Source organism: Streptomyces megasporus, assembly GCF_000718985.1.
In the GTDB taxonomy this organism is placed as follows: Bacteria; Actinomycetota; Actinomycetes; order Streptomycetales; family Streptomycetaceae; genus Streptomyces; species Streptomyces megasporus.
The window spans coordinates 1-54,807 of the sequence record NZ_JODL01000013.1; the positions used below are offsets into that span (position 1 = coordinate 1).

Annotated in this window: 57 protein-coding genes and 1 pseudogene (1 of these 58 only partly in view); 27 read left to right on the plus strand and 31 right to left on the minus strand. The window is 74.0% G+C overall.

Translation table 11 applies throughout. The features are described from left to right. From IF47_RS31520 to IF47_RS0113070, 4 genes and pseudogenes are all read left to right on the plus strand, one after another. A pseudogene (locus IF47_RS31520) lies at positions 1-151 on the plus strand (roadblock/LC7 domain-containing protein); the annotation flags it as partial. A 4-nt stretch (positions 152-155) separates the two neighbouring features. Then, positions 156-530, plus strand: coding sequence for a DUF742 domain-containing protein (locus IF47_RS0113060; protein ID WP_031509023.1), 375 nt, complete (start codon positions 156-158; stop codon positions 528-530). After that, a complete protein-coding gene (locus IF47_RS0113065) occupies positions 508-1,098 on the plus strand; it encodes a GTP-binding protein (RefSeq protein WP_031508897.1) in 591 nt (196 codons plus the stop codon). The genes IF47_RS0113060 and IF47_RS0113065 overlap by 23 nt, the downstream gene beginning before the upstream one ends. Further along, positions 1,079-1,657, plus strand: coding sequence for a GAF domain-containing protein (locus IF47_RS0113070; RefSeq protein WP_031508898.1), 579 nt, complete (start codon positions 1,079-1,081; stop codon positions 1,655-1,657). The genes IF47_RS0113065 and IF47_RS0113070 overlap by 20 nt, the downstream gene beginning before the upstream one ends. Before the next feature lie 80 nt (positions 1,658-1,737). Here the strand turns inward: IF47_RS0113070 and IF47_RS0113075 are convergent, their stop codons facing one another. After that, positions 1,738-2,949: an acyl-CoA dehydrogenase family protein gene (locus IF47_RS0113075; protein ID WP_031508899.1), complete on the minus strand. Its 1,212-nt coding sequence runs from the start codon at positions 2,947-2,949 to the stop codon at positions 1,738-1,740. Positions 2,950-3,382: 433 nt separating this feature from the next. Between IF47_RS0113075 and IF47_RS0113080 the strand changes: the two genes are divergently transcribed. Continuing rightward, positions 3,383-4,303, plus strand: a complete 921-nt coding sequence (locus tag IF47_RS0113080) for an alpha/beta fold hydrolase (protein WP_031508900.1) — start codon at positions 3,383-3,385, stop codon at positions 4,301-4,303. A 54-nt stretch (positions 4,304-4,357) separates the two neighbouring features. Here the strand turns inward: IF47_RS0113080 and IF47_RS0113085 are convergent, their stop codons facing one another. Then, positions 4,358-5,275 (minus strand): transketolase family protein, encoded by a 918-nt coding sequence (locus tag IF47_RS0113085; protein WP_031508901.1) that lies wholly within the window; start codon positions 5,273-5,275, stop codon positions 4,358-4,360. A 50-nt stretch (positions 5,276-5,325) separates the two neighbouring features. After that, entirely contained in the window at positions 5,326-6,057 is a 732-nt protein-coding gene (locus tag IF47_RS0113090) for a thiamine pyrophosphate-dependent enzyme (protein ID WP_031508902.1), read from the minus strand. Positions 6,058-6,113: 56 nt separating this feature from the next. Here IF47_RS0113090 and soxR point away from each other — a divergent pair, with 56 nt between their 5' ends. Further along, entirely contained in the window at positions 6,114-6,581 is a 468-nt protein-coding gene (soxR, locus tag IF47_RS0113095; protein WP_031508903.1) for a redox-sensitive transcriptional activator SoxR, read from the plus strand. A gap of 80 nt (positions 6,582-6,661) precedes the next feature. Next, positions 6,662-7,006, plus strand: a complete 345-nt coding sequence (locus IF47_RS0113100; protein WP_031508904.1) for a DUF3140 domain-containing protein — start codon at positions 6,662-6,664, stop codon at positions 7,004-7,006. 147 nt (positions 7,007-7,153) lie between these two features. Here the strand turns inward: IF47_RS0113100 and IF47_RS0113105 are convergent, their stop codons facing one another. Together IF47_RS0113105 and IF47_RS0113110 are read right to left on the minus strand one after the other, a co-directional pair. Further along, positions 7,154-9,346 carry a putative bifunctional diguanylate cyclase/phosphodiesterase gene (locus tag IF47_RS0113105; RefSeq protein ID WP_031508905.1) on the minus strand — a complete coding sequence of 731 codons (2,193 nt, stop codon included), beginning with the start codon at positions 9,344-9,346 and terminating at the stop codon, positions 7,154-7,156. Then, entirely contained in the window at positions 9,343-10,158 is an 816-nt protein-coding gene (locus tag IF47_RS0113110; RefSeq protein ID WP_031508906.1) for an SAM-dependent methyltransferase, read from the minus strand. The genes IF47_RS0113105 and IF47_RS0113110 overlap by 4 nt, the downstream gene beginning before the upstream one ends. A 194-nt stretch (positions 10,159-10,352) precedes the next feature. Here IF47_RS0113110 and IF47_RS0113115 point away from each other — a divergent pair, with 194 nt between their 5' ends. Next, positions 10,353-10,700, plus strand: coding sequence for a DUF8129 domain-containing protein (locus tag IF47_RS0113115; RefSeq protein ID WP_031508907.1), 348 nt, complete (start codon positions 10,353-10,355; stop codon positions 10,698-10,700). Between the two features lie 159 nt (positions 10,701-10,859). On the opposite strand, the gene IF47_RS0113120 is transcribed toward IF47_RS0113115, so the two are convergent. Next, positions 10,860-11,294, minus strand: a complete 435-nt coding sequence (locus tag IF47_RS0113120) for a DUF2267 domain-containing protein (protein ID WP_031508908.1) — start codon at positions 11,292-11,294, stop codon at positions 10,860-10,862. Between the two features lie 149 nt (positions 11,295-11,443). Between IF47_RS0113120 and IF47_RS0113125 the strand changes: the two genes are divergently transcribed. Continuing rightward, positions 11,444-11,845 (plus strand): ChaB family protein, encoded by a 402-nt coding sequence (locus tag IF47_RS0113125; protein ID WP_031508909.1) that lies wholly within the window; start codon positions 11,444-11,446, stop codon positions 11,843-11,845. Between the two features lie 100 nt (positions 11,846-11,945). Here IF47_RS0113125 and IF47_RS0113130 read toward each other — a convergent pair whose 3' ends face one another. The 13 genes from IF47_RS0113130 to IF47_RS0113190 all read right to left on the minus strand — a co-directional run bounded on the left by IF47_RS0113130 (position 11,946) and on the right by IF47_RS0113190 (position 25,280). After that, positions 11,946-12,347, minus strand: a complete 402-nt coding sequence (locus IF47_RS0113130) for a hypothetical protein (RefSeq protein ID WP_031508910.1) — start codon at positions 12,345-12,347, stop codon at positions 11,946-11,948. 89 nt (positions 12,348-12,436) lie between these two features. After that, positions 12,437-13,318 (minus strand): glycosyltransferase family 2 protein, encoded by an 882-nt coding sequence (locus IF47_RS0113135; protein WP_031508911.1) that lies wholly within the window; start codon positions 13,316-13,318, stop codon positions 12,437-12,439. 67 nt (positions 13,319-13,385) lie between these two features. Further along, positions 13,386-14,258 (minus strand): glycosyltransferase family 2 protein, encoded by an 873-nt coding sequence (locus tag IF47_RS0113140; protein WP_031508912.1) that lies wholly within the window; start codon positions 14,256-14,258, stop codon positions 13,386-13,388. Continuing rightward, positions 14,255-15,250 (minus strand): glycosyltransferase family 9 protein, encoded by a 996-nt coding sequence (locus IF47_RS0113145; protein ID WP_078591793.1) that lies wholly within the window; start codon positions 15,248-15,250, stop codon positions 14,255-14,257. Before IF47_RS0113145 ends, IF47_RS0113140 begins: the two co-directional genes overlap by 4 nt. A gap of 20 nt (positions 15,251-15,270) precedes the next feature. Then, positions 15,271-16,749, minus strand: coding sequence for a D-glycero-beta-D-manno-heptose 1-phosphate adenylyltransferase (gene rfaE2, locus IF47_RS0113150; protein ID WP_051717574.1), 1,479 nt, complete (start codon positions 16,747-16,749; stop codon positions 15,271-15,273). Continuing rightward, on the minus strand, positions 16,742-17,494 hold the full coding sequence (locus IF47_RS0113155; protein ID WP_078591794.1) for a D-sedoheptulose-7-phosphate isomerase: 753 nt from the start codon (positions 17,492-17,494) through the stop codon (positions 16,742-16,744). Before IF47_RS0113155 ends, rfaE2 begins: the two co-directional genes overlap by 8 nt. After that, positions 17,491-18,720, minus strand: a complete 1,230-nt coding sequence (locus IF47_RS0113160) for a glycosyltransferase (protein ID WP_031508916.1) — start codon at positions 18,718-18,720, stop codon at positions 17,491-17,493. Before IF47_RS0113160 ends, IF47_RS0113155 begins: the two co-directional genes overlap by 4 nt. Beyond that, a complete protein-coding gene (locus tag IF47_RS0113165; RefSeq protein WP_031508917.1) occupies positions 18,717-19,679 on the minus strand; it encodes a glycosyltransferase in 963 nt (320 codons plus the stop codon). The genes IF47_RS0113160 and IF47_RS0113165 overlap by 4 nt, the downstream gene beginning before the upstream one ends. Then, on the minus strand, positions 19,676-20,767 hold the full coding sequence (locus tag IF47_RS31210; RefSeq protein ID WP_051717575.1) for a glycosyltransferase family 9 protein: 1,092 nt from the start codon (positions 20,765-20,767) through the stop codon (positions 19,676-19,678). Before IF47_RS31210 ends, IF47_RS0113165 begins: the two co-directional genes overlap by 4 nt. Continuing rightward, on the minus strand, positions 20,764-21,432 hold the full coding sequence (locus IF47_RS29435; RefSeq protein ID WP_211257205.1) for a D-glycero-alpha-D-manno-heptose-1,7-bisphosphate 7-phosphatase: 669 nt from the start codon (positions 21,430-21,432) through the stop codon (positions 20,764-20,766). Before IF47_RS29435 ends, IF47_RS31210 begins: the two co-directional genes overlap by 4 nt. Continuing rightward, complete coding sequence (locus IF47_RS0113180) at positions 21,429-22,511, minus strand: glycosyltransferase family 2 protein (protein ID WP_078591796.1); 1,083 nt, start codon at positions 22,509-22,511, stop codon at positions 21,429-21,431. The genes IF47_RS29435 and IF47_RS0113180 overlap by 4 nt, the downstream gene beginning before the upstream one ends. Further along, positions 22,508-24,145, minus strand: a complete 1,638-nt coding sequence (locus IF47_RS0113185) for a carbamoyltransferase family protein (RefSeq protein ID WP_031508921.1) — start codon at positions 24,143-24,145, stop codon at positions 22,508-22,510. The genes IF47_RS0113180 and IF47_RS0113185 overlap by 4 nt, the downstream gene beginning before the upstream one ends. 169 nt (positions 24,146-24,314) lie before the next feature. Then, the gene (locus IF47_RS0113190) at positions 24,315-25,280 is read right to left on the minus strand and encodes a UDP-glucuronic acid decarboxylase family protein (RefSeq protein ID WP_031508922.1); all 966 of its coding nucleotides are present in this window, start codon (positions 25,278-25,280) and stop codon (positions 24,315-24,317) included. Between the two features lie 63 nt (positions 25,281-25,343). Here IF47_RS0113190 and IF47_RS0113195 point away from each other — a divergent pair, with 63 nt between their 5' ends. Together IF47_RS0113195 and IF47_RS0113200 are read left to right on the plus strand one after the other, a co-directional pair. Next, entirely contained in the window at positions 25,344-25,571 is a 228-nt protein-coding gene (locus IF47_RS0113195) for a DUF6480 family protein (RefSeq protein ID WP_031508923.1), read from the plus strand. 14 nt (positions 25,572-25,585) lie between these two features. After that, positions 25,586-26,515 carry a polysaccharide pyruvyl transferase family protein gene (locus IF47_RS0113200; protein ID WP_031508924.1) on the plus strand — a complete coding sequence of 310 codons (930 nt, stop codon included), beginning with the start codon at positions 25,586-25,588 and terminating at the stop codon, positions 26,513-26,515. 93 nt (positions 26,516-26,608) lie between these two features. Here the strand turns inward: IF47_RS0113200 and IF47_RS0113205 are convergent, their stop codons facing one another. Next, positions 26,609-27,727 carry an NAD-dependent epimerase/dehydratase family protein gene (locus tag IF47_RS0113205; protein WP_031508925.1) on the minus strand — a complete coding sequence of 373 codons (1,119 nt, stop codon included), beginning with the start codon at positions 27,725-27,727 and terminating at the stop codon, positions 26,609-26,611. A 300-nt stretch (positions 27,728-28,027) separates the two neighbouring features. Between IF47_RS0113205 and IF47_RS0113210 the strand changes: the two genes are divergently transcribed. The 7 genes from IF47_RS0113210 (at position 28,028) to mnhG (ending at position 34,919) form a co-directional block, all read left to right on the plus strand. Next, positions 28,028-28,411, plus strand: coding sequence for a hypothetical protein (locus IF47_RS0113210; RefSeq protein WP_031508926.1), 384 nt, complete (start codon positions 28,028-28,030; stop codon positions 28,409-28,411). A gap of 363 nt (positions 28,412-28,774) precedes the next feature. Next, positions 28,775-31,684 carry a Na+/H+ antiporter subunit A gene (locus tag IF47_RS0113220; protein ID WP_031508927.1) on the plus strand — a complete coding sequence of 970 codons (2,910 nt, stop codon included), beginning with the start codon at positions 28,775-28,777 and terminating at the stop codon, positions 31,682-31,684. Continuing rightward, complete coding sequence (locus IF47_RS0113225; protein WP_031508928.1) at positions 31,681-32,052, plus strand: Na(+)/H(+) antiporter subunit C; 372 nt, start codon at positions 31,681-31,683, stop codon at positions 32,050-32,052. The genes IF47_RS0113220 and IF47_RS0113225 overlap by 4 nt, the downstream gene beginning before the upstream one ends. Further along, positions 32,049-33,599 carry a Na+/H+ antiporter subunit D gene (locus IF47_RS0113230; RefSeq protein WP_051717578.1) on the plus strand — a complete coding sequence of 517 codons (1,551 nt, stop codon included), beginning with the start codon at positions 32,049-32,051 and terminating at the stop codon, positions 33,597-33,599. The genes IF47_RS0113225 and IF47_RS0113230 overlap by 4 nt, the downstream gene beginning before the upstream one ends. Next, on the plus strand, positions 33,596-34,192 hold the full coding sequence (locus tag IF47_RS27765) for a Na+/H+ antiporter subunit E (RefSeq protein ID WP_051717580.1): 597 nt from the start codon (positions 33,596-33,598) through the stop codon (positions 34,190-34,192). The genes IF47_RS0113230 and IF47_RS27765 overlap by 4 nt, the downstream gene beginning before the upstream one ends. Then, entirely contained in the window at positions 34,189-34,455 is a 267-nt protein-coding gene (locus tag IF47_RS0113240; protein WP_031508931.1) for an MrpF/PhaF family protein, read from the plus strand. Before IF47_RS27765 ends, IF47_RS0113240 begins: the two co-directional genes overlap by 4 nt. Then, a complete protein-coding gene (mnhG, locus tag IF47_RS0113245) occupies positions 34,452-34,919 on the plus strand; it encodes a monovalent cation/H(+) antiporter subunit G (RefSeq protein ID WP_342667258.1) in 468 nt (155 codons plus the stop codon). The genes IF47_RS0113240 and mnhG overlap by 4 nt, the downstream gene beginning before the upstream one ends. 38 nt (positions 34,920-34,957) lie before the next feature. Here the strand turns inward: mnhG and ggt are convergent, their stop codons facing one another. Further along, positions 34,958-36,835 carry a gamma-glutamyltransferase gene (gene ggt / locus IF47_RS0113250; protein WP_031508933.1) on the minus strand — a complete coding sequence of 626 codons (1,878 nt, stop codon included), beginning with the start codon at positions 36,833-36,835 and terminating at the stop codon, positions 34,958-34,960. Positions 36,836-37,066: 231 nt separating this feature from the next. On the opposite strand from ggt, the gene IF47_RS0113255 reads away from it, so the two are divergent. After that, positions 37,067-37,351 carry a DUF6343 family protein gene (locus tag IF47_RS0113255; RefSeq protein ID WP_037732517.1) on the plus strand — a complete coding sequence of 95 codons (285 nt, stop codon included), beginning with the start codon at positions 37,067-37,069 and terminating at the stop codon, positions 37,349-37,351. A gap of 85 nt (positions 37,352-37,436) precedes the next feature. Here the strand turns inward: IF47_RS0113255 and IF47_RS0113260 are convergent, their stop codons facing one another. After that, positions 37,437-38,618 carry a zinc-dependent alcohol dehydrogenase gene (locus IF47_RS0113260; protein WP_031508935.1) on the minus strand — a complete coding sequence of 394 codons (1,182 nt, stop codon included), beginning with the start codon at positions 38,616-38,618 and terminating at the stop codon, positions 37,437-37,439. 181 nt (positions 38,619-38,799) lie between these two features. On the opposite strand from IF47_RS0113260, the gene IF47_RS0113265 reads away from it, so the two are divergent. Both IF47_RS0113265 and IF47_RS0113270 read left to right on the plus strand, forming a co-directional pair. Next, entirely contained in the window at positions 38,800-39,471 is a 672-nt protein-coding gene (locus IF47_RS0113265) for a HemK2/MTQ2 family protein methyltransferase (RefSeq protein ID WP_031508936.1), read from the plus strand. Next, entirely contained in the window at positions 39,455-39,724 is a 270-nt protein-coding gene (locus IF47_RS0113270; protein ID WP_051717582.1) for a CDGSH iron-sulfur domain-containing protein, read from the plus strand. Before IF47_RS0113265 ends, IF47_RS0113270 begins: the two co-directional genes overlap by 17 nt. Positions 39,725-39,752: 28 nt before the next feature. Here IF47_RS0113270 and IF47_RS0113275 read toward each other — a convergent pair whose 3' ends face one another. From IF47_RS0113275 to IF47_RS0113290, 4 genes are all read right to left on the minus strand, one after another. Continuing rightward, positions 39,753-40,184: an HIT family protein gene (locus tag IF47_RS0113275; RefSeq protein ID WP_031508938.1), complete on the minus strand. Its 432-nt coding sequence runs from the start codon at positions 40,182-40,184 to the stop codon at positions 39,753-39,755. After that, on the minus strand, positions 40,181-41,425 hold the full coding sequence (locus IF47_RS0113280; RefSeq protein WP_031508939.1) for an MFS transporter: 1,245 nt from the start codon (positions 41,423-41,425) through the stop codon (positions 40,181-40,183). Before IF47_RS0113280 ends, IF47_RS0113275 begins: the two co-directional genes overlap by 4 nt. 202 nt (positions 41,426-41,627) lie before the next feature. After that, complete coding sequence (locus IF47_RS0113285; RefSeq protein WP_037732518.1) at positions 41,628-42,704, minus strand: iron-containing redox enzyme family protein; 1,077 nt, start codon at positions 42,702-42,704, stop codon at positions 41,628-41,630. Next, the gene (locus tag IF47_RS0113290) at positions 42,701-43,837 is read right to left on the minus strand and encodes a carboxylate-amine ligase (RefSeq protein ID WP_051717583.1); all 1,137 of its coding nucleotides are present in this window, start codon (positions 43,835-43,837) and stop codon (positions 42,701-42,703) included. Before IF47_RS0113290 ends, IF47_RS0113285 begins: the two co-directional genes overlap by 4 nt. Before the next feature lie 184 nt (positions 43,838-44,021). Between IF47_RS0113290 and IF47_RS0113295 the strand changes: the two genes are divergently transcribed. Beyond that, positions 44,022-44,609 carry a hemerythrin domain-containing protein gene (locus IF47_RS0113295; RefSeq protein WP_031508943.1) on the plus strand — a complete coding sequence of 196 codons (588 nt, stop codon included), beginning with the start codon at positions 44,022-44,024 and terminating at the stop codon, positions 44,607-44,609. Between the two features lie 164 nt (positions 44,610-44,773). Here the strand turns inward: IF47_RS0113295 and IF47_RS0113300 are convergent, their stop codons facing one another. Next, positions 44,774-45,976, minus strand: coding sequence for a hypothetical protein (locus tag IF47_RS0113300; protein WP_031508944.1), 1,203 nt, complete (start codon positions 45,974-45,976; stop codon positions 44,774-44,776). A 283-nt stretch (positions 45,977-46,259) separates the two neighbouring features. Between IF47_RS0113300 and IF47_RS31215 the strand changes: the two genes are divergently transcribed. Together IF47_RS31215 and IF47_RS0113310 are read left to right on the plus strand one after the other, a co-directional pair. Beyond that, entirely contained in the window at positions 46,260-46,934 is a 675-nt protein-coding gene (locus tag IF47_RS31215; protein WP_211257206.1) for a hypothetical protein, read from the plus strand. Next, positions 46,931-48,472 (plus strand): FAD-dependent oxidoreductase, encoded by a 1,542-nt coding sequence (locus IF47_RS0113310; protein ID WP_031508946.1) that lies wholly within the window; start codon positions 46,931-46,933, stop codon positions 48,470-48,472. Before IF47_RS31215 ends, IF47_RS0113310 begins: the two co-directional genes overlap by 4 nt. Positions 48,473-48,522: 50 nt before the next feature. Here the strand turns inward: IF47_RS0113310 and IF47_RS0113315 are convergent, their stop codons facing one another. The 3 genes from IF47_RS0113315 to IF47_RS0113325 all read right to left on the minus strand — a co-directional run bounded on the left by IF47_RS0113315 (position 48,523) and on the right by IF47_RS0113325 (position 51,637). Further along, positions 48,523-49,836 carry a peptidoglycan DD-metalloendopeptidase family protein gene (locus IF47_RS0113315; protein WP_031508947.1) on the minus strand — a complete coding sequence of 438 codons (1,314 nt, stop codon included), beginning with the start codon at positions 49,834-49,836 and terminating at the stop codon, positions 48,523-48,525. A gap of 244 nt (positions 49,837-50,080) precedes the next feature. Next, on the minus strand, positions 50,081-50,749 hold the full coding sequence (locus IF47_RS0113320) for a hypothetical protein (protein WP_051717585.1): 669 nt from the start codon (positions 50,747-50,749) through the stop codon (positions 50,081-50,083). Between the two features lie 6 nt (positions 50,750-50,755). Beyond that, complete coding sequence (locus tag IF47_RS0113325) at positions 50,756-51,637, minus strand: DUF72 domain-containing protein (protein WP_031508949.1); 882 nt, start codon at positions 51,635-51,637, stop codon at positions 50,756-50,758. A gap of 71 nt (positions 51,638-51,708) precedes the next feature. Here IF47_RS0113325 and IF47_RS0113330 point away from each other — a divergent pair, with 71 nt between their 5' ends. Then, entirely contained in the window at positions 51,709-52,116 is a 408-nt protein-coding gene (locus IF47_RS0113330; RefSeq protein ID WP_031508950.1) for a hypothetical protein, read from the plus strand. A gap of 144 nt (positions 52,117-52,260) precedes the next feature. Here the strand turns inward: IF47_RS0113330 and IF47_RS0113335 are convergent, their stop codons facing one another. Continuing rightward, positions 52,261-52,506 carry a chaplin gene (locus IF47_RS0113335; RefSeq protein ID WP_031508951.1) on the minus strand — a complete coding sequence of 82 codons (246 nt, stop codon included), beginning with the start codon at positions 52,504-52,506 and terminating at the stop codon, positions 52,261-52,263. A gap of 266 nt (positions 52,507-52,772) precedes the next feature. Between IF47_RS0113335 and IF47_RS0113340 the strand changes: the two genes are divergently transcribed. Further along, positions 52,773-53,870: a hypothetical protein gene (locus IF47_RS0113340; protein WP_031508952.1), complete on the plus strand. Its 1,098-nt coding sequence runs from the start codon at positions 52,773-52,775 to the stop codon at positions 53,868-53,870. A 73-nt stretch (positions 53,871-53,943) separates the two neighbouring features. Next, positions 53,944-54,807: the 5' portion of a glycosyltransferase family 4 protein gene (locus tag IF47_RS0113345; RefSeq protein WP_425423585.1), read on the plus strand. Its footprint extends 495 nt past the window's final position; the window shows 864 of its 1,359 coding nt (coding positions 1-864); it begins with the start codon at positions 53,944-53,946; the stop codon falls past the right edge of the window.

Below are 54,807 nucleotides of genomic sequence, written 5' to 3' on the forward strand. Positions count from 1 at the left end.
GTTCGTCTCGACCGCCGGGTCCGGCGCCTGCCTGGCCGTCCTCGCCGACGCCGAGGCGGACGCGGCCGTGCTCGGCTACGAGATGGCGATGCTCGTCAAGAGCGTCCGTCCGTACCTGGCCACCCCGGCGCGTCAACCGGCGGGGCACTGAGGACATGCCGGAGCCCGAGGAGGCGCTGTGGATGGACGACGCGGCCGGACGTCTGGTCCGGCCGTACACCGTCAGCAACGGGCGGACACGCCCGACGGCCGAGTTCGACCTGCTGACGATGGTGATGGCCACCGACGTCGAGCCGCAGACCTATCTGGGGCCGGATCACGCCCAGGTGCTGAGCCTGTGCGGCGGACCGATGACCGTCGCCGAGATCGCCGCCCATGTGCGGCTGCCCGCGGTGGTCACCAAGGTGTTGCTCTCCGACCTGGTCGACTGCGGCGCGGTGACCACCCGGGCGCCCCTGCAGATGGGGGCGGACCCGACCGACCGAGAACTGCTGGAGGCGGTGCTGCATGGACTCCGTAAACGACTCTGATCCGTTTCCGACCGCCCTGAAGATCCTGGTCGCGGGCGGGTTCGGCGTCGGCAAGACGACCTTCGTGGGCGCCGTCAGCGAGATCGAGCCGCTCAGCACGGAGGAACTGCTCACCCAGGTCAGCGCCGCCACGGACAGTCTGGAGGGGGTGGAGGACAAGCGGACCACCACCGTCGCGATGGACTTCGGGCGGATCACCCTCAGCGCCGAGCACGTGCTGTACCTGTTCGGCACACCGGGCCAGGAACGGTTCTGGTTCATGTGGGACGAGCTGTCCAACGGCGCGCTCGGCGCCGTGGTGCTCGCCGACACCCGGCGTCTGGACCAGTGCTTCGCCGCCGTGGATTATTTCGAGCGGCGTGGACTGGGCTTCGTCGTCGCGGTCAACGAGTTCGACGGCGCCCACCGCTACCACCCCGACGAGATCCGAGCGGCCATCGACCTCAAGCCCGAGGTGCCGGTGGTGATGTGCGACGCGCGGCACGCCAGCTCCGGAACACAGGTTCTCGTCACCCTTGTCCAGCATTTGATCGAATCGAGGAGCGGCCATGTCCCAGACGTCGTATGACCCCACCAGCCACCTGCTGCTCACCCCCGAGGACCACGAGGCGCCGGCGCGGGTCACGAGGTTGCGCGAGTTGGGCATCGGGGAGGCCCCGGTTCCGGAGTTCGACGAGTTCGCGCGCAGACTGGCGCAGATCACGGGCGCGCCCTACGCGATGGTCAACTTCATCGACGAGGACCGGCAGTACTTCGCCGGCCTGTACGCGCCGGGGTCCGACCGGACGGTGGAGCTGGGCCCCGTGCAGCCGGCCCCCGAGGTCGGTCGGGTGATGGCGCGCGACCACGGCTACTGCCCGCACGTCATAGTCCGGCGCAAGGCCCTGGTGTTGGAGGACGTCTGCGACTACCCGCGCTTCGCCGGGAACCCGGTCGTGGACGAGATCGGCATCCGCTCCTACCTGGGCGCGCCGCTGATCGACCGCACCGGCATGGCGATCGGAACGGTGTGCGTGGTGGACCAGGAGCCGCGCCCGTGGGGTCGCCAGGGGCTGGAGACCATCAAGGGGATGGCCGCCGAACTGGTGGATCAGATCCACCGGATGGAACAGCGGCAGGGTGCCTGAGACACCCGTTCCGTGAGCGCCCGGGCGCTCACGGAACGGGTGCGTCCCACCGGGCCGGGCGGGGCGCCGGTGGGAGCGGGTCACAGAGCGGGCTCGGGGTACAGCTCCTCCAGCCGCACCAGGTCCGAGAGCCGCTCGGACCACTCGCCCTTCGCCGTGCCCAGCGCCACCTCGCCCAGCCGCAGCCGCTGGATGTCCGACGTCCCGGCGGGGGCGAAGATGTGGTGGGCGTCGCGCAGATAGCGCTCGACGGGATTGTCGGTGAACAGGCCGGTGGCGGCGTGGATCTCCATGGCCTCGCGCGCCGAGTCCAGGGCGTACTCGACGTTCACCAGCTTGGCGTTCATCAGCTCCGCGTCGCAGGAGACACCGCGGTCCAGCAGGTGCACCGCGTGGTAGGCGGCCAGTCGCGCGGTCATCAGCCGGGACTGCATCTGGCCCAGTTTCAGCTTGATGGAGCCGAGTTCGCCCAGGGGCGCGCCGTACCGCTCCCGCTCGGTGCAGAACCGGGCCGTCCTCTCCATGACGGCCTGGTGGATGCCGAGCGACACGGCGGTGAGGTTGGGGCGTCCGTACAGGACGCTGGAGGAGTAGGCGACGGCCAGGCCGTCCCCCTCCTCGCCGAGCCGGTTGGCCGCGGGAACGCGGCAGTTGTCGAAGATCAGTTCGCCGAAGCTGAATCCGTGCAGTCCCATGGCCGGCTTCTGGGGGGCGAGGGAGAAGCCGGGGCGGTCGGACTCCACCAGGAAGGCGGTCAGGCCCTTGGAGCCGGGGCCGGTGCGGACCACGACCCCGTGCACGTCGCCGACGTGGCTGTTGCCGACGAAGACCTTGCGGCCGTTGAGGACGTAGTCGTCGCCGTCGCGGACGGCGGTGCTGGTCATGCCGAGGACGTGCCCGCCGGACTCGGGTTCGGTGACGGCGATCGTGGGCAGGCAGTCGCCCGCGGCGATGGCGGGCAGCCAGTGCTTCTTCTGCTCCTCGTCACCGAAGTGGAGGATCTTGGCGACGCCGAGCTGGGACGCCTGGACCATGGCGCCCATGGCGCCGCTCACCCGGGCGAGCTCCTCGATGATGATGGTCTTGGCCAGGTGGCCCGCGCCCATGCCGCCGTACGCGGTCGGTATGGTCGCCCCGATCCAGCCCTGGCGGGCTATCAGCCGGGACAGTTCGTGGGAGACGGTGCGGGACGCCTCCATGTCGGGTACCCGCGGCTCAACCTCACGTTCGGCGAACTCCCTTACCCGACGGCGCAGCTCCCTGTGCCGCTGGTCAGCGAAATAACGATCCATGACGAGCCCTCTTCTGCTGTTACGCCCCCGCCTGGCGGCCGGGTGGTGTCGGAGCGCCGGTGGTGGACCCGCCGCGACGTGATCACCGCCGACGTTGTCTCCAACATGTCGGTCATAACAAGATCACCCCCAAGGGTGTGGCGGCAAGTGCCGCCCACGCCTTCTTCGGCCAGGGAGGAGCCCCTGTGGGGTGGGGAGTTGAGTTGAACATGATTGGAGTCGAGCCGATGTCCCGGGAGCACTACCCAGTGGCATAGCCCGATTACACGTACGCTCGGTGTTGCCGACATCACACTCGGGGGCGCGTCGGACCTCCTGCGCCAAGTCAGATTCCGTGGTAGGGGCGGGAGTTGTCGATGTGTCGAATGATGTTCAACGGGGCCGGTGGTGGGGAAGGGACGTGTCCGCACACCCACGAGGAGGGACGAGAGACGTGACCCCGCGAGCCGACACCACCGAGGCGCCCGACGGAGTGCCCGTCGCCACCTACACCTGGTTCCCGCCGGACGCGCCGCCCCGCGCGCTGGTGCGGATCGCCCACGGCGCGGCCGAACACGCCCGCCGCTACGACAGGTTCGCCCGCTTCCTGGCCGACCACGGCTACGCGGTCGTCGCCTCCGACCACCGCGGTCACGGCGCCACCGCCGAACACACCGGCGGATACGGCGTGGTGGGGGAGAGCGGGTGGCGGGCCGTGGTCGAGGACCTGAAGGCGGTCGGCGACCGGCTCCGCGCGGAGATGCCCGGCGTGCCCCACGTCCTCCTCGGACACAGCATGGGCTCCCAACTCGCCCGGGACTACGCCCAGGAGTACGGCGGCGAGCTGGCCGGACTGGTGCTCTCGGGAACCTTCCGCTCGCTGCCCGGCGCGGAGACGCGGACCTCGGTGGAACGGCTGGAGGAGGAGATCGCCCGCGGCGGTCGCGACGCCCTCTCCGACTTCGTGCCCGACCTCTTCGCCTCCTTCAACGACCCCTACGAGCACCGCACCGGCTTCGAGTGGCTCTCCCGCGACGAGGCGGAGGTCGACCGCTATGTCGCCGACGAGGCGTGCGGCTTCCCGTTCAGCGCGGGCCTGTCGCTGGACTGGGTGCTCGGGGTGCGCAAGATCAACGACCCGCGGCAGCTCGACCGCGTCCCGCGCGACCTGCCGGTGCACGTCGCGGTGGGCGACCGGGACCCCTGCCACCAGGGGATGACGCTGGTCTACGAACTCCTGGAGGACTTCCGCTATCTGGGGCTGCGGGAGGTGTCCTGGCGGGCGTACGAGGGGGCCCGGCACGAGATCCTGAACGAGACCAACCGCGACGAGGTCCAGGCCGACCTGCTGGCCTGGCTCGACCGGCACGTGTGAGGCCGCCCGGCCGTCCGGTGCGTCGGACGGCCGGGCGGACCCGGACGGCTCCGGTCAGCCGGCGGCGCGGGCGGTGAAGGCCGTGATCCGCTCCCGCAGCGAGCGTGGGTCCAGCCCGTGGGCCGCCACGTGCTCCTCGATCGTGCCGTAACGGCGCAGCTCGGCCCGCGCGGTGCCCAGCCCGAGCACCCGGTGCGGGACGTCGACGAGGGCGTTCGCGACCGCGGCCGTGGAGGTGCCCGCCAGATACGGCTCGACGAGGACGACCTCGGCCGCGGGCGCGCCGGCCACGGCCGCCCGCAGGGCCGGGGTGTCGAGGGGACGGACGGTGGCGGCGTACAGCACGGTCGCGTCCAGCCCCTCGACGGCGGCGAGGGCGCTGTCCAGCAGCGGACCGACCGCCACCACCACGGGTGCCCCGGGCCGGCCGCGCCGGACGGTGAGGAAACCCTCGCCGGTGACCGGTCGGGGCCGGGCGTTGGTCTGCTCCGACAGCCGGACGTACACCCTCTCGTCCCCGGCCGCGTACGCGTGCCGCAGCAGGGTCTCGGCCTCGTCGGGGTGGCCGGGCACGTGCACGGTCCAGCCGTCCAGGGTGTCCAGCAGCGCCACGTCGCCCGGGGCCATGTGGGTGAAGCCGCTCGCGGGCTTGTCGTAGGAACCCCCGGCGCTCACCAGCACCCCGCCCACCCCCTGGTGACCGAAGTCCAGCTTCACCTGCTCGAAGGGGCGTTCGACCAGGAAGGAGGCGAAGGTGTGCAGCACCGGGCGGAGCCCGGCCAGGGCCAGCCCGCCGCCGACCCCGACCAGCAGTTGCTCCCGGATGCCGACGTTGATCACCCGATCCGGATGACGCTCGGCGGCCCGGTGGAAGCCGTCCTCACCGATGTCGGCGAGGACGACCGCCAGACGCGGGTCCTCGTCCAGCAGGCGGGAGGTGACGGCGGAGAAGCGCTCGCGCATGGTGTCCACGGCGAAGGGGTCCTTTCGGTGAGACCGGGTGGGGAGAGGCCGGGTGGGAGTCAGGCGTGCTTGGGCTCGACGTGGGCGACCACCGCGTGCGGACGTCCGGGGTGCGGTCGGGTGAAGGCGGCGTACAGCGCCTCGTGGTCACGGCCGTCCACGGCCGTCACCGACCAGCCCGCGGCCGTGAACCGGGCGACGATGCCGCCGGGCAGGGCGTGGGAGGCCGAGGAGTTGTCGATCACCAGGGTGTGCAGCCGGTCGAGTCCGATCGCCCCGGCGAACGCGATCGCCTCGTGGTTGCTGCCCTCGTCCAACTCGGCGTCCCCGACCAGCACCCACACCCGCGGATCGGTCAGTCCGCGGGCGCGCAGTCCGAGCGCGGTCCCCACGGCCAGCGGGAGTCCGTGCCCGAGCGAGCCGCTGCCGATCTCCACCCCGGGGACCAGCGTCCGATCCGGGTGGTGGCCCAGCGGGGAGTGGTGGGAGCCGAAGCCCGGCAGCAGGTCGACGGAGAGGAAGCCCTTGGCGGCGAGCACGGCGTAGTACGCCATGGGTCCGTGCCCCTTGGAGAGCAGGAAGCGGTCCCGGCCGGGATCGTCGAGGCGGGCGGGGGAGACGCGCAGCACCCGGTCGTAGAGGACCCACAGGGCGTCCAGAGTGGAGGTGGCGGCCGGGCCGTGCTTCTCGTCGCCGGTCATCAGGGACATCAGGGCGGGGAGGTCGGCGTACCCGTACGCGCGGTCCGGGGCGGTGGAGAGCGGTTCGGCGATCGGTGTCGTCGGTGTCATGGACAGAAGGCTGCAATCTCAAGTCGGCTTGAGGTCAAGCCCGCTATGCTCGCGCCATGACGAACCGAGACGGACGACTCGCCATCGGTGAACTGGCCGCCCGCTCCGGTGTCGCTCCCTCCGCCCTGCGCTACTACGAGGAGGTCGGGCTGATCCACTCGGAGCGGACCTCGGGGAACCAGCGTCGCTACCCTCGCGCCACGCTGCGTCGGGTCGCCTTCGTACGGGCCGCCCAGCGGGTCGGCCTGTCCCTGGAGGAGGTCCGCGCCGCGCTGGACCGACTGCCCGCGGACCGGGCCCCCAACGCCACGGAGTGGAACGCCGTGGCACGCACCTGGCAGCGGAGGATCGACGACCGGATCGCCGAGTTGGAGCGGCTCAAGGAGCGGCTGACCGGCTGCATCGGCTGCGGCTGTCTCAGCCTGCGCAAGTGCGGCCTGTACAACCCGCACGACATCGCCGGGCGGAGCGGCCCCGGCGCCCGCTATCTGGAGGAGGACGAGCCGGAACCCGCAAAGGCGTGACGCGATCACCGCGCGCGGCCGGGTTTCCCCCGGCCGCGCGCGGGCACTCGCCGGACCCGAGAACCGGGAGGTGCGACACGATGGCCGACATGTCCGGAGTGGAGCTGGAAGCGCTGTGGGACGACTTCCACGGCGTGGTGAACATGAGCTCGAACGAGCTGGGTGCCTGGCTCAGGACGAGCGAGTCCGGGGAGCGCGGCGAGGAGCTGCCGGACCGGGCCGGCTCGGAGACGGGACAGCGGGTGCTCGCGATCCTGCGGAAGCGGCGCACCGACCTCACCGACGAGGACCTCGCGGTGATGCGCGAGGTGGTGGACACCGTCAACGCCGAACGCGAGCGGGTGCGCGTCGCGGACGCCGTGCGGGACCCCGAGTGGCGGCACCGGATGATGTCGCTGGGGCACGACCCCGTCAAGACGACCTGACATCCACGGCCCTCCCTGTCGTTCCGCTCCCCTTCCGTCCCGCCTCTCCCCGGCCCTGCCCCGCCTCTCTCCGTCCCGGTCACCGGGTTCCCGGTCCCGCTCGGGCCGTCCCGGTCGGCGCCGGCCGGCAGTGGTCACTGTCCGGGTTCACTGCCCGGCCGCCAACGGCAGCGCGCCCCCCAGCCTCTCCGGCGGCCCGGGCCGCGCGTAGTACCAGCCCTGGGCGGAGTCACAGCCCAGTTCGCGCAACTGCTCCGCCTGGACCGCGGTCTCCACGCCCTCGACCGTCACGGCCAGGTCGAGGGCGTGGGCCAGCGAGACGATGCCCTCGACGACCTTGAGGTCGACCGGGTCGGCGGGGTGCTGCTGGAGGCCCCGGGTGAAGGAGCGGTCCAGCTTCAACGTGCTCGCGGGCAGCCTGCGCAGGCTCGCCAGGTTGGAGTAGCCCGTGCCGAAGTCGTCCAGGGCGATCCGCACGCCCAGGTCGGCGAGTTGACGTAAGGGCTTCAGCTCGTCGTCGTCGGCGCGGATCAGGGCGCTCTCGGTGACCTCCAGGCAGAGCGAGGACGGGTCGAGCCCGGCGTTCCCCAGGATCGCCACGGTCTCCGCGACCAGTTCCGGGTGGCGCAACTGCCGGGGCGAGAGGTTGACGTTCACCCGCAGCGGCCGGGGGCCGCCGATGCCGCGCACCTGCCACTCGCAGGCCTGCCGCACGGCCTGCTCCAGCACCCAGCGGCCCAGCGGCACGATCAGCCCGGTGTGCTCGGCGAGCGGGATGAAGCGGTCCGGGCCCAGCACCCCGTGGCGCGGATGGGCCCAGCGCACCAGGGCCTCGGCGCCCTCCACGCTGCCGTCGTCCATCCGCACCAGCGGCTGGTACTCGATGAAGAACTCCTCGTGCTCCAGGGCGGCGGGCAGGTGGGTGGTCAGCATGTGGCGGCTGATGGTGCGGGCGTCGGAGTCGGGATCGGCCAGTTCGTAACGGTTCCCGCCGCGGGCCTTGGCCCGGTACATGGTGATGTCGGCGCTGCGCAGCACCTCCGCCGGCGTCAGCTCGCCGACCGGGCCCTCGACGATGCCGATGCTGGCGCGGACGGTCAGCTCCCGGCCGCCCAGGGGGATCGGGGAGGACAGCGCGTCCAGCGCCCGCCGGGCCAGGTCGGTCACCTCCGAGGGCGACACCGGGTCGTTGACCAGCGCCACGAACTCGTCGCCGCCGATCCGCGCCACCAGGTGGCGCGGGGAGGTCACACAGCTCTGCAACCGCTCGGCCACGTTGACCAGCAACTGGTCGCCCACGGCGTGGCCGAGACTGTCGTTGACGGTCTTGAAGCCGTCCAGGTCCAGGTAGCACAGGCCGATCCGGGAGGTCCCGGAGTCGGGGGAGAGGGCGTGCTCCAGGCGCTCGAAGAACATCGTGCGGTTGGGCAGGTCCGTCAGCGCGTCGTGGGTGGCCTCGTAGCGCAGCCGCAGGTTCAGCAGCCGCCGCTCGGTGATGTCCTCCATCAGCGCCAGCATGTAGCGCGGCTCGCCGTCGGCGTCGCGCAGCAGCGAGACGGTCAGGTTGGTCCACAGCACGGTGCCGTCGCTGCGCGGGTACGGCTTCTCCACCCGGTAGTGGTCGCGCTCGCCGCGCACCAATTCCTCGTGGAGCCGCCAGACGCCCGGCGCGTCGTCGGGGTGGACCCAGTCGGAGACGCGGCGGCTGCGCACATGGTGCTCCGATCCGCCGAACATCCGGGCCAGCGCGCCGTTGAGGTCGAGGATGCGGCCCTCCATGTCCGCGATCCCGATGCCGATCGCGGCCCCCTCGAAGACCGCGCGGAACCGGGTCTCGCTCTCGTGAAGGGCCTTCTCCACGGTCTCGCGCGCGGCGAGCGCGGCCCGCGAGAGCGCCTCCTGCTCGGCGCGGGTGCGCTCCTGGAGGGCCCGGGCGAACCCGGCCGAGATGGCGTGCTGGAGCCGGGCGCAGCGGGCCCGTCCCTCCTCGGTGGGCAGCGCCGCCGGATCGCTGCAGTACAGCAGCAGGTAGGCGTCGACCACACCGAGCACCTGCGGCAGCGCGTCGGGGGCGGTGCAGTGCGCCTCGACGAGCGCCGCGCCCACCACGCGCCCCGGTGACGGGTCGAAGGGGCGGGCGTGCAGCGCGTCGCCGAGCAGACGGGCCAGGGGGAGCAGGTACTCCTCGAACTCGCCGCGGGTCATCGAGGTGGCCGTGGCGGGGTAGACCGCGCGGCTCCAGATCCTCGTGAAGCGGCGGTGTCCGTCGTCGAGGTCGTCGGGACCGTCCGGCGCGGGAAGGCGGCCGGGCGCGGAAGGTCTCCGGGCCGACGGGTTCACGCCTTGCGTCCCACTCCGCCGAAACCCGTGAAGACCACGGGGTCCTCCTGGTCCACCGGGCCGTCCGGACGCCAGTTCGGCATGGCCACCAGCCCGGGCTCGACCAGCTCGAAGCCCTCGAAGAACCGTTCCACCTCGGAGCGGGACCGCAGGATCAGCGGCGAGCCGATGTCGCGGTAGACGCCCTCCACATCGCTCCCCTGCTCCGGCCCGCGCGGACCGCCCTCGACCGAGGCGTGGGTGAGGATCAACAGGCTGCCCGGGGCGAGCGCGTCGCGCAGTTCGGCCACCTTCCCCCACGGGTCGTCGTGGTCCTCCAGGAAGTGGAGCAGCGCCACCAGCAACAGGGCCACCGGTTTCCCCAGGTCGAGCAGGCGGCCGACCTCGTCGCTGTCGACGATGTCCTCGGGCTCGCGGACGTCGGCGGCCACGATGCCGGTGCGGGCCTCGTCGCCCTCCAGGACGGCCCGGCCGTGGGCCACGGCCACGGGATCGTTGTCCACGTAGACGACCCGGGCCTCGGGAGCGGCGGCCCGGGCGACCTCGTGGACGTTGCCGAAGGTCGGTATGCCCGAGCCGATGTCGAGGAACTGCGTCACGCCCTCGGCCACGGCGAAGCGGACGGCCCGGCGCATGAACGCGCGGTTCGCCTGCATGATCTTGGGAAGGCCGGGGAACGCCGCGATGGCCCGCCGGGCCGCCTCCCGGTCGGCCTCGAAGTTGTGCGACCCGCCCAGGTAGTAGTCGTAGATGCGGGAAACACTCGGGACGGACGGATCGATGCCCTGTGGAGCCCAGGCGGGACGCTCCATCGAAGTCTCCAACCGGTAGCCGAATATGACACTGGGACTGATGAGGCTACTGATCCCAGGCGAACAGGTACACGGATTCTCGGCGGTCGCGCTCCGGGCGCGACCCGCTACGTATAGCTTGCCCCGGTTCCTCCGTACGGTTAATCGTGGCAACGACCGTGTTTTCCGGTCGCGCACCCGGAAACCCGGTACGGATGAGCCCCACCGACCACGACGAACTCCCGTTGCCCGACTACGATCACCTCTCCGCGGGCGAACTGGAACACCGCATCCGGTCCCTGTCGGAGGGCGACGTGGAGCGACTGATCCGTTACGAACGCGAACACGCCGACCGCGCCCATGTGGTCACGCTGCTGACGGCGCGTCTGCGGCAGCTCGAGGCGGGCAGCCCCCAGTCCCCGGGCAGCACCCAGCCGCCCACCGGGCCGCGCGGGGAACCCGGCGGTTCCCCCGTCACCCCCGCGACCTCGCCCCAGCCCTACCACCCGCCGCCCCACGGGACGCCCGACCAGGCCGCCCGGCCCAAGGGCAACCGCTTCTAGGCCGTCCGGGCCGTCGCCGAGGCGGGTCCGCGAGGCCGGACGGTCCCCGAGAGCCGTCCGGCCTGCGTGCCGAGCCCCCGGGGCCCTGTCCCCGCCCCGGGGGCCGGTCGCCGTGTGCCCGCTCGGCCTTCCCGCGCCCGGCCCCGCTCGGTCCCCCGCTCAGTCCTCCGTCGCGCGGGAGGACGGCAGCAGCTCCCGGATGTCCGGGGGCAGGACGCGGCCGACCTTGAGCATCAGCTCGGGGGAGACCGCCGCGTCCAGGACCTCCAGCACCGCCGTGGCCTCCCGTACGGCGGTGTCCTCCGACGCCCGGGAGCGCCAGGCCACCCGCCCGGCGAAGGTGGTCAGGTCGAACGGTTCGCCGTGGGCGCGGGTGTCGGACCGGCGGTGCGGCGAGGTCTCGTCCCCGGCCACCACCCGGCGCAAGGACTCCGCCGCCTCCCCGGGCAGTTGGGCGGCCAGATGGTCGGCCACCCCGTCCGGTATCCGCTCGGCCAGCGTCTCCAGCGTGGCCCGCACGGCCCGCTCCGCCGACTGCCGGTCGGGCAGCGCCGCCTGCGCCTGGACCTGGCCGGTGAACTCCTCGTAGCGCATGGTGGGCACCTCTCTCGGTGTTCTCGTCTTCTCCGGCTCCCGCGCTCCCCTCGGTGCGGGTGACCCGACCGACGCGCGGCGACACCTGCCGTTTCCGCATCCCGGACCAGGGCATCCGGTGTGAATACGGACAATCGGAGGTGAGACACGTGCCGGGACGGAAGGAGCTCCCCTCGACCCTGGAGCGCTCTCCCGAGGAGGCGCGGCGCACCTGGATCAAGGCCCACGACTCCGCCGTGGAGCAGTACGGCGAGGGCCGCCGCGCCCACCAGACGGCCTTCAGCGCCCTCAAGCACACGTTCGAGAAGGTGGGCGACCACTGGGAGCGCAAGGAGGGCGGACGCAAGGGCCCCTCGGACGAGCGGGCCGCCCGCCCGCGCGGGAAGGGCGGACGCTCCGGTGAGGGCGTCGACGAGAACGCCACCAAGGAGCACCTGTACTCGGTCGCCAAGCGGCTGGACATCGACGGACGCTCCCGGATGACCAAGGGCGAACTGCTCGACGCCATCCGCAAGGCGAACCGCTCCGAGACCCGCAAGGCGCGCTCCTAGGGACCGCCGGAGCCGCGGGGAAGCGCCGGCCGTGGTCCCTCGCCCCCGAGGGACCACGGCCGGCGCGGTCGCCGGGTGACGGCCGGCCGGGTCCCTCGACTCACGCCCGAGACTCCGCGGCGAAGCGGACGAAACCGGCGACACGGGGGGAGGACGTGAGCGGGCACTCCTCGCCCAGCGCCGAGCGCACGCCCGCCACCACATCGGCGTCCGGCTCGCCGAACACCTCGAAGCGCTCCACCCGACAGTGCTCCATCACCTCCCGGATGTACGGGGCCGCGAGCCTCCAGTGCGTGCGGACCGTGTCGGAGTCCCGGTAGAGCCGGAAGCTGTGCGCGAGCATCCGTTCCTCGTCCACGAAGGTCCCCACCATCAGCTGCGGCCCGTGCCGCCGGGCGAACTCCACGGCCCGGACGATGGCCTCACGGAAGCTCTCCAGCCGGCCGTCGGCGATGCGCATGGTGTTGCGGAAGAGGAGGACCGTGTCGTCGCGCGTGGTCATGGTCCGAGCCTGTCCCCTCAACCGCGCTTGAGGTCAAGCCGCCGAGCAGTCCCGACCCGACCGGCGCCCGACGGCGCCGCCCCACCGCCTCAGCCGACGTACCGGCGGGCGGTGGAGCGGCGCTGCGCGTCCTCCAGCAACCGCAGCCCGTCCTCCACCTCCTCCGGCACCACCCGGCGCTCGCGCAGCACCCACGGCAACCCGGCCAGGGCCCGCCCGAACGCCCGCGCCGACGCCGCGTCCCGCGGCACGGTGCGGGCCAGGAAGGCGGTGCGGCGCAGCGCCGCGGGCAGCGGACGGCGCAGCCAGGTGAACCACAGCGTGTTGCGCAGCCCGTCCTCCCGTCGCCGCGTCGCGTCCCGCGCCGCCGAGGGCGCGTGGTGGACCGTCAACTCCTCGGCATAGACCAGCCACCAGCCGCGCGCCGCGAGGTCGACGGCCAGCAGCTCCTCCTCCCCGCCCAGCCACAGCCGCGGCGAGAAGCCGCCCGCCGCGCGGAAGGCGTCGACGCGCAGCACGGTCGCCCCGGCCAGGAAGGAGCCCAGCGCCGGGCCGGGCAGCCAGTCGGGCCCGGACAGCGGCGAGTCGCGCAGCTCGGCGACGATCGGGTCCTCGACGCCGTCGGGCTCCACCACGATGCGCGCCGTGACCGTCGCCAGCCGCGGGTGCGCGTCCAGCAGGTCGGCCGCCCGTGCCAACGAGCCCGGCTCCCACCAGGTGTCGTCGTCGCAGAAGGCCACGTACGGGGTGGTGACGCGCTCCACCGCCACATTGCGGCCCACCGCCCCCAGGTTCCGCTCCGCCCGCAGCAGCCGCACCCACGGGTGGACGCGGGCCACGGTCTCGACGGTGCCGTCCGAGGAGGCGTTGTCGACGACGAACACCGGCGGACGCTCGGGCAGTTCGGCCAACCGGCCCAGGGTGCGCAGCAGTTCCTCGCGCCGGTCGTGGGTGATCACCACGACCGATATCCGGGGGTCGGCGTCCCGGGTCTCGGCGAACCCGGCGGACGCGGCGGCCTCGGCGGACCCGGTGTTCTCAGGGGCCACGGTGCTGTCCTTCCACACGGCGGGCGGCTTCCTCCACGTACGGCGGCAGGGGCCTGCGGGCGCGCAGGGCCGCGGGCAGCGCGGCCAGCACCCCGCGCAGGGCCTGCCGGGCCACCGGGTCGCGGCGGGCCTCGGCGGCCAGCGCGCGGGTGCGGCGCAGGGCCAGCGGCAGCGGGCGGCGCAACCAGCAGGTGAGCAGTTCGTTGCGGCGCACCTGGGCGCCGCGCCCGGACCGGGGGGAGGGGTCCGGATGGTGGTGGGCGGTGACCTCGGGGCAGTAGCTGACCCCCCAGCCCCGGGCGGACAGGTCGTAGGCCAGCAGGGTCTCCTCGGCGCCGAAGAACAGCAGCGGATGGAACCCCCCGGCGTCCAGGAACGCCGACCGCCGCACCACCGAGGCGCACCCCAGGAACCCCAGCACCTGCGGACCGGGCAGGTCCCCGGCCCGACCCAGCGGCGATCCGTCCAACAAGTCGTTGAGCGGGTCGGGCGCCTCCTCGGGGCCGACGCGGGTGCGTGCGGCGATCAACCCCAGCCGGGGATGCCGGCGCATCAGATCGGCGGCCCGCTCCAGCGCGCCCGGCTCCCACCAGGAGTCGTCGTCGCTGAAGGCGACACAGGGAGTGCCGATCGCCTTCACCCCCAGATTGCGGGCGATCGCCCCGCGGTTGACGGGCAGCGGCAGGAGATCCACCCGCGGGAACAGCGTCCGGACCATGGTGCGGGTGTGGTCGGTGGAGGCGTTGTCGACCACCAGGACCGCCGGCCGTTCGGGCAGCTCCGTCAGTCGGCGCAGGGTCCGCGCGAGGCTGTCGGCGCGGTTGCGGGTGGCGATGACCACACCGATCGACGGGTCCGTCATGCGGCACGTACCTCCGGTAGGCGGGACAGGGCGGCCAGCACCTCCTTTGGCCGGATGCGCAGCAGCAGCGGATCGGGAACGCGGCCGTGCGGGTTCCCCGGCGGGCCGGGATGCCACAGCGCCCGGTGGCGCGGCAGGTCCGGCGGGCCCCACAGCCGGGGCGGGACCGGACCGAAGAGGGTGACCGAGGGGGTGCCCTGGGCGACGGCCAGATGGGCGATGCCGGTGTCGCCGCTCACCACGGCCGAGGCGTCGGCCACCAGCGCGGCGAGCCTCTCCAGGGGCGGGGCGCCGAGGACGTCCGTATCGGGCAGGCCGGCCAGCTTGGCCAGGCGCGCCGTCAGATCGTGTTCCAGCGGACCGCCGGTGACCACCACGCGACGGCCCGAGCGCCGCAGTTCGGCGGCCACCGCCGCGTACCGCTCCACGGGCCAGCAACGCGCCGGCGACCCCGCGCCCGGATGGAGCACCACCGCGCCCGGCGCGGGGGAGACCGCGGCGGGACGGGGCAGGCCCAGATCCCGCGGATCGGCCGGCACGCCGTACCAGGACAGGAGGCGGCACCAGCGGTCCCGCTCGTGTTCCTCGGCACGCCATTCGGGTCCGTCGGGGGCCGCGAAGGCCAACAGACGGCGCGGCCCCAGCCGTTCCAGGGGCCGCATGCTCTCCGGCCCCCTGCCGTGCAGGTCGACGGCGACGTCCGGGGGCGCCCCCCGCCAGGCGATCTCCTCGGGCACGGCACGGCCGGGCGCCGAGGCGGGCAACAGGGTGTCCACGGCGCCGCAGAGGCGGACCAGCGGCTCCAGCTCCCGCGGCGCGGCCAGCACGATCTCGTGCCGGCCGAACTCCCGGCGCAGCGCCCGCAGCGCGGGCACCCCGGCCAACAGGTCGCCCAGACCCAGCGCGCGCAGCACCAGGACCCGGGGCCGGTGGGGCGCGCCCGCCGAGCCGTTCACCGGAACCGTCACCGGATCGTCCACCGGACCGTTCATCGGACCGTTCGTCGAAGCCGTCACCGGCCGCTCACCGAACCGGACTCCGGGCCACGGACACCGACGGACACCGCCGCGCGCGCCGCGATGCGACTGCTGGAACGGCCGTCCAGGTACGGCAGCAGCACCGCCTGCCCGCCCCAGCTCTCCACCAGCGCCGCCTCGGGCAGGTCGGCGAGCGCGTAGTCGCCGCCCTTGACCCACACGTCCGGCCGGAGCCGTTTGAGCAGCTCCTCGGGGGTGTCCTCGTCGAACACCGCCACCGCGTCCACGCACTCCAGCGCACGCAGCACCCGGACGCGGTCGGCCAGCGGGTTGATGGGACGGCCCGGACCCTTGCGGCGGCGCACGGAGGCGTCGGAGTTGAGGCAGACCACCAGACAGTCGCCGGTGCGCCGGGCCTCCTGGAGCAACCCCACGTGTCCGGCGTGCAGCAGGTCGAAACACCCGCCGGTGGCCACCACGGTGCCGCCGGCCGCCCGCACCCGGGCCACCAGCCGCTCGGCGTCCTCCCCCGAGGGGGGCGGGGGCGTGGCCCGGTCGGGGAAGGCCAGCGCCCCCGCGCCCCCGGCCGCGACGTAGCCGGTGGCGGCGGCCACCGCGCCCCGCACGGCCGTCTCCGGCAGCGCCCCGTCGGCGAGCAGCCCGGCGGCGCTGGCCGCGAACTGGTCGCCCGCGCCGCACGAGTCGCCGCTGTGCCGGGCGGGCGTGGGCACCAGCAGCGGATGGTCTCCGTAGGACAGCAGGGCGCCCCGCTCGCCGAGGGTGATCACCACCGAGCCGACGCCCCAGGCGTCGGCCAGCGCCTGCGCGTGCCGGGCGGCGGTGTGGAGGCTCTCCGGGGCGTCCGAGCCGCCCGTGGCGTCCGGCCGGTCCCCGCCGTCCAGACGGGCGGCGAACAGCCGGGCCTCCTTCGCCGTCGGGGTCACCAACCGGGTGCCGGGCACCGGTTCCCGGCCGCGCGGGTGCGGGTCCCACACCAGCGGCACCCGGGCGGCCCGCTCGGCCAGCAGCTCGCGCACCACGTCCGCGGTGCCCCGGCCGTAGTCGGAGACCAGCAGGGCCGGGGCCGAGACGATCGCCTCGCGGGCCTCCTCGGGCACGGCCCCCGAGGGGATCGGCGCGGCCCGACCGTCGCCCCGGTCCATCCGGACCACCGGGCGTCCCCCGGCCAGCACGCGGGTCTTCTCCGACAGGGAGCCGTCCAGCGGCAGCGCGGCCACGGTGACCCAGGGGGCCAGCATCTCGCAGAGCCGGGCACTGGCCGGGTCCTCGCCCAGCGCGGTCACCAGCGTGACCTCGCGCCCGCCGAGCGCCGCCACGTAGGCGGCCAGAGCGGCGCCGCCCGGCCGCAGCAACTCCTCGCAGTCGTCCAGCACCGGCACCGGGGCGTCCGGCGCCAGACGCTCGGCGCGGCCGACCAGGTCGCGGTCGAGCAGGGCGTCGCCGACCACGACGAGCGGTGTGGCGACGGCCGGGGACGAGGGCCCCTCAGACATCGGCCGGGCCGGTGGCGTCGGCGGTGGTGTCGGCGGTGTCGGTGGCGTCGGTGTCATCGTCCGTCCTCCCCTCGTCGTCCTCCGTCGCGCGCCGCGGCGAGACGTCCAGCGCGGCGTCGAACGCGGCGCACAGCATGTGCACCGTCACCAGATGGAGTTCCTGCACCGTCGCCGTGGTGTCCGCGCGGACGCACAGCGACTCGTCGCCGGCCGCGGCCAGCGGGTTGGGCGCGGGCCCGGTCAGCGCCCACACCGACATCCCCGCCTCGCGGCCGGCCTCGGCGGCCGACAGCAGGTTGGCGCTGGCGCCGCTGGTCGACAGCAGCATCAGCACGTCGCCCTCGCGGCCGTGGGCCCGCACCTGACGGGCGAACACCTCGTCCACGCCGTAGTCGTTGGCGATGGCGGTGGTGGAGGAGGTGTCGGCGTGCAGGGCGATGGCGGAGAACGGCGGCCGGTCGTCGCGGTAACGCCCCACCAACTCGGCGGTCAGGTGCTGGGCCTGGGCGGCGCTGCCGCCGTTCCCGGCCGCCAGCAGCCGTCCGCCGCCGGACAGCACCTTCGCCAGCCGCTCGCCCCAGCGCCGGGCGGTGTCGGCCTGGGCGCGGAAGGGGACGAGCGCCCGCAGCAGCGCGTCGCAGTGGGCGGTCACCGCCCCGTCGGCCGCCGGGGCGGCCCGGTGGCCGTTCCCCGACGCCGGGGACGCGGGGTCGTGGGTCGTCTCGGTCCTGGGTGTCGTCGTCATTGGATCGCCCCCGTGGGAACGCGGTGGCTCGCGACCACCTGGGCGTACACCTGCTCGGCGCCGTCGGCCACCCGCTCCCACGAGAAGCGGGCCAGGGCGCGTTTCCGACCGGCCTCGCCGTAGCGCCGCAGCACCTCCGGCGAGCCGACCAGCTCGTTGACGGCGCGGGCCAGCGCGCCGGGGTCCCCCGGGGGCACCAGCCGCCCGGTCACCTTGTCGGCGACCGAGTCCAGATGGCCCCCCACACCGGTGGCGACGATCGGCACCCCGCAGGCCATGGCCTCCAGCGGGACGATGCCGAACGGTTCGTAGCGCGGCGTGGACAGCACCAGGTCGGCGCCGCGGATCAGGCCCGGCATCCGCTCGTGCGGCACGGCGCCCAGCAGCCGCACCCGGTCCGCCACGCCCAGCTCCCCGGCCAGCCGCCGCAGCCGCTCGGCCTCGGGATCGGACGCCAGCCGCGCGGGCTCGGGGCCGCCGGCGATCAGCAGTTCGGCGTCGGGGATCTCGGCCAGCGCCGTGATCGCCTGGTCGAAGCCCTTCCGGGGCACCAGACGGCCGATCGCCAGCAGCCGCCGGCCGAAGCGCCGCCCGCCGGCCCCGGCCGGGACCTCGGCGGGGACGTCGGGACCGAACTCGTCGGTGTCCACACCGCACGGCACCACCGAGGTGCGCTCCGGCGGCACGCCCAGGGCGGTCAGCTCGAACACCTCGTCCGTGCAGGTCGCCATGACACGGCCGCACTCGCGCCCGATCCGCCGCTCCACCTCGATCCGCTCGGGCGGGCTGGTGTCGTCCGCGCCCTGGTGGCGCCGCTTGACGCTGCCCAGGGCGTGGAAGGTCTGCACGACGGGGACGCCCAGCCCGCGCGAACCGGCCAGCGCGGCCAGGCCCGACATCCAGAAGTGCGCGTGCACCACGTGCGGGCGCTGTTCGGCCCAGCGGCGGGCCAGGTGGGCGCCGAAGTCCGGCATGTACTCCAGCAGGTCGTCCTTGGGCACCGGCCGCGCCGGCCCCGCGGGCACGTGCTCGACGACGACGCCGGGCCCGAACGGCACCCGGTCGGGCGGCTCGGGGGCGTCCCGGCGGGTGTGGACGGTGACGAGGTGCCCCCGCCGGGCGAGCGCCTTCGACAGTTGGGCGACGTACACGTTCTGGCCACCGGCGTCGGGGCCGCCGAGCGCCGCGAGGGGACTCGCGTGCTCGGACACCATGGCGATCCTCATCGGGTCACTTCCTTCGTCAGCCGTTCCCAGTCGTCCAGGAAGCGGGACAGCCCGTAGCGGGCCAGCGCCGCGGAGCGGGCTCTCTCGCCGGTCTCCCGCGCGAGGACGGGATCGGCGACGAACGCGCGCACGGCGTCGGCCAGCACGTCCGGCCGGTTGGAGAGCACCCCGGCCCCCTCGGGCACGGCCTCGGACGCCTCGGTGGTGTCGAGGGCGACCACGGGCATGCCCAGGTGCATGGCCTCCAGCAGGGACAGCCCGAGCGACGTCCAGCGGATCGGGTGCACGTACACCCGGCGCCTGGCCATGGCCCGGTGCAGCTCGCGCTGGGGGAGGTCCTGGGCACGGCAGCGGTCCTCGGGCAGACCGAGCCGGTCGGCCACCCCGTGGGTGCGCATGCCGAAGACGTCCAGCGGCGCGGCCCGCGCGAAGTGCGGCAGCAGGTCGGTGCCGGTGGTGCGACCGCGGCGCAGCGGCTCGTTGACCACCACGGCCGCCCGCGCCAGCTCGCCCGTCCACAGCGGCCCGGGATCGACGATCCCGTGCTCGATCACGGTGGTGGGCGTGGTCCCGCAGTCCCAGAACAGCCGGTTGAAGTGGGTGACGTGGACGATCGTCAACTCCGGCCGGTCGGCCATCGGATGACGGGTGTCGGGCACGTTCCCGTCCGGCGCGTTGTGCTCCAGGTAGACGGCGGGCACGTCACGGCCCGGCCGCCGGCCCAGCCATCGTTCGGCCAGGCCGAGCTCGTGCGGGCGCTGGAGCACCACCAGGTCGACGTCCGTCTCCCGCAGCCGTTCCGGCGGCAGCTCCACGACGCTGTCGGGCCAGTCGAAGGTGACGGCGCGGCCGAGCCCGTCGGGTCCCCGGTCGGGGGTGACGGGTACCAGGTAGGTGTGCGGTCCCTGGACGAACGCGGTGGTCCAGGAGCCGTGCACGTGCCACAGCAGGATCCTCATGCGGCTCCTTCCCGGCCGCCCTCGGCGGCTGTTCCTCGTCGATCGCCTCCGGCGTCGGCGTCCTGCCGGCCGCTCTCGGCCACGACTTTCTCCACGGCGACCTTCTCCACGGCGGCGACCACGTCCTGGGGGGTCACACGGTCCAGGCAGGGATGCCCGGGGACCGGGCAGATTCGGGCCCGGGTCCGCGCGCACGGCGCCCGCTGGTCGCCCAGCAGCACCAGCGGCACGCGGAAGGGCGCCCAGCGCTCGGCCGGGACGACGGGGGAGAAGAGCGAGACCACCGGCGCCCCCACGGCGGCGGCCAGATGGGCCGGCCCGGTGTTCCCGGTGACCACGGCCTCCGCTCCCGCCAACACCCCGGCCAGCTCCTCCGGGGAGGTGCGTCCGCCCAGGTCGAGCCCGTCCGATCCCGCGACGTACGCGGTCAGTTCGCGCTCCTCGGGCACGCCGGTGACCACCACCCGGTGTCCGGCCTCGGCCAGGGCGGCCACGGCCTCGGCCGACAGCCGCGGGCTCCAGCGGCGGGCGGGCACGCTCGCCCCCGGGTGCAGGACGACGTAGCCGGGCGGACCGGTCAGCGCCCGCGTCTCGGGCGGCGGCAGCACCCGCAGCCGCCCGTCGTCGCCGGCGGGCAGGGGGAAGCCCGCCGCCTCGGCCAGCGCCAGCGCGGCCTCGGCCTCGTGGGCGTGCTCGTCGCGCTTGTGGCGCACGTCCAGCAGCGAGCCGGGGTAGTGGACGCTGTCGGCGGCGATCCGCGGCACGCCCGCCATCCGCAGCACCAGCGCGGTCGGCAGGGGGCTCTGGTGGGCCGAGGCCAGGACCAGGGCGGTGTCACAGCGCCGGGCCGCGATCTCGTCGACGGCCTTCTCGATCCCGGCGCGGTCGGTGGGGGGCGGGTCGAACCCCACCCAGGGGGCGTCCCAGACCAGCACCTCGTCCACCCCGGGCAGCATCCGCCCGGCGGGGGCGCCGCGCGGCCCGCACAGCAGCGTCACCCGCTCGGCGCGCGCCGCGACGGCGCGCACCGCCGGGCCGGCCAGGAGCACGTCGCCGAAGCTGTCCAGGCGTGCGACCAGGGCTCTCATGACGGCCTCCGGACGGTGGGGCGGTCGGTGGGGCGGTCGGTCGGGCGGTCGGTCGGGCGGGTGGTCGGATGGGTGAGGACCCGCGCGGGCCGGCGGGCGCCCGCGCGACCGGCGGCCGGGACGGACACCGGCGCGGGCACGTCGGGCCCGCCGTCCAGCGCGACGCGCACGGCGGTGAGCAGGTCGGGGGCGACCACGGGCGCGGCCCGGACCTCCTCCGGCCGCGTGACGGGGGTGGGGACCAGGACACCGCGGGCGCCGGCGGCCCGCGCCGCCGCCATGTCGGAGCCGATGTCCCCGACGACCACGCACTCGGCGGGGGAGACCCCCAGCCGCCGGGCGACGTCCAGCACCAGGCCGGGGGCGGGCTTGCGGCACCCGCAGCCGTCGTCGGGGCCGTGCGGGCAGACGGCCCAGGCGTGGAAGGGGCCGAGGAGTTCGTCGATCCGGGCGTGCACCCGGCCCATGTCGTCCCAGCCGAACCGGCCGCGGGCGATGCCGGACTGGTTGGTGACCACCGCGGTCGGCACCCCGAGGGAGCGCAGCAGCGCCAGCGCCTCGGCGGCGCCCGGCATCGGGCGCACCAGCGCCGGGTCGCCGTTGTAGGGGACGTCCTCCACCAGGGTGCCGTCCCGGTCGAAGAGCACCGCGCGCGCCGCCGTCATGCGTCACCGTCCCGGTCGCCTCCGCCGGTCCCGCCGGGAACGGCGGGGACGGCGGAGGCGCGCGACCCGTCCGCGTCCCAGGGGGAGGCGTGCCGGTGGCGCAGCGTCCCGACCAACCGGTGCCAGACCGCCAGGGGAGGTATGAGCGCGCTCGTCACCAGCATGGTCGTGACCTCCTCGCGGGTCCGGGGGCCCGGAGCGATCCGGGCCCGGGCGAACTCGGCCGTGCCCAGCAGCCAACCCGCCCCGGCCAGGGCGGCGGAGCGCCGCCGCCCGGCGGCGGCCAGGGCGATCGCCGCCGCCCCGGCGGCGGTGGTCAGGGCGTGGCGGCGGATGCGTCCCTTGGGAGCGGCGGCCCGCTGCCACCAGGTGGGGCCGTGCAGCCGCAGCATCAGCGCGTCGTCGGCGTTGCCGCGCTGCGCGCGCAGCGACACCCAACGGTCCGCCGGCCGCACCGGGTGCGTGGTCAGCCGGCTGCCGCGCCGAATGCGCCAGCCGTCGTCCAGGATCCGCAGCGCCAGGTCGGCGTCCTCGCGGAAGGCGCGGGGGAAGCGCTCGTCGAAACCGCCGACCGCCTTGAGTGCCTCGGCCCGGTAGGCCATGTCGGCCGTGGCCCACTGGGCGCGGACCAGCCCGGCGGTGCCGCGCTCCCAGTCGGTGGGCCGCCGCCCGATGGGCAGCGGCACGTCCAGGACGCCCTGCACCCCGGCGACGGTGGGGTCGGCCTCGGCCAGGTCCCGGACGAGGGACTCGCGCCAGCGGGCGCCGACCCGCACGTCGTCGTCGAGGAAGGCCACCCAGGGCGCGGTGACCAGCCGCCACCCGGCGTTGCGGGCGCCGGCCGGGCCCAGACCGCCGGTCTGCACCACGCCGGCGCGCTCGCGCAGCGGCCCCAGGGCGTCCAACGGCAGGTCCTCGCGGAGCGGCTCGGGCTGCGGACGGTCGTCCACGATCACGATCTCGCGCGGCTCGGGTCCGATCGACTCGGCGAGCGCCGCCAGACAGTCCGCCAGGCAGGGCCGCCCGACGGTGGGTATCACCACGGAGTAGTCGACGGCCGCCTGGTGGGGGGCGCTCATGCGAACGCCCTTCCGCGACGGACCGCGAACGGGCCGATCGCCAGCAGGTCCACGGGCGAGGAGCCGAAGCACTCCAGCGCGTCGCGCGGGGAGTCCACCATCGGGCGTCCGGCGGTGTTGAGGCTGGTGTTGACCACCACCGGCAGCCCGGTGCGGCGTTCGAAGGCGTCCAGCATCCGCGCCACCAGCGGCTCGCTCTCGGGGTTCACGGTCTGGATGCGGGCGGTGCCGTCGACGTGCACCACGGCCGGGATGCGGTCCCGCCACTCGCGTGCCACGTCGTGCACGAACAGCATGTACGGGCTGGGGATCGGCCCGTCGAAGATCTCCGCGGCGCGGTGCTCGGCGACCATGGGGGCCACCGGGCGGAACTCCTCGCGGCCCTTGACCCGGTTGAGCCGGTCCAGGTTCTCCGCCCGGCCCGGATGGGCGAGCAGCGAACGGTGCCCCAGCGCCCGCGGACCGTACTCGCTGCGGCCCTGGAACCAGGCGACGACACCGTCGGCGGCGAGGGTCTCGGCGACCGTCTCGGCGATGTCGGCGGGCCGCTCGTAGGGGACGGCGGCGTCCTTCAGGAAGCTCTCGATCTCCTCGTCCGACCAGCCGCGGCCCAGGTCGGCGCCGGGCATCGGCAGCGGCGACTCGTCGTGCGCGGCGGCCAGGTGGAGGGCGGCGCCCAGCGCGGTGCCCGCGTCACCGGCCGCCGGCTGCACCCACACCCGGCGGTAGGGGCCCTCGGCGGCGATCCGGGAGTTGGCCACGCAGTTGAGGGCGACGCCGCCGGCCATGGTCAACTCCTCGCCGCCGCTCTCCGCGTGCAGCCAGCTCACCAGGTCCAGCAGGGTCTCCTCCAGCACGGCCTGGGCGCTGGCGGCCAGGTCGGCGTGTTCCTGGGTCCACTCGGCGCCCGGCCGGCGGGCCGCGGCCAGCGCGCCCCACTCCACCCCGTGGGCCCGGAAGCCGCCCTTCCCGGTGGCGTGCACCCACTCCCTCAGCTCGGGCAGGAAGCGCGGCTTGCCGTAGGAGGCGAGCGCCATCACCTTGTACTCGTCGCTGGAACGCAGGAAGCCCAGGTGCTCGGTCAGCTCCTCGTAGACCAGCCCGAGGGAGTGGGGGAGCCGCTGGGCGGCCAGCACCTCCAGCCGGTCCCCGTGGTAGCGCCCGGACAGGTGGGAGGCGGACTCGCCGCGACCGTCGAGCACCAGCACGGCGGTGTCGCGGTGCGGCCCGGCGATCCCGGCGGAGGCGGCGTGCGCCATGTGGTGGGGGACGAAGCGGACGATGGACGGGTCCAGGCCCGGCAGCGCCTCGGCGAGGAAGGAGGGGGCACGCCGCGCGTACTCCTGGCGCAGGTGGTCCCAGGGGTCGTTCAGCCCCAGGGAGTCGGCCGGGGCGGCCAGGTCGGGGTCGAAGGAGTAGGCGACGGCGTCGAGGTCGGCGGGGGTGAGCCCGGCCTGCCTCAGACACCAGGCCGCGGACTGCTCGGGCATCTCCCACGCGGAGAAGGGCACCGGCCGCTTGCCGTGCTTGCGTCGGCTGAACCGCTCCTCCTCCGCCGCCGCGACCGTCCTGCCGTCGATCACGAGCGCCGCTGCCGGGTCGTGGAAGACGGCGTTGATGCCGAGGATGCGCATAGAGAGTGCCTCCGTCTTGTTCGTCCCGATGGCGCGGGATGCCGTGGCCTCCGTGGTTACCCTCGGCAGCCTCGTCAAACGTCCGAGATCGACTCTTTCGGGGGGAAGTGACTCCCCAGAGTGAGAAAGAGCGGGCGGGGGAAGCCGGCCGCGGAGCGGAGGGGCGGGGTCAGGCGGCGGCCCGGCGGGCGAACCAGTCGATGGTCCGCTCCAGCCCCTCCTGCCAGTCGACGCGCGGCTCCCAGCCCAGCTTCTCCCTGGCCAGCGTGGTGTCCGGGCGGCGTCGGGCGGGGTCGTCGCCGGGGCGTTCGACGAAGGTGATGGGGGACGTGGAGCCGGTCAGCTTGACGATCCGACGGGCGATGTCGAGGACCGTGGTCTCCTCCTCGCCGCCGATGTTGATCGGCCCCGGGTGATTACTCTCCGCGAGGGCCACGATGCCCGCCACGGTGTCGTCGACGTAGCACAGCGAGCGGGTCTGGCTGCCGTCCCCGGCCACCGTCAGCGGCTCGCCGGCCAGGGCCTGACGGATGAAGGTGGGCACCGCGCGGCCGTCCCCGGCCCGCATCCGCGGCCCGTAGGAGTTGAAGATCCGCACGATCGCGGTGTCCGTGCCGCGCGCCTGTCGGTGGGCGGTGACCAGCGCCTCGGCGTACCGCTTGGCCTCGTCGTAGACGCTGCGCGGCCCGACGGGGTTGACGTTCCCCCAGTAGTCCTCGCGCTGCGGGTGGACCTGGGGGTCGCCGTACACCTCGGAGGTGGAGGCCAGCACCATCCGGGCACCGTCGCGGGCGGCCAGCTCCAGGGCGTTGCGGGTGCCGCTGCTGCCGGTCTCCAGGGTCTCCAACGGCAGCCGCAGGTAGTCCGCCGGGGAGGCGGGACAGGCCAGGTGGAACACCAGGTCGAAGGGGCCGCCGGGCAGGCCCGTCAGGGCGCCGGGCGCGCACACGTCGCGCCGGAGGAAGGCGAAACCCGGCCGGCCGAGCAGGTGGGCGACGTTGCTCTCGGAGCCCGAGAGCAGGTTGTCCACGGCGAGCACCCGCCAGCCGTCGTCGAGCAGTCGTTCGCACAGGTGCGAACCCACGAACCCGGCGCCACCGGTCACCACGGCCCGCCGCCGGTCACGTTCACCCATCATCGAGCAACCTCATTCCCTCTGGCTGGTGTAAGGGGGCGGCCTCCTGCGCACTCGGAAGGCATGAACGACACGCACCCCGATCCGGACCCCGAACGCACGACCGGCCTCGAGAGCGGCGGCGGAGTGCCGCCCGGCGAGACGCCGCCGGGCGAGAGCAGCACGCCCGCGGGCGCCCCGGACCAGAACGCCAACACGCCGGCCGGTTGGGGGCCCGTCCCGCTGGTGGTGGTGCTCGTCCTGGCGGCCCTCATCGCCGCGTTCTTCCTCGCCTACGCAGTGGCGCTGTGACCCCGAGTCCCCGAATGGCCACACAGGAAACCCCGAAGGTACTGCTCACGGGTTGGTTCACCTTCCTGCACGGCGAGGTGACGGCCGGCGACGAGCTGGCCCTGCGCCGTGTCCAGGAGGTGCTCGACCGCTCCGGCATCCCCCACGAGACGGCCTGGAGCCCCGGCTTCCGGCCGGACGCCATGAGCCTGGAGGACGCGCGCCCAGAGCGCTACAGCCACCTGGTCTTCGTCTGCGGCCCCCTGCACGGGCCCCGGGTCGCCGAACTCCACGAGCGCTACGCCCACTGCGTGCGCGTGGCCGTGGGCGTGTCCGTCGTGGACCCCGACGATCCCGCCGTGCGCGGCTTCCACCACGTCCTGCCGCGTGACGCCCCCGGCGTCCGGACCAGCCCGGACCTGGCCGCCGCCGCGCCGCCGCTGTCCCCCACCCCCGTGGTCGGGGTGGTGCTCACCCACGGACAGGGCGAGTACGGGCGGCGCCGGCGCCACGACGAGGCGGCCGGACGGATCACCGACTGGCTCGCGGGCCTCGACTGCGCCCGGCTGGAGCTGGACACCCGCCTGGCCCGCGACGACTGGCGGCTGTGCCGCACCCCCGCCCAGCTCCAGTCGGTGTTCGCCCGGCTCGACGTGGTGGTCACCGACCGGCTGCACGGCCTGGTGCTCGCCCTGCGCGCCGGGGTGCCGGCCCTGGCCGTCGACCCGGTGGCGGGCGGCGCGAAGGTGACCGCCCAGGCGCGGGCGTACCGGTGGCCCGCCCTGATCCCGGTCGAGCGGCTCGGGGCCGGGGAGCTGAACCGGTGGTGGACGTGGTGCCTGGTCTCGGGCCGGGCGGCGGCGCGGCGGAGGCGGGACGCCTTTCGGGAGGTCCCCGGGGACGGCGACCTCGGCACCGCGCTGGTGGCGGCGCTGCGGGAGCGTCCCGCCGTCGCGCCGGGGTGAGCCCGCGCGGAACGCCGCGCGAAGCGTCGGAGGGCGTGTCGCCGACGCCTCGCGCGGCGGGCCTCGGGGACGACATGCCGACGTGTCGACGTGTCAGGGCCGTGCGCCCACCCCGGTGGCGATCTCGCGCAGCCGTCCGCCGTCCGCCACCGGGGCCAGCGGAGCCGTCGGCGCGCCCGCGACCTCGCGCATGCCGCGCAGCAGCTCCCGGAGCGCCTCCCGCGACGAGTACCGCGGAGTCCAGCCCAGCTCCCGCTCGGCCCGGCCGCGGTCCATCACCGGCAGCCGCAGGAACGCGTCGAGCAACTCCGGCGCGGCGGGCGTCAGCCGCAGCCGCCACGCGGCGGCCACCGCGGCCCGCACCGGCCCCACCGGCAGCCGTACGATCCGGGCGCCGAGCAGGTCGGCCAGCACGGAGGCGTCGACCACCGGGTCGGCGGCCAGGTTGAAGGCGCCGTGCACCGGCCGGACGATCGCGAGCCGGTACGCCTCGGCGGCGTCGTCGGTGTGCAGCGCCTGGAAGCGCAGCCCCGGCAGGTCCGGCACGACGGGCACCAGGGAGGACCGGACCAGCCGCTGGGGCAGGAACGGCCCGACGAACAGCCGCCGCTGCTCGCTCGCCGACTCCCGCTTGAAGAGGAAGCCGGGCCGCATCCGCACCACACGGACCTCGGGGTGCTCGCGCTCGAAGCCGTCCAGCAGCCGCTCCACGTACGCCTTCTCCCGGCAGTACGCGGCGTCCGGCCGACCGCCGTGGGTCGGCCAGGACTCGTCCACGGGCCGATCCTGGGGACCGGGGGAGTAGGCCCCGACCGAGGAGGCGTACACCAGCGCGGGGACCTCGGCCGCCGCCACCGCGCGCAACACCCGGGCGGTGCCCAGCACGTTGGTGCGCCAGGTGATCAGCGGGGCGTGCGTGGGCTGGATCAGCCAGGCCAGGTGGACCACGGCGTCGGCGCCCCGGAACAGGTCGGTCAGCCGTTCCTCGGTGGCCCGTCCCACCCGGTCCTCGTCGGAGCCGTCGCCGCCGGCCCCGATGTCCACGCTCGCCCACTCGGACTTCGGGGGCGTCCACAGCGGTGTGCGACGGGCGACGCCCAGCACCGAGGCGACGCGCGACTCCTTCCCCAGACACGCCAGCACCGAGGTGCCCACGTTGCCGGTGGCGCCCAGGACCACCACGCGCAGGCCCGCCTCGTCCCGTTCGCTCATCTCGCCATCTCCCCTCGCGGCCCCGTCGGGGTGTCTTCAGTGTTCTTCGACGTTCTTCGGTGCTTTTCGGTGTTTTTCGACGTCCGTCGACCGTTTCCGTCGTCTCGCCGCTCCCCACGTGCGGAGAGCGCTGCGCTGGGTACCCGTGTCTCCGACGGGGAAACGATTCGCCCGCGTCCGGGTGCTTCCGTCCCCCTGCGTCACCGGGCCACGCGAGGGGGCCCGGGATCCACACAGGACCGGTGTTTCCGCCACCGCGCGCGGGTGCCGCGCGAGACGCGGAAGGAGGGAAGGTGCGGCATGCTGGTCAGCCTCCTGGCGTTATTGGTCGGCTACCTGACGGCTGCTCTGGTGACGGCCCGGGTGGGATACGGCATCGAACGCGCCCGGATCATCGAACTCGAGCGTGACTGGCACGCCGACGAGGACCCGGTCGAACGCTTCCGGACCCAAGGGCAGTCGGTGGCCGCCTCGACGGCCTTCCTCTACGGGCTGGCCTGGCCGATCGTCGTGCCGGCCTACTTCTTCTACCGCTGCGCCGCCCTGGTGATCATGCGACGGCCCCCGGCCACCCCCTACGAGCGTGCCGCCCGCGCCGAGCGGCTCGACGCGCGCATCCGCGAACTGGAGGAGTCGCTCGGGCTGCGCGGACGCGCGCTGGACGAGAACGGACCGTTGTCCTGAACCGTCGCGACCGTCACCCCGGCGGCCGGTCCGGCGGCCGGGTCTTCGCCGTCGTCGCGGGTCCGGGCCGCCACGCGGGGCTGTGCTCCGACCACGTGCGATCACCTGCGACCGCGTGCGCGCCGAGGCGCGGATCGCCGGTGAGTCGCGCGGCGGGGACCGGGCCACCCGAGGGCCGAAGGCCCGTCACGCGCCGTGCAGGGTGCGCGCGGGCGGAGGGCTGACCGCGAGTCACCCGACGGCCCACGGCCGGGACGGCGGGGGGAAGCGGGTGAAGGGCACGGCCGCGTCCGAGGCGGCGACACCATCACGCGGTGTATGTGGTGATATATATGCTTACGCCTGGTTTCCCCGGGAGTGCCCTTGTTGGTTCTGATCACCGCTCACGCCGTCGTGGCCGCCGTCCTCCCCGCCCTCGAGGCGCGCATCGGCCGTGCCGTCTGGGTGGTCGCCGCGCTGGTGCCGCTGGCCACACTGGTCTGGGCGGGGGCGCTCACCCCGACCGTCCTGGACGGCGGGGCCCCCCTCGAAAACCTCCCCTGGGCACCCTCGTTGGGCCTCGACGCCGTCATGCGACTGGACGCGCTCTCGCTGCTGATGGTCTTCGTCGTCAGCGGCGTCGGAGCTGCCGTCCTGTTCTACTCCGCCCACTACACCCAGGAGGAGCACGGCCGCGAGTCCGCGCTGCTGCTCCTCTTCGCCGGGGTGATGCTCGGCCTGGTCACCGCCGACAACCTGCTGGTCCTCTACGTCTTCTGGGAACTGACCACCGTGGTGTCGTTCCTGCTCATCGCGGGGCGCGGCCGCACCAGGGAGCACCGCGACGCCGCCGAGGAGGCACTGGTGGTCACCACGGGCGGTGGGCTGACCATGCTGCTCGGCTTCCTGATGCTGGGCGAGGCGGCGGGCACCTACCGTGTCTCCGAACTGGTCGCCGACCCCCCGAGCGGCGGATACGTGCCCGCCGCGCTGGTGCTCGTCCTGATCGGCGTCTTCACCAAGTCCGCGCAGATGCCCCTCCACGGCTGGTTGCCCGCCGCGATGGTGGCGCCCACCCCGGTGAGCGCCTACCTCCACGCGGCCGCCATGGTCAAGGCGGGGGTGTACCTGGTGGCCAGGCTGGCCCCGGGCTTCGCCGACGTCGCGCCCTGGCGACCCCTGGTCCTCACCGTCGGCCTGGTCTCGCTGCTGTTCGGCGCGTGGCGGGCGCTGTGGGAGAGGGACCTCAAACGCGTCCTGGCGTACGGCACCGTCAGCGAACTCGGCCTGCTGATCGCGCTGTTCGGGTACGGCACCCGCAACGCCGTGCTCGCCGGCGAGGTGATGCTCCTGGCGCACGCCACCTTCAAGTCCGCGCTGTTCCTCGTCACCGGGCTGATCGAGCACCACACCGGCACCCGTGATCTGGGGCGGCTGTCCGGCCTGGGCCGCCGCCGGCCGGTGCTGCTGACGATGGCCGTGCTCGCCGCCGCCTCCATGGCCGGACTGCCGCCACTGGTCGGCTATCTGGGCCACGAGGCGTACTTCGACACCTTCTGGAAGGCGGCCCGGCTCGGCGCCGGATGGGGCGAGCCGTGGATCGTGGCGGCGCTCACCGTCGGATCGGCGCTGACCGTGGCCTACGCGGCCCGCTTCCTGTGGGGCGCGTTCGGCGACAAGTCCGGTGTGCGGTCGCCACCGGCGGACGACCCCGCGGACCGGGGCATCGGCATGGCGGCGCCCATCGGCGTCCTGGTGGCCGCCGCCCTGGTGATGGGCGTGTGGTATCCCGGCACCGAGACCTTCACCGAGCCCTACGCCGCTCAAATGCCGCGACTCCAGGAGCCCTACCACCTCGCGCTCTGGCACGGCGTGACCCCCGCCCTCGCCCTGTCCGTCGGCACCCTGCTGGCGGGTCTGCTCATCCACCGCGACCGCGCCGCCCTGGCCGTGGTGCGCGCCCGGTCGCCCCGACTGCCCGACGTGCAGGAGGGCTACCGGTGGCTGCGCCACGGGCTGGACGGGGCGGCCGTGTGGTTCACCCGCCGCACCCAGGTCGGCTCCCTGCCGGCCTACCTGACCGTGATGCTGACGATCGTGCTGGTGGTGCCCGGCACCGCCCTGCTGCTGAGGGAGTCGCCGCTGACCGTCCCGCCGCTGTGGGCCTCGGCCATCCAGGTGCCGCTCGCCGTGGTGGTGTTGGCCTCGGCGGTCGCCCTCGCCCGCGTACGGCGCCGGCTGTCCGCGGCCCTGCTGGTCGGAGTGGTCGGCTACGGGGTCGCGGGATTCTTCCTGGTGCAGGGCGCGCCGGACCTGGCGCTCACCCAGTTCCTCGTCGAGACGCTGACCCTGGTGATCATCGTCCTGGTCCTGCGCGGTCTGCCGGCCCGGTTCGGCGCCCGGGCCGGCACGCTCCGCGTCCGACGGCTGCGGCTGGCGCTGTCCGTGGCGGCCGGGGTGCTCGTCGGACTGCTCGCCATGGTCGCCTCGGCGGTCCGGAAGGAGCCCGAGGCGTCCGCCTACTACATGGCCCACGCGGAGGAGGCCGGAGCCCACAACGTCGTCAACGCCATCCTCGTGGACTTCCGCGCCATGGACACCCTCGGCGAGATCGCCGTGTTGCTGGTGACGGCCATCGGGGTGGGCTCCCTGCTCACCCTGCGCGGCGCGCGGAGCGCGGGGGCGAGAACGATCCGGAGCAGGCTCCCGGCCGCGAACCGGGACCCCAGGACCGCGCGGTGGGACGTGCCGCGGAGCGAGTGGCTGCCGGAGGCGCGGCACCTGCCCCTCCACGACCGCTCGATGCTGTTGGAGATCGTCACCTGGGTGCTGTTCCCGGCCATCCTGGCGTTCTCGGTCCACCTGCTCTACTCCGGCCACCTGCGCCCCGGGGGCGGCTTCGCCGGAGGGCTGGTGGCGGGGCAGGCGTTCGCGCTGCGCCATCTGGTCGGAGGCCGGGTCGGCGCCGCCTTCCACCGACTGGCCGACCCCCGCGTCATCGCGGGCGCGGGACTGGCCCTGGCCGCGATCGCGGGACTGGCCCCGATCGTCTTCGGCGGCGTACCGCTGACCAGCGCGCTGCTGGACTGGACGCTGCCGGTGTTCGGCCACGTCAAGGTGGCCACCAGCGTGGTCTTCGACACCGGGATCTACCTGCTGGTCGTCGGAGTGTGCCTGAGGCTGCTGACCGCGGTGGGGCCGCTACAGGTGTCCGTCGAGGAGAGCGTCCAGGCGGCCGGCGACGAGCCCGGGGTGCCCACCGCACCCGACGACCGCGGGAGCCGCGACCGATGACGACACTCGACCTGACGGGGGCCGTGGTGGTGGGCGGACTGTTCGCCGTCGGTTTCCACCTGTTGCTGCAACGTTCCCTGATGAGGCTGCTGTTCGGCTTCCTCGTGCTCGGGCACGCCACCAACCTGCTGGTGCTGCTGGCCTCCGGCCCACCGGGCAAACCCCCGGTCCTCGGGGAGGGCCAGGAGGCCGAGGCGTTCGCCGATCCGCTGCCACAGGCCATGGCCCTGACCGCCATCGTCATCACCTTCGGCATCACCACCCTGCTGCTGGCCCTGGTGTACCGGAGCTGGTACCTGCTCGGACACGACCAGGTCCGCGACGACGTCGAGGACCGCAGGCTGGGAGAGGAGAGGGAAGCACAGTGACGGACTGGCTGCTCTTCGCGCCCGTGCTGCTGCCCGTGTTGGTGGCGGGCCTCTCCCTGACCGTGTGGCGCAAGCCCGACGCCCAGCGGCTGCTGGGCCTCGGGGTGCTCACCGCGATGCTGGTGGACGCCGTGGTCCTGCTGGTGCTGACCGACCGGCGCGGTCCGCTGGCGTTCGACGTCGGCGGCTGGCCGGCCCCGGCCGGGATCTCCCTGGTGATCGACCGGCTGTCGGCGCTGCTGCTGACGGTGGCCCTGGCGGTGACGCTCGCCGTGCTCTTCTTCGCCGTCGGACAGGGCAACACCGAGGGCGGCGACCCCGTCCACGCCCCGTTCCACCCCTCCTACCTGCTGCTGACGGCCGGGGTCTGTCTGGCCTTCCTCGCCGGGGACCTGTTCAACCTCTTCGTGGCGTTCGAGCTGATGCTCGCCTCCTCGTACGTGCTGATCAACCTGGACGCGGGCGAGAACCGCATCCGGGCCGGAATGACGTACGTCATCACCAGCCTGCTGTCGTCGTTGCTCTTCCTCACCGCCATCGGGCTGGTCTACGCCGCCACCGGCACGGTCAACCTGGCCGACCTGGGCAACCGGATGCCCGGACTCCCCGACGGCCTCCAGACCGTGCTCAGCCTGCTGCTGCTGATCGTGTTCGGCATCAAGGCCGCCGTGGTGCCGCTGCACTTCTGGCTGCCGGACAGCTACCCCACCGCGCCGGCCCCCATCACCGCCGTCCTGGCCGCGCTGCTGACCAAGGTCGGTCTGTACGCCATGGTGCGGACCCAGACCCTGCTCTTCCCCCGGACGGAACCCTGGATGCCCCTGCTGATCGCGGCCGCGGTCACCCTGCTGGTGGGCACCCTGGGCGCCATCGCCCAACAGGACCTCAACCGGCTGCTGTCCTTCGTCCTGGTCGGGCACATCGGCTACATGCTCTTCGGGCTCTCCCTGTACTCCGTCACCGGGCTCACCGGGACCATCCTCTACGCCATGCACCACATCGCCGTGCAGGCGGCGCTGTTCCTGATCGCCGGCATGGTGGCGGGCTGGGGCGGCAGCGCGAAGCTGCCGGTGCTGGCGCGGGCGGCCCCGCCACCGGTGATACTGGCGATCCTGTTCCTGATCTCCGCCCTCAGCCTGGCCGGCATCCCGCCGCTCTCCGGCTTCGTCGCCAAGCTCATCCTGCTGCAGGCCGGAGTGGAGCAGGGCGGCGCGGCCGCCTACGTCCTGCTGGCCGCCGCCCTGCTCACCAGCCTGTTGACCCTGTACGCGATGGCCAAGGTGTGGCGGGCGGTGTTCGCCGCGGGCACCGAACGGCCGCCCGCCGTACGGAGGCACGGCGCCCGCACGCGGCTGATGGTCGGGGCCGCCGGCGGCACGGTGCTGATCGGCGTGCTGGTGGCGGTGGCCGCCGAACCGGTGGCCCGGGTCGGCGAGCGCGCCGCGGCGGACCTGATGGAGCCCGACGCCTACCAGGAGGCCGTGCTCCAGGACCGCTCCGGCGACCTCGACGACATCGGACGGACCGGAGAGAGGGGGCACCGGTGAAGTCCGCGGAGACCCCCGCCGGCCGGGTCGGGGGAAGTCCGCCGCGTCACGCCGCCCGACGGTGGCCGCTGCTGATCTGGCTGTGGCTGCTGTGGATCGTGCTGTGGGGATCGGTGAGCCCGCTCGTGCTCGTCACCGGACTGGTGGTGGCGGGGCTGGTGATCCTCCTCTTCCCGCTGCCCCCGCTCGCCCGCCGGGTGACGGCGCGTCCGCTGTGGGTGGTGGCCCTGGTCGGACACCTGCTGGCGGACCTGATCGGCTCGGCCCTCATCGTGGCCCGGGAGGCGCTGCTGCGCGGACCGCGGACGAGGTCGGCGGTGCTGGAGGCCCGGCTGACGGTGGACAACGACCTGCTGATCACCGCCGCGGCCCAGATGACCGCGCTGACACCGGGCTCGCTGGTGCTGGAGATCGACCGGGAGGAAAAGCTGTTCTACGTCCACGTCCTGCCCGCGCGTGACGCGGTGGAGGCGGAGGCCCAGCGTCGGGACGTCACGAACGCCGAACGCTGGGTGGTACGGGCCTTCGGCACCGCCGAGGACCGGCGGCTCCTGTTCCGGCGGGACGGGCGACGAGAGGAGGGAACGCGGTGAGCGCGGTCGCGGTCGTCGCCCTGGCGCTGCTCTCGGTCGCCGGGATGCTGGTGCTGGTCCGCCTGGTGCACGGCCCGCGCGCCCTGGACCGGATCGTGGCGCTGGAGGCCATGGTGTCGCTGGTCGTCGCCGGGGCCTGCGTGGGCGTCGCCGCGTGGGAGTACACCCCCTTCGTGCCCGTGCTGATCGTGCTGTCCCTGCTGGGCTTCATCGGGTCGACGGTGGCGGCACGGCTCATCGGGGAACGGGAGGATCTGCGGTGAAGGACCTGTCGGAGACGGTCACGGACATCGTCTCGGCCGTACTGCTGTTGACCGGGGCCGTCTTCTGCCTGCTGGGCGCGCTGGGACTGCTGCGTTTCCCGGACACCGTCTCCCGGTTGCACGCCTCCTCCAAGGCCCAGACCCTGGGCGTGCTGCTGGCCCTGCTCGGGGCGGCCGTCCACGTGCCGCTGCCGTACGCCGGACTGCTGCTGCTCACCGGGCTCTTCCAACTGTTCACCGCGCCCGTCACCGGCCAGGTCGTCGGCCGCGTCGCCTACCGCACCGGCGCGGTGGACCACCGCACCCTGTTCACCGACGAGTTGGTCGGACAACTCGCGCCCCCGAACCCGCCGGACACCGAGAACGGTGACGACGACGGGAACGGGGACGGTGACGACGACGGGAACGGGGACGGTGACGACGACGGGAACGGGAGCGGCGCCGGCCGGGGGCGCGAGCGGTGAGGGCGAGGTGAGGGCGAGGAGCCCCGCGGCGGGGCCGGTCAGCGGGTCGGGCGCAGCACCATCGCCGAGCCCCCGCCCCGCCGTTCGGGTTCGGCGACGGCCACCATCCGTCCGCCGCCCAGGAGTTCGAGCGCGGCGACGGCCCCGATCTCCGGCGCCGGGGTGAAGGTCCGCGGCGGCGGGACGAACCGGTGCCCCAGCCGCTCCAGCGGCACGCGCTCGGCCGAGGAGTCGAGGAACGCCGGTTCGGCCTGGGTGGTGGCGGTGTTCCGCTGCGACAGCCTGGGCGCGGCGACCGCCTGGGGCAGCGTCATGCCCAGGTCGATCCGGTTGACCAGGGTCTGGAGCACGGTGGTGATGATGGTGGAGCCGCCCGGGGAGCCCAGCGCCAGCCGTGGACGGCCGTCCTCCAGCACGATCGTGGGCGACATGCTGCTGCGCGGACGCTTGCCCGGACCGGGCAGGTTCGGGCCGTCCACCGCCTCCGACAGCGGGACGAAGTCGAAGTCCGTCAGCTCGTTGTTGAGGAGGAAGCCCCGGCCGGGCACCGTGATCGCCGAACCGCCGGTCTGCTCGATGGTGAGGGTGTACGACACCACGTTCCCCCAGCGGTCGGCGGTCACCAGGTGCGTGGTGGACGGACCCTCGTACGGCTCCGCGCCGCCCCGGCCGGCCGCGCAGTCCCACGAGGCGGGATCGCGCGGGTCGGCGGGCGCCAACGGGCTCGTCAGCGCCCGGTCGGGATCGATCAGACAGGCCCGCTCCTTGGCGAAGACCTCCGACAGCAGCTCCTCGGTGGGCACGTCGGAGAACGCCGGGTCGCCCACCCACCGGTTGCGGTCGGCGTAGGCGATGCGGCTCGCCTCCAGGTAGTGGTGGAGCGCCTGTGCGCGGTCCATCCCGGCCAGGTCGACGTTCTCCAGGATGTTGAGCGCCTCGCCGACCGTGGTGCCGCCGGAGGAGGAGGGCGCCATGGAGTACACCTCCACGCCCCGGTACTCCACCCGCGTCGGCTTCCGGTGCAGCACGCGGTAGCGGTCCAGGTCGGCGGTGGTCATCAGGCCGGGCCGCACCGTGCGGTCCGCGTCGGGCGCCACGGGCGGGCGCCGGACCGTGCGGACGATCTCGCGGGCCAGCGGACCCTCGTAGAGCGCGTCGGCGCCCTCGCGGGCCAGCAGCCGGTAGGTGTCGGCGAGGTCGGGGTTGCGGAACACCGAGCCCACCTCGGGCAGCTCGCCGCCCGGCAGGAACAGCTCGGCCGTGGGAGTGAAGTCGCGGAAGCGGTCCTCGTTCAGCGCGGTCTGGGCACGGAACTCCTCGTTCACGACGAAGCCGCGCTCGGCGAGCCCCGCGGCGGGCCGCAGCGCCTTCGCCAGGGACACGGTGCCCCAGCGGTCCAGGGCCGCCTCCCATGTCGCGGGCGTGCCCGGAACGCCCACCGAAAGACCCGAGTTGACCGCCTCGTCGAAGGGGATCGGCTCGCCGTCGGCCGGGTCGAGGAACGCGTCCCGCCGCATGGCGGCCGGAGCGGTCTCCCGTCCGTCGATGGTGTGCACCCGCCCGGTGCGGGCCTCGTAGTGGACGAAGTAGCCACCACCGCCGATGCCCGCCGAGTACGGCTCGACGACGCCGAGCGCCGCCGCGGTGGCCACGGCGGCGTCGACCGCGTTGCCGCCCGCGCGCAGCACCTCCAGCCCGACCCGCGAGGCGTACGGGTTGACGCTGGAGACCGCCCCGTCGCGCCCCGTCGCGACGGGGCTCTTGGCGGGCGACTCGCGGTCGGGACCGGCCGCGACGGCGGACGGCGGGAACCCCGGGGAGAGCAGCGGCAGGGTCAGGGAGAGGGCCAGGGACAGGGCCGCGGCGACGGCGCCGCGGCGGCGGGAGAGGGAGGGACGCGGGACGCGGACGGGCATGGAGCCTCCGTGGCCTGACGGGGACGCTCGAACTGCCGGACGACGAAACCCTGGCACCCCGCCGAGGCCGGGGCAACAGCGCCGCGCCGACGGAGGGAAGACCGTGCCGCGCATGGCCGGGAACGGCACCGGGTACCCGCCGGGCCGAACGGAGTCGGCCGACAGGACCGATTCACAAGGCGGATCGACAAGGCCGATCCACAAGGCCGACCGACAGGAGGTGCGCCCACGATGCGGATTCCCGGCCGGTCGCGTACCGGCACCGAACCGGTGACGGCCCGCAGCGCTCTGGGGCTGAGGCTGCTGCTCTCCGTCCTCTACCTCCCGGTGTTCATCGCCGGGACGGTGCTCTTCGCCCTCTGGGCGGCCCGGGCCGAGCCCGGCGACAGCCCCAGCGCGGACTCGTTGACCAAGGTCGCCTGGATCTGCGCCGCACTGGCCCTGCTGGGAGCGGTCGACCTGGCCATCGTCCTGACGCGCCGCAGGAACGAGCGAGGGAGGCGGCGCGGGCGCTGACGGCCCGGTACACCCGCGCCGCCCCGACCGGAAGGCTCCGTCCGACGGCGGGACGGAGCCGGGGGAGCCGGGGCCGGAGAGGGCTTCAGGGGTGCAGGATGACCTTCACCGCGCCGTCGGCCTTCTTCTGGAACATCTCGTACGCCTCCGGAGCCTGCTCCAACGGCATGTGATGGGTGGCGAAGTCGTCCACGCCGAGCGGGTCCCCGTCCGTGAGCAGCGGCATGATGTCCGGCACCCAGCGCCGCACGTTGGCCTGCCCCATGCGGAGCTGGATCTGCTTGTCGAACAGCGTCAGCATCGGCAGCGGGTCGGTCATCCCGCCGTAGACGCCGATGACCGAGATCGTGCCGCCGCGCCGCACCGCGTCGATGGCCAGGTGGAGGGCGGCCAGCCGGTCCACGCCGGCCGTGGTCATCAGCTTCTCGGCGATCTTCTTCGGCAGCAGCCCCGCCGACTTCTGCGCCAGCGCGGCCGCCGTGCTGCCGTGGGCCTCCATGCCCACCGCGTCGATCACGGCGTCGGCGCCGCGCCCGTCGGTCTTGTCGCGGATGACGTCGGCGACGTCACCGTGCTCGGAGAAGTCCAGCACGTCCACGCCGCGCGCCCGGGCCCGCTCCAGCCGCTCGGGCACCAGGTCGACCCCGATCACCTGCTCCACCCCCTGGTGGAGGGCGATCCGACAGCACATGTCGCCGATGGGCCCCAGCCCCAGCACGACCAGCGTGCCGCTCCTGGGGGTGTCCGCGTACGCCACCGCCTGCCAGGCCGTCGGCAGCACGTCCGACAGGTACAGGAACCGGTCGTCCGGCGGCCCGTCGGGCACCTTGATCGGACCGTAGTGCGCCTGCGGCACCCGCAGGTACTGGGCCTGTCCGCCGGGCACCGCGCCGTAGAGCTTGGTGTAGCCGAAGAGGGAGCCGCCCATGCCGGTCTTGCGGTTCTGGGTGGTCTCGCACTGCGTCTGGAGATCCTGCGAGCACATGTAGCAGGTGCCGCAGGCGATCTGGAACGGCATCACCACCCGGTCCCCGGGCGAGAGGTGCTCCACCTCGGAGCCGACCTCCTCCACGATCCCCATCGGCTCGTGACCGAGGATGTCGCCCTCCGTCATGAACGGTGTCAGCACGTCGTACAGGTGCAGGTCCGAGCCGCACAGCCCGGACGACGTGACCCGTACGACGGCGTCGGTGGGCTCGCGCACGACCGGGTCGGGGACCTCGTCCACCCGCACGTCGCGCCGCCCGTGCCAGACCGCTGCCTTCATGGAGCGCCTCCTTTTGTTCGGCTTGTTCGGCTTCCGTTCGGGAGACCGGTCGGGTACCCCCGAGCGGACGACTCAGTCGCCCGAACGGCCCGCCGGAGGCATCGGGGCGCCACCGAGGGCCACGGCGAAAGGTGCGGTGAAGGGCGCGTTAGGGAAGCGACAAAAGAGGTATCCGGTGTGCATGTTGCTGCTCAGGCCCCCCGGGGTGTACGCGCCGCAGGAGGACACCTGGCTGCTGGAGCAGGCGCTCCGCGAGGCCGCGCCGGCTCCCGGCTTCCGGGTCCTCGACCTGTGCACGGGCACCGGAGTGCTCGCCATGGCCGCCCTGCGGATGGGAGCGGCGGAGGCCGTGGCGCTGGACGCCTCGCCCCGCGCCGTGCTCGCCGCGCGGTGCAACGCCCTGCTGCACCGGTTGCCGATGACGGTGCGACGCGGCGACCTCGCCGACGCCGTGGCCGATGCGGAGGCGGGGGAGGGCCGCCGTTTCGACGTGGTCCTCGCCAACCCGCCGTACGTGCCGTCCCCGAACCCCGAGCCGCCCAAGCGGGGCCGCGCCATGTGCTGGGACGGCGGACCGGACGGCCGCGCCGTCCTGGACCGGCTGTGCGGGGCCGCGCCGGCGCTGCTGAAACCCGGCGGCGCCCTGCTGCTGGTCCACTCCGAGCTGTGCGGCGTCGAGACGACGCTCGCCCTGCTGCGCGACGAGGGCCTGGAGCCCGCGGTGGTGGCCCGCAGCGTCATCCCGTTCGGGCCGGTGCTGCGCGAGCGCGCCGCCTGGCTGGAGGCCCGGGGCCTGATATCCCCCGGACAGCGGACGGAGGAGTTGGTGGTGATCCGTGCCGACCGACCCTGAACGACCGCGCGCCCGGCGCGTCGTGATCGACCCCGAGGGCCCGGTGCTGATCGAGGGCCCGGTGGAGGTGGACCTCCCCGACGGCGGCACCGCCCGCTCCGACCGCTTCGTGGTCGCCGTGTGCACCTGCCGCCGCAGCCGGCGCTACCCGTGGTGCGACACCAGCCACCGCCGCAAGGAGCGCCGCGCCCGGACCGCCGACCCGGACACCGGCCCGGACACCGGCCCGGACGGGAACGGCGACGGCGGCTGACGGGAGACCGCCGCGTCCGCCTCCCGTCTCACGCCTTTCGGGCCAGCACCCGCCGCAGCGCGGCGGCGCGCGCGAGCCGCGCCTCCCGCGGCGCCTCCGACAGATCGGGCTCGGGAATCCGGAACGCGTCGCCCTCGAACCGGGGGACCACGGAGACGTGCAGGTGGTGGAGGACCTGGCCGGGCGCGGTGTTGTTCTGCACGACCGTGCTCCCCACGGCCCCGTACGCCTCCCGCACCCCGAACACCACCCGGGCGACGGTCTCGAAGACCTCCCGCAGGAGGTCGGGCGGCGTCCCGTCCAGGCCGGTCACGTGGGCCACCGGCAGGACGAGCGTGTGGCCGGGGTTGTTCTCCCGCCGCAGGAGCGCCGGGACGACGTAGACGTTCCCGGACCGGTACGCGACCAGATCCGCGTCGGTCTCGCCCCGGCCGATGGCACAGAACACGCAGTCGCTCACGCCGTGCTCCCTTCCTTCCGTTCCCGCGCCGCCGCGGCGCGCCCGGCCGCGAGGGCGATCCCGGCCGCCAGCGCGGCCAGCGCCGCCACGGTCGTCAGCGCCAGGGGCAGCCCGAAGGCGTCGGCGAGGAAACCGATGCAGACGGGGCCGATCAGCATCCCGCCGTACCCCAGGGTGGAGGCGGCGGCGACGCCGGTCGGGCCGGCGGCGGTGCCCGCCCGCGCGATGGCCGCCGGGAAGGCGTTGGCCAGCCCCAGACCGGTCAGCGCGAAGCCCGGCAGCACGAGCCAGAGGGACGGGGCCAGGGCGCCCAGGAGCATCCCGGCGCAGGCCAGCAGGCCGCCGGCGACCAGGCAGGCGGTGTACCCCAGCCGCTCCAGGACCGCGGTGCCGAAGAGGCGGCCGACGGCCATGGCCGCCGCGACGGCCGCGTAGCCCGCCGCGGCGACGCCCGGCCCGCCGTGCAGGTCCTGCTCGATGTGGAGGGCGCCCCATTCGGCGAGCGCCCCCTCCCCGTACGTGGTGCACAGGGCGATCAGCCCGAAGACGGCCACCAGACCCGTGCCGCCCCGGCCGCCCCGCGCGGTCTCGGCCCCGTGGGGCGCGGGCGCGTCGTTCGGCGGCCTCCCGTCCGGGCGGGGCACGGGGTGCGCGAGCAGGACGCGTCCCGCCACCGCGACGACCAGCAGCGCCGGCGGCACCAACAGCGCCAGGTGCCGCGCGGGCGACAGATGCGGTGCCAGCAGGCCGCCGAGTCCGGCCCCGGCCAGGCCGCCGAAGCTGTAGGCGGCGTGGAAGCTCGGCATCACCGGGCGGCGGAGCGCGTCGACGATGTCCACGGCCAGGCTGTTCATCCCGACGTTGAGCCCGCCGTAGCCGACGCCGAAGACGAACAGGACCAGGCCCAGCGCGAGCGGGGTGTCGACGAGCGCGGGCAGGACGACGGAGAGCGAGAGCAAGGCGCCGGTGACGACCGTGACCTTCGGACTGCCGAAACGCCGGCACAGGCCGCCCGCGAGGAGCATGGTGGCCACCGCGCCGGCCGACACGCCGAGCAGGGCCAGCCCCAGACCCGTCGCGGACGCGCCGACCCGCTCCTTCACCGCCGGAATCCGCACCACCCAGCCGGCGAAGAGGAAACCGTCGAGGGCGAAGAAGGCGGTGACGGCGGCGCGCAGCCGCGTCGAGGTGGGGAGAGACGGGCGGGTGGACGTCGGTCGTAACGCGCTCGCGCTTCTCATCGCCTCAGCGTAGAAAGCCGGGCCGGAAGGGGACAAGGGACATATGGGAGCGCTCTCATGAAAGGCTGGACGACCGCGGTCGGCCGCCTCCCTGCCCGGCGCCACGCGGCGGAGGCCGTCCGGATGCCGAGCGCGTCGTTCCGGCGTCCTCCGACGGGCGCTCGTCCGGCGGGCTCATCCGACGGGCCCGCCCGACGAGGTGTCAGGCGTCGAGCGGACGCCGCAGCGAACTCGCGTTCCGGCGCCAGGCGTTCAGCAGGTGGTCCGCCAGCCGCCCCTCCAGCAACTCGGTGGCCCGAATCCCGAACACCACGTCGGCGGCCAACTCCGGTTCGCGCTCCAGCAGATCGCCGATGACGTCCCGGCGCATCACCTGCTCGTGCACGGCGTCCGCCTCGATGTGCTCGGTGAAGAACAGCACGCACTCCGGGGCGGCCTCCAGCCGCTCCAGCGCCCGGGCCATCTTCCGCGCGCTGGGGGCGGTGCTGATCTCGGCCGCCGCGAAGTGGCCCACCAGCGCGCCGCGCAGCGCCCGGTGCAGCCCGCACAGCGACATCAGGTTCACCGTGGCCAGGGCCGGGGCGGGCACGTCGTCGAGGTAGCGCAGGTAGGACGGGTCCAGGCCCGCGCCCGCCATCAGGTCGGCGAACAGCCGCGCGTGCACCCGCTCGCCGCGGCCCCCGCCGAACTCGTCGTACTCCACCGCCACCAGCGACGCCTTGGCCTGGCCGTCGAGGCGGGGGATGACCCAGGCGTGCGGATCGGCCTCCTTGAGGTGGTAGACCGAGCGGTGCGCGACGTACTCGCGCATCTGCCACCACTCGCCCTCGCGCAGCAGGAAGTCCGACACCCCGCCGCCGTCGACGGGCTCCACCAGCAGCGGTTCCAGCGCGGCGGGCACGTCGGAGTCGGAGGGGGTGCCGGTGAGGGTGTCACGGCGCAGCGCGGCCAGGAAGACCCGCTCCAGACCGGCGCGCAGCCGCAGCAGGTCCGGGTCCCACTCCCAGTCGGGCGACACGTCCGCGAAGCCCCGGTAGTGCAGCTCGTAGCAGACGTACAGGGCCAGGTGCAGGTCGTCGCCGTAGGGGTCGGCGCCCTCCACCGCCTCGTCGAGGGACGCCGGCAACCGGCCGGGCGGCGGAGCGGCCAGGACGTCCAGCACCGCGGCGCTCAGCCGGCCGCGCGGCGCGGGGAGCGTGGCGGTGGTCGTGGCGGTGGCCGTGGATGTGGTCGTGGCGGTGGTCGTGGAGGTCCGGGGTGCCGTGGGGGTGGTGGTCATGTGCTCTTCCGCTCCCTCGCGTCGGTCAGACTCGCCAGTAGTTCCACCACCGCCAAGGGCCCGCCGCTTTCCCAGGCGCGCCGCTGGCGGTCGGCCCCGGTGCCGTCCCGGCGCACCGAGGCCAGCAGCCTCCGCACCGTCTCGGTGTCGCCGGTCTCCTCCAGCGCGGGCTCCACGTGCCGCAGCAGCGCGTCGACCAACTCGCCGGCCGGCGTCCGGGTGCGGGTGAGGGGGTCCACGCCGTCGCCGTCGAGCCCGTACCGCGCGGCGGCCCACACCGCCGCCGCGGCGGCCCGGTCGTCCAGCTCCGGCTCCGGCAGCCCCGCCTCCAGGTCGGCCAGGGCCCGGCGCACCAGGGCCCGCCCGAGTGCGGCCTGGAGCACGGCGTCGTCGACGGTGGCGACGGCGTCCGCGACCCGGAACTCGACCGTGGGCAGCCACGGCGAGGGGCGCATCAACCAGAAGCTCATCCGGTCGTCGACCAGCGCGCCGTACGACACCAGCCGCTTCACCTCCGCGTCGTAGGAGGCCGCGTCGGCGAAGCGGGGCGGCATCCACGAGGCGGGGAAGCGGGTCTGCTCCATCATGCGCCAGCTCGCGTAGCCCCGGTCGATGCCGTGGAAGAAGGGGGAGTTCGCCGACAGGGCCAGCAGCGTCGGCAGCCAGGGACGCACCCGGTTGACCACGGACACCGCGGTCTCCCGGTCGGGCACGCCCACGTGGACGTGGCAGCCGCACACCTGGTAGTCGTTCACGACGTCGGCGAACATCTCGGAGACGCGCCGGAAGCGGTCGCCCTCGGCCACCGGGGCCCGTCCGTCGCTCACCACGGCCGTACCGCACGACAGCAGGAGGAGGCCCTCCTGGCGGGCGGCGTCCACCAACCGGGCGCGGTCCGCGGCCAGCCGGTCGCGCAGCTCCTCCAGCGTGGTGCACACCGCGGTCGCGGACTCCACCTGGGTGGCGAGGAACTCCGCCTTGCAGCCGGAGCCGTCGGAGGTGGAGGCCTCCTTGTGGACGCGGCGCAGCACGGCTTGCGCACCGGGCACGGTGCGCGCGGTCGTCGGGTCGGCCAGGAGGAATTCCTCCTCGACCCCCATGGTCAGTCCTCCGGTGCTTCCGTCCCTGGTCACGGCAGTCTGGGTACCCCCGGACCGGGTGGTGAAACGAACGGGGGTTTTCCGCGGGGGGTCACGGGTACCGCAGGGAACCCGCACCCGGTGTCACCGAACACGGGTGCGGAGCACACCCCGAACGCGCCGGACGCGCTCCGGACCGCGGTCGACCCATGACGATTCACGGAAGGAAACCCCATCCATGGCGCAGCAGCGGGACGCGAAGAGCAGCGGCATCAGCGGTGACGACAACGTGGTGGCGCTGCTGATGCGACAGCACGGCGAGATCCGCAACCTCTTCGACGAGGTGGAGGCGGCCCGGGGAGACGCCCGGCGCGACGCCTTCCACCGCCTGGTCAGGATGCTGGCGGTGCACGAGACCGCCGAGGAGGAGGTGGTCCACCCCTACGCCCGGCGGAACATCGACGGCGGCGACGCGGTGGTGGACCAGCGCCTGGAGGAGGAGAGGAAGGCCAAGGAGACCCTCAAGGCCCTGGAGGACATGGACCCGAACGACCCGACGTTCATGCCCAAGCTGGAGATGCTGCGCCGCGACGTGGAGGCACACGCCCGCGCCGAGGAGCGTTACGAGTTCAACCACATCATGGGCAACACCGAGCCCGAGAAGCTCCGCACCATGGCCAAGGCCGTCAAGGCCGCGGAGGCGACGGCCCCCACCCGCCCGCACCCCGGCGCCGAGACCGCCGCCGAGAACCTGGCGGTGGGCCCGCTGGCCGCCGTGGCCGACCGTGCCCGCGACGCCGTGCGCAAGGCCATGGGCAAGGGCTGAGCCGCACGCGCGCGTCCGGGCCGGTGAGGCCCGGACGCGGCCGGGCCGCCGCCCCCGGGGGAGGGAGCGGCGGCCCGGCGCCGAGAAGGCGGGACGGACGGAGCGGACGGAATCGGCGGGGTGGACGGGGTGGACGGAGCGGGACGGCGGGTGGGGCGCGGGGGTCAGACCCGCTCGCGCAGCGACATGTCCGGGTGCTCGCCCTCGGTGCTCAGCCGGTACTCGCGGCCGAACATCTCCCGGTGCTCGTCGATCACCCGCTCGCTCGGCGGTTCCTCGCCGCCGTGGATCTGCTCCTGCATCCGCTCGAAGCGCTCGTGCGCCTCGCGGACGTAGCCGGCGCCCAGCGTCGTCAGGTCCAGTTGGGTGGCCAGCAGTTCCCGGATGTACTCCTTGTTGGGCTCGAAGGTCATGACGTTGGGCAGTTGCGGCGCCAGGATCTCCTCCGGCTCGCGGCCGTCGTACCGCCGCATCAGGTCGCAGGCGATGTGCAGGTGCTCCAGCTCCATGTTCAGGTGCAGCTCCCAGACCGCCTTGACCTTCGGGTCGCTCTCCTGCTCCATGAAGGAGTAGTAGAGGTAGCACTCGTTGTACTCGTGGTTGACCAGGCGCTCCCACCACGTCTCGCCGGGGTCCATCAGCGACTCGTAGTGGGTGACGTGCTCCTCCTCGACGAGCGCGATCTCCTGGTAGAGCTGCCGGGCGATCGGCTCCATGTACTGGGGGCCGACGTTCATGTAGTAGTTCATGGTCTGCTGCTCGGCCGACATGATCGTCAGCGCGTGCAGCTTGGACAGCGGGCTCGCCTGCTGCCGGTCGTAGGGATCGCGGACGTTGTCGGCCGGGTGCCGGTGGTGGTACTTGGTCGGCCGGCCGGGGATGATCTCGGTGAGCTGGTCGACGATCTTCTCCGCCTTGCGGTGCTCGATCATCTCGTACAGGTTCGCGTACCGGTACAGATGGTCGAAGTCCTCCAGGACGCCGAACTGGTACGCCTGCTTCAGGTACGGGTCGGGCTCCATCCGGGCCACCCACGCGGTGAGGTCGGTGGCCACCTGCTCGTACGAGATGACCGTCTCCAGCACCGACGAGACACCCGGCAGCAGCCAGTTGACGGCCTTCTGCTGCTGCTGCTCGACGTAGCGCACCTCGGCGAGCCGACGCTTGACGTCCATGTCGGGGCACACCCGCGCGAAGTGGTGGCTGAACATGACCGCCTCCACCTCGATGCCGTTCATGGTGATGATGCGGCAGCGGGTGTAGGGGTCGGAGTGGTTGGGGTCGACCTGGTCGACGTTCAGCTCCCGCCAGTTGCGGATCTGGCGGTCCAGAGGGATGCCGCGCTGCTCCAAGGGGTTGAAGGTCACCTGGGTCCTCCTGATCGTGTGCGGTCCGAAGCGCCCGGTGGCCGTCCCGGTGGTCGCCTCCGCGCCCACCGGTCACGTCACTCTCCGCTGATCCCCCCGTACCGAGCGCGGGCGCCCAGGTACCCCTGCCACTCCCCGTGAAACGGGGCGATCGGTGTGTCGCCCGGACACCGAGGGCGTTTCCGCCGAGAACCGGCGGGTACCGGCGGGGCGATGAGGACCGACCGGATCACCGCCGCGCGCACGTCCACGACCGACATCGGGAACCGGAGGGAGAGCGACCATGGCCGACGAACGAACGCCTGACGAGAACGAGCCCACCGGAGTGGACGACAGCAGGCCCGAACTGAGCGACGAGGGCGGCACCGCCACCGACGACGAGAACCCCGGCCTCCCGCCCGACGACGCCCCCGCCACCGGCCCCAGCCCCGGCGACTCGGCGCTGGAGGGCGGCGACGACCCCGGCGGCAACCCCGAGGACGAGGGCATCCCGGACCTGCAGAACGGCACGCCCGAGCAGCAGTGGATGAACGACCCGCAGCAGATGCCCGTCCCCGGCGAGCGCCCGGTGGCCGCCGACCGGTGGGGCACCACCTACGCCGAGCAGGTCGAGGGCGAGTCCCTGGACCAGCGTCTGGCGGAGGAGGAACCCGACGTGGGGGAGGCCTCCTCGGGCTACGGCCCCCCGGCGGAGCGGACCGGCCAGCTCAGCGACGACCCCCTCCAGGAGCGCGAGGCCAACCAGGACGTGTTCTCCCACGAGTCCCCGGCCCAGGGGCTGAGCCCGGAGGAGGCGGCCGTCCACACCGTCGACGAGGACCGCGACATAGGGCAGCTCAGGGGCGAGGACGACGAGATCCAGGCGGGCGCGCCCGAGGGCGTGGGAGAGGTCGGCCCCTCCGGAGAGGGCGAGGGGACCGGCGTGCACCCGAACCGAGGAGGGACGCGGAACACGTGAGCGAGCTTCCCGCGGAACACGAGTCGTACTGGCTGGCCTCCGCCCCCGTCACCCCCGCCGTCACCCACCCACCGCTGGAACCCGACAGCGAGGCCGACACGGACGTGGTGGTGGTCGGCGGCGGCATCGCGGGCCTGTGCACCGCGTGGGAGCTGGCCCGCGCCGGCCGCGAGGTCACCGTGGTGGAGGCCGACCGCATCGCCGCCGGGGTGACGGGCCACACCACCGCGAAGGTCACCGCCCAGCACTCCCTGGTCTACGACGACCTGCGGCGCACGCACGGTGCCGACGGCGCGAGGCTGTACGCGCGCTCCCAGCAGGACGCGGTCGAGCACATCGCCGCCGTGGTCGACGAGTTGGGCGTCGACTGCGACCTGGAGCGCGTCCCGGCCTACACCTGGGCCGAGTCCGAGGAACAGGACGCGAAGGTCCGAGCCGAGGCCGAGGCCGCCGCCGAGGCCGGGCTGCCCGCCTCCTACGTCACCGACACCGGGCTGCCCTTCCCGGTGCGGGGCGCGGTCAGGGTGGAGGACCAGGCGCAGTTCCACCCGCGCAGGTACCTGCTGGCGCTCGCCGAGGACCTGGTGCGGCGCGGCGGACGCATCGCCGAACGCACCCGGGTGGTCGGCCTGGAGGAGGGCGAGCCGTGCCGGGTGATCGCCGAGAACGGCGCCACGGTCACCGCCCGCGCCGTCGTCGTTGCCACCCACTACCCCGTCTTCGACCGGGCGCTGCTGTTCTCCCGGCTGGAGCCGCACCGCGAACTGGTGATCGCGGCCGAGATCCCCGAGGAACAGGACCCGGCCGGGATGTACATCACCCCCGAGAACGACACCCGCTCGGTGCGCACCGCGCCCTACGGGGACGGGCGGCGGCTGCTGATCGTCACCGGTGAGCGGTTCCTGCCCGGCACGGCCGACGTCGCCGAACGCTTCGAACGGCTGCGGGCCTGGGTGGCCGAACGCTTCCCCGACGCCCGGATCGTCCACCGCTGGGCCACCCAGGACAACGACTCCACCGACCGGGTGCCGTACATCGGCCCCTTCCACCCCGGCGCGCGGCACACCTACGTCGCCACCGGCTTCGGCGGCTGGGGCATGGCCGGCGGCGCCCTCACGGGACGCCTGCTCGCCGCGTACCTCACCGACGCCGAACTCCCGCCCTGGGCCGGGCTGTACGACCCCCGGCGGCTGCCGGGCCTGCGCGAGGCGCCCTCGCTGCTGGGCCTCCAGGCGACCGTCGCCAAGCACTTCGTCGGCGACCGGCTGCGCTCCACCCACGTGGACTCCGTCGAGGAGATCGCCCCCGGCGGCGGCGCGCTGGTGAGGATCGACGGCCGCCGCTGCGCCGTCCACCGCGACGCGGAGGGACAACTCCACGCCGTCTCCTCCCGCTGCACGCACCTGGGCTGCCTGGTCCACTTCAACGAGGCGGAGCGGGCCTGGGAGTGCCCGTGCCACGGCTCGCGCTTCGCCCCCGACGGCTCGGTCCTCCAGGGCCCGGCGACCCGCCCCCTGGAACGGCGCGACCTTGGGTGACCACCGCCCCGGTCACGGCGGCCGGCGTCGTCCGCGTACCGCCCGCGGGATCAGAGCCGGACGCCGTGGGAGCGCAGGTAGGCCAGCGGGTCGATGTCGGAGCCGTAGCCGGGCCCGGTGCGCACCTCGAAGTGCAGGTGCGGGCCGGTGCTGTTGCCGGTGGAGCCCGAACGGCCGATCCGCTGGCCCGCGTTGACCTGCTGGCCGGAGCGCACGGAGATCGCCGAGAGGTGGGCGTACTGGCTGTAGCGGCCGTCGTCGTGCCGGATGACGACCTGGTAGCCGTACGCGCCGCCCCAACCGGCCGAGACGACCTGGCCCCGGCTGACCGCCGTCACCTGCGTCCCGGTGGGCACGGGGAAGTCGACGCCCGTGTGGTAGCCGCTGGACCAACCGCTGCCGGACTGCCGGTACGCGGTGCTCGGGCCGACGCCGGAGACGGGCGCGGTGTAGGCGGCGCTCTCCGTCCTCGCGGGCTTGCGGTCCGTCTTCTCCGGTCCGGCCTGGGCCTTGACCTTCTTCTGCGGCTCGGGCTTGGTCTCGGGTCTGGGCGCGTCCTGGGCCTTCGGGCTCTGGCGGACCTCCGGTTTCTTTCCGACCCCGCGGTCGGCCTCCGGCCCGGACCGGGGCCCGGACTCGGCCCGTTCGGCCTCACGGGCCGGCTTCTCCGCCGTCCCGCCGCGCACCGACAGGTGGAGTCGCTGTCCGGGGAAGATCAGGTCCGGGTCGTCGCCCACCACCGAGCGGTTGCGCTCGTACAGCGCCTGCCAGCCGCCGTGGACGTCGTGCTCGTCGGCGATCCCGGAGAGCGTGTCACCGCCGGTCACCACGTACGCCCGGCCCGACTCGTCGGGGCGTTCGCGCGGTTTCTCCCGCTCGCGTCCCGTGTCCTTCCCGGAGTCCTTCCTCGCGTCTTCGTCGGGCCGCTTCTCCGGGGCCTTCGCCTGCTCCGCGCGGGGCGCGGGAACGGCGGCGGAGCCCCGGTGATCCCAGGTCAGCCCGGCCCGGACGGAGCACACCGGCCAGGCGGTCGGTCCCTGTCCGCCGAGGACCCGTTCCGCGACGGCGATCTGCTCCCGCTTGGTCGCCAGATCGGCGCGGGAAGCGTAGGCGGTGCCACCGAATTCACGCCAGGTGCTCTGTGTGAACTGCAATCCGCCGAAATAGCCGTTTCCGGTGTTGATATTCCAGTTTCCGCTGCTCTCGCACGCCGCGACCTTGTTCCAGATCTCCTCCGGAGCGGCGTGCGCGACGGTGGTCCCGATCAAGGGTATGGCGATTCCCGCCCCGCTCGCGGTGACGGTCAACGAGGCCCGGGAAACCGCGTTGGGCTTGTAGCGACGATGACGTCCACGTCCGGCCACGGCCGGTCCCTCCCCTTACGCCGTCGTGCTTCCGGGCACTTCCGGCGCTCCGTCGGTTGAGCATTCACGAAAATTCGGTCGACGAGCGCGCCAAACATAGACGGGGCCGTGACATTCCGGCAAGAGGCGGTTTTGCCGGACCCGGAAGGCGTCGGGAACACCGCGCAGGGGCGCACGACGGCGCGAAACGGAAAGGGCGGCGCGCAGGAGGGAGCGAAGGAGGGCGCGAAAAGAGAAGAGGAATTCAGGATTCCGCTGTCGCGGCCCGCACGTCCTCGACCACTTTCGCGTCCAGGGCGGCGCGGACCAGGCCCGCCGCCAGGCGCGGCAGGTCCTCCTCGGCCACCAGCCCGGCCAGGGCGCGCGTGGACGTCGGCAGGCCCAGGCGTCGGGCGCCGTCGCGCGCCCGACGGTCGAGGTACGGGGCGACCTCGGGCCAGACGCCCTGGATCTCCCGCAGGAAGATGTCCACCCCGGTCGGGCCGATGCCGGGGAAGAGCCGGAGCCGATCGCCCACGTCGCTCTCCTCGCGCAGTCGGCGCAGATCCCCTCGGTACCGCCGGAGGAGCAGTTCGGCGCCGTCACCGAGCCGGGTGGCCGTCCGCTCGTCGTACCGGCGGTAGCCGCCGGCGCCGAGCGCGTCCACCCGCCGCTGCCAGGGGGACTCGGCCATCCGTCGCGCGTCGCCCAGCCCGGCGTCGAACAGCGCGCGGGCCGCCGCCACCGCGGTGTCCGCCCGGATGCGGGCGCTCAGCAGCACCGAGAGGACCAGCAGCCGGTACAGCGGCACCGGGGTGTTCCGCAGCCGGATGCCCGCGTCCCGCGCGTAGGTGCGGCCGTACCGGTCCAGCAGCGTCCGCACCGTGGCGGCGTCTGGGCCCGTCGTCCCCGTCCTCCCGGTCGGCTCGCCCATCGCGCATCACTCCAGCAGGCCGCTCATGGTCTCGGCGGCGTCGACCGCCGCGTCGCCGCAGCAGTTGTTGAACAGGACGTGGACCTGCTCCGTCCGCTCCGCCAGTGCCCGTATCCGAGGGACCCACTCGGCCAGTTCCTCCTTGGTGTAGCGGTACCGGTAGGCGTCCTCCTTGCCGCCCGTGCCCCAGTGCGGGCTGCGGCCGTGGAACCGGACCACCGACAGCTCCGGCGTGGTCGCGACGGCGACCGGCGGCACGGAGGAGGGCAGATCGGGGGCGGAGTCCACGGCCACCAGCGCCGCCCCGTGCCGGCGCGCCAGGGCGGCGGTCCGCGCGCTCCGCTCGGGGGCGTACCACCGCGGGTTCCGGAACTCCACCGCCGTGCGCCAGCCGAGCGACCCCGCGCGCCCCAGACACCGGTCCAGGAAGTCCTCCGCGGTGGGACCGGGACGCAACGACGGAGGGAACTGCATCAGCACCGCGCCCAGCCGGCCCGCGGCGCGCAGCGGCTCCAGCGCCTCCGCGAAGCGCCGCCACACCTCGCCCACGGTCGCCGGGGGCAGCGCGCCGGCCCGCACCCAGGCGCCCTTGGCGGCCCCGGCGGGACGGAGATCCGCCGGCAGTGAACCGACCCGGGTGGCATGGCCGGTGAGCAGGGAGAAGGCCTTGACGTCGAAAACGAACCCGTCGGGGGTGCGCTCCGCCCACAGACCGCTGTTGCGCGCACTGGGCAGCCCGTAGTACGTCGCGTCCACCTCGACCAACCCGAACCGCTCGGCGTAGTGCCGCAGCCGCCCCTCCGCCCCTCGGGCGGTCGGGGGGTACCAGCCACTGGCGATCAGCGCGGGATCGGTCCACGAGCAGGTGCCCACCAGAATGTTTCCCATGGCCACGGGGTACCCGCGCGGCGTCGGCGGATCCGCCGTTTCGGGGAGTACTCCGTGAGAGGAGCCAGGCCATGACCGGCACGGACAGGGACGACAGGGACGACGACACCGAGCGCGAGCGGCGCGCCCGCGAGATAGCCCGGGAGGCCGAGCGGACCCGGAACCCCGGGAACGCCGTGCCCCGCGAGGGCGGCGGTGACCCGGGCACGGGCAAGGAGCACTGGGAGGCCGAGGGCGGGGACGACCGCCCGTCCCCGCTGGGCAAGGGCGACATCCACGCCGTGGCGGGGAGCGACGTCGAACAGCCGGAGATCGCCGAGGGGCCGGTCCCGGGACTCCAGCCGGGCGAGAAGGTGGAGCGCGGGCCCTGGATCCCCCCGGTGGAGGTGGATCCGCCCAAGGGCGGGAACCTCCCGCACGGGGGCGCCTCGGGCGATCCGGAGGAGGTTCGGAAGCAGAAGGAGGAGGGCGGTCCGTGACCGCCCTCCGGCGCGTACGGCCCGGCCGCCGGGGACGCCCGGAGAGGGACGGGCCGGGGCCGGGGAGCCGTGCTCCACAGGCCCCGGCCCGCGCCCCCGCCCGAAAGGACGGGGACGGAGGGGGAACGGCCGTGACCGCTCGGGTCACCTGTTGACGCAGTGGTTCCCGAAGGCCGGGTTGAGCACGCCGACGACGTTCACCGAGTTGCCGCAGACGTTGACCGGCACGTGAACCGGGACCTGGACCACGTTGCCGCTCAGGACACCGGGGGAGCCGATGGCGACCCCTTCGGCCCGGGCGCCGTCGGTGGCCGACGCGGTGCCGGCGCCTCCCAGGACGAGGACGCTGCCGGCGGCGGCGAGAGCGACGGCCTTGGCGACACGGATCATCGCCATTCTCCTTTCGGTCGTGAATGGGACACCCGGCCCAACGACGCTCCATGCCGGGGGATGCGCATGATCACTCGATAGGTTTACTCAGATCACCATTCCGGCTCGCGTGGGATACCCGGCCGGCGTCGTCCCCGCCGCCTGCTCCGACACCCCCTCGGGATGATCACACTCTCGGCCCAACCCCCCGCGCGTCTCCACCGGGGGAGGCGCTCTGCTCTGTCATGGTTTGCTCCGATTTGGTTGGCGTCGATCGGAGAAGATCCATGCGTGTTTCCCTGGGGCTCACCAGCCGAGGAGTGCTGTGCGCGCTGGCGTCCGCAGCCCTGGCGATGGCACTGCCACCGACCGCCGCCGCACCCGCTCCCGGCGAGGCGGCGCGCATCCCCTTCAGCGAGCGCTACCGCGCCACACAGCACGGCGGCATCGCCCGCGCCGCCAACTCCGCTGCCACCTGCGAGACGCCCGCCGTCGTCGGGGCCCCGCCCTGCGCGGAGGCGCAGCGGGGCGAGGCCGGCGGAGTCAACGGCCAGTACGAGATGACGTACATCGACGTCGACGACGACCCCAACACCTACAACTCCAGCCAGGCCGAACTGCGCCTGCCCGCCGGCGCGCGCGTCACCCACGCCCGGCTGTACTGGGGCGGCAACCTCCGCGTCGGCGAGCAGAAGCCGCCGGAGGACAACGGCCGGGTGCTGATCGCCGAACCGGGCGGACGCTACAAGGAGGTCCTCGCCGACACCGTCGTCGGTCACCGCCGCACCAGGCTGATGGACGGCTACACCGCGTCCGCCGACGTCACCGACCTCGTCGCGCGGTCGGGCGGCGGGTACTACACCGTCGGTCAGATCAACGTCGCCAAGGGGCGCACGCCCGCGGGCGCCTGGGGCGGCTGGACGCTGGTGGCCGCCTACGCCCACCCGAACGAGCCGCTGCGCCACCTGGTGCTGATGGACGGCTACGAGCCGCTGGCCTCCGACCGGCGCGACCTCGCCATCACCGTGGAAGACCTGCCGATGCCCTCCGGAGCCTCCGGCTCCATGGGCGTGGTGGCCTACGACGGCGACCGCGGCCACGCCGACGAGTCCCTGACCGTGCGGGCCGGAGACGCCCCGGCGGCACGGGTGAGCGACGCGGCCAACCCCGCGGACGACTTCATGAACTCCACCATCACCGACCACGGGCGCCCCGGCCCCGGCCGGCTGCCCGCGTACCCCAACACCCTCGGCTACGACTCCGACGTCTACGGCATCACGCCCGCCCTGGAGCGCGGCGGTCGCTCCCTGACGTTCCGCTTCACCACGCGCGGCGAGGGCTACCAGGTGGGCGCCCTCTTCCTCCAGGTCGACGCGCGCCGCTGAGGAGTCACGCCCGTTCGCCGGCGGCGTGAGACCGAGCCAGTTCCTCAGTACGGAGACCAGCGTGCCTGACAACGTGAGAGCAGCGGCACCGCGCACGGTGCTGCACCTGTCCCAGCCCGTCGAGGGCGGCGTCGCCCGGGTCGTCACCGATCTGGTGCGCGCCCAGACCCGGGCGGGGCTGCGGGCCGTGGTGGCCTGCCCGCCCGGTGGCACCCTGAGCGGGGACGCCGCCGCGGCCGGCGCCGAGGTCGTCCCCTGGCCGGCGTCCCGCGAACCGGGCCCGAGCCTGTACGGGGAGACCGTGCGGGCGGCCCGTCTGGTACGGCGGATCGGCCCCGACCTGGTGCACGCGCACAGCGCCAAGGCGGGACTGGCCGCCCGGCTCGCCCTACGCGGCCGGCTTCCCACCGTCCACCAGCCGCACGCCTGGTCCTTCGACGCGGTCGGCGGCGCCACCGCCCGGCTCGCCCGGTACTGGGAACGGCTGGCGACCCGTTGGGCGGACCGCGTGCTGTGCGTCAGCGAGGACGAGCGGCGGCACGGCGTCGAGGCGGGGGTGCGCGCACGCTGGGCGGTGATCCGCAACGGCGTGGACACGGAACGCTTCCGCCCGGCGGACGCCGACGCCCGCGCCCGCGCGCGTGCCACCCTGCCCGCGCTCGACGGACTGCCCCCGCACGCCCCCCTGGTGGTCTGCGTCGGCCGACTGTGCCGGCAGAAGGGCCAGGACGTGCTGCTGCGGGCGTGGCCGGAGGTCACCGCCCGGGTGCCCGACGCCCGACTGGTCCTGGTCGGCGACGGACCGTGGCGGCGGACGCTGGGCGAGGCGGCCCCCCGACGGGCGCTGTTCGCCGGGGCCGCCGACGACACGGTGCCCTGGTACGCGGCTGCCGACGTGGTCGTGCTGCCCTCCCGCTGGGAGGGCATGGCCCTGGTC

Bases quoted from the DNA above. Each gene is read 5' to 3' on its own strand.
- IF47_RS0113060 (WP_031509023.1), top strand. From the start codon at position 156: ATGCCGGAGCCCGAGGAGGCGCTGTGGATGGACGACGCGGCCGGACGT.
- IF47_RS0113065 (WP_031508897.1), top strand. From the start codon at position 508: ATGGACTCCGTAAACGACTCTGATCCGTTTCCGACCGCCCTGAAGATC.
- IF47_RS0113070 (WP_031508898.1), top strand. From the start codon at position 1,079: ATGTCCCAGACGTCGTATGACCCCACCAGCCACCTGCTGCTCACCCCC.
- IF47_RS0113075 (WP_031508899.1), bottom strand. From the start codon at position 2,949: ATGGATCGTTATTTCGCTGACCAGCGGCACAGGGAGCTGCGCCGTCGG.
- IF47_RS0113090 (WP_031508902.1), bottom strand. From the start codon at position 6,057: ATGACACCGACGACACCGATCGCCGAACCGCTCTCCACCGCCCCGGAC.
- soxR (WP_031508903.1), top strand. From the start codon at position 6,114: ATGACGAACCGAGACGGACGACTCGCCATCGGTGAACTGGCCGCCCGC.
- IF47_RS0113100 (WP_031508904.1), top strand. From the start codon at position 6,662: ATGGCCGACATGTCCGGAGTGGAGCTGGAAGCGCTGTGGGACGACTTC.
- IF47_RS0113110 (WP_031508906.1), bottom strand. From the start codon at position 10,158: ATGGAGCGTCCCGCCTGGGCTCCACAGGGCATCGATCCGTCCGTCCCG.
- IF47_RS0113115 (WP_031508907.1), top strand. From the start codon at position 10,353: ATGAGCCCCACCGACCACGACGAACTCCCGTTGCCCGACTACGATCAC.
- IF47_RS0113120 (WP_031508908.1), bottom strand. From the start codon at position 11,294: ATGCGCTACGAGGAGTTCACCGGCCAGGTCCAGGCGCAGGCGGCGCTG.
- IF47_RS0113130 (WP_031508910.1), bottom strand. From the start codon at position 12,347: ATGACCACGCGCGACGACACGGTCCTCCTCTTCCGCAACACCATGCGC.
- IF47_RS0113140 (WP_031508912.1), bottom strand. From the start codon at position 14,258: ATGACGGACCCGTCGATCGGTGTGGTCATCGCCACCCGCAACCGCGCC.
- IF47_RS0113145 (WP_078591793.1), bottom strand. From the start codon at position 15,250: ATGAACGGTCCGGTGGACGATCCGGTGACGGTTCCGGTGAACGGCTCG.
- rfaE2 (WP_051717574.1), bottom strand. From the start codon at position 16,749: ATGTCTGAGGGGCCCTCGTCCCCGGCCGTCGCCACACCGCTCGTCGTG.
- IF47_RS0113155 (WP_078591794.1), bottom strand. From the start codon at position 17,494: ATGACGACGACACCCAGGACCGAGACGACCCACGACCCCGCGTCCCCG.
- IF47_RS0113160 (WP_031508916.1), bottom strand. From the start codon at position 18,720: ATGAGGATCGCCATGGTGTCCGAGCACGCGAGTCCCCTCGCGGCGCTC.
- IF47_RS0113165 (WP_031508917.1), bottom strand. From the start codon at position 19,679: ATGAGGATCCTGCTGTGGCACGTGCACGGCTCCTGGACCACCGCGTTC.
- IF47_RS31210 (WP_051717575.1), bottom strand. From the start codon at position 20,767: ATGAGAGCCCTGGTCGCACGCCTGGACAGCTTCGGCGACGTGCTCCTG.
- IF47_RS29435 (WP_211257205.1), bottom strand. From the start codon at position 21,432: ATGACGGCGGCGCGCGCGGTGCTCTTCGACCGGGACGGCACCCTGGTG.
- IF47_RS0113180 (WP_078591796.1), bottom strand. From the start codon at position 22,511: ATGAGCGCCCCCCACCAGGCGGCCGTCGACTACTCCGTGGTGATACCC.
- IF47_RS0113185 (WP_031508921.1), bottom strand. From the start codon at position 24,145: ATGCGCATCCTCGGCATCAACGCCGTCTTCCACGACCCGGCAGCGGCG.
- IF47_RS0113190 (WP_031508922.1), bottom strand. From the start codon at position 25,280: ATGGGTGAACGTGACCGGCGGCGGGCCGTGGTGACCGGTGGCGCCGGG.
- IF47_RS0113195 (WP_031508923.1), top strand. From the start codon at position 25,344: ATGAACGACACGCACCCCGATCCGGACCCCGAACGCACGACCGGCCTC.
- IF47_RS0113200 (WP_031508924.1), top strand. From the start codon at position 25,586: ATGGCCACACAGGAAACCCCGAAGGTACTGCTCACGGGTTGGTTCACC.
- IF47_RS0113205 (WP_031508925.1), bottom strand. From the start codon at position 27,727: ATGAGCGAACGGGACGAGGCGGGCCTGCGCGTGGTGGTCCTGGGCGCC.
- IF47_RS0113210 (WP_031508926.1), top strand. From the start codon at position 28,028: ATGCTGGTCAGCCTCCTGGCGTTATTGGTCGGCTACCTGACGGCTGCT.
- IF47_RS0113225 (WP_031508928.1), top strand. From the start codon at position 31,681: ATGACGACACTCGACCTGACGGGGGCCGTGGTGGTGGGCGGACTGTTC.
- ggt (WP_031508933.1), bottom strand. From the start codon at position 36,835: ATGCCCGTCCGCGTCCCGCGTCCCTCCCTCTCCCGCCGCCGCGGCGCC.
- IF47_RS0113255 (WP_037732517.1), top strand. From the start codon at position 37,067: ATGCGGATTCCCGGCCGGTCGCGTACCGGCACCGAACCGGTGACGGCC.
- IF47_RS0113260 (WP_031508935.1), bottom strand. From the start codon at position 38,618: ATGAAGGCAGCGGTCTGGCACGGGCGGCGCGACGTGCGGGTGGACGAG.
- IF47_RS0113265 (WP_031508936.1), top strand. From the start codon at position 38,800: ATGTTGCTGCTCAGGCCCCCCGGGGTGTACGCGCCGCAGGAGGACACC.
- IF47_RS0113280 (WP_031508939.1), bottom strand. From the start codon at position 41,425: ATGAGAAGCGCGAGCGCGTTACGACCGACGTCCACCCGCCCGTCTCTC.
- IF47_RS0113285 (WP_037732518.1), bottom strand. From the start codon at position 42,704: ATGACCACCACCCCCACGGCACCCCGGACCTCCACGACCACCGCCACG.
- IF47_RS0113295 (WP_031508943.1), top strand. From the start codon at position 44,022: ATGGCGCAGCAGCGGGACGCGAAGAGCAGCGGCATCAGCGGTGACGAC.
- IF47_RS31215 (WP_211257206.1), top strand. From the start codon at position 46,260: ATGGCCGACGAACGAACGCCTGACGAGAACGAGCCCACCGGAGTGGAC.
- IF47_RS0113320 (WP_051717585.1), bottom strand. From the start codon at position 50,749: ATGGGCGAGCCGACCGGGAGGACGGGGACGACGGGCCCAGACGCCGCC.
- IF47_RS0113325 (WP_031508949.1), bottom strand. From the start codon at position 51,637: ATGGGAAACATTCTGGTGGGCACCTGCTCGTGGACCGATCCCGCGCTG.
- IF47_RS0113330 (WP_031508950.1), top strand. From the start codon at position 51,709: ATGACCGGCACGGACAGGGACGACAGGGACGACGACACCGAGCGCGAG.
- IF47_RS0113335 (WP_031508951.1), bottom strand. From the start codon at position 52,506: ATGATCCGTGTCGCCAAGGCCGTCGCTCTCGCCGCCGCCGGCAGCGTC.
- IF47_RS0113340 (WP_031508952.1), top strand. From the start codon at position 52,773: ATGCGTGTTTCCCTGGGGCTCACCAGCCGAGGAGTGCTGTGCGCGCTG.